The following is a 57,671-nucleotide window of genomic DNA, read 5'->3' on the forward strand; positions in this document are numbered from 1 at the left end:
AAGGATATTTCCAACGTTTTCAACTGGAAATACCCTTTTTATTTCATTTATAAATGATCTTCGTTTGAATCTATGCGTTTCTTTCTAAAAGCAAAATAACTTCCTATGCAAACTGCAAGAAGAACTACTGGAATAACCCAAATAAAAATCGGTGTTTCTTTTTCTTCTACTTCTTTTTTCTCATCAGAAACTTCAACATTTACTTCCTGACCTTCTAAATTCTCTTTCTTAGCAACTGTAAGATCATTTACAGATAATGGCTCTGTCATAAAACGATATGCCATAATATTCTCTTGTGTTCCAAGTCTTGAATAAGGTAAAACTCCACTAATATCATTTAACATGAGTTTATTATCTTCGTATGTAGACTGTTTTAAACTCTTTGCATTTGCAAGATTTGTATCTAATTTTTCATTAGATGCTTTTTCACCAGCCTCAATACTTTCTGATTGCTTTTTCGTATTGTCTTCAGAAGCCTTATAAACCTCCTCTACATAACTTTCATACTGCTTATTCTGGTTTTCAATCTTCTCTTCTACCTTACTCTGATTCTTATCTAAAGATTGTTCCAATTGTCCAAGCGCTTCTTGATTTAAATATTCTTGCGGAGTATACCTTAAAAGTGCTTCATCTAATTCATTTTTCTTCAAATCTGTATTATCGTAAGCTCCTCTTAAATTTGTTACCTGAGCTTTGATATTCTTATCTTTCTCTTGTAACTCATCATTTACTCCATTAAGAATGTTACCTCTATCTTGAGCATAAGCCTCAGACACTTTCATCATCTCATTCATTGCATTTCTTATAGCGTCTACATCCACATTTACATCCGAAAATTTTGGCTCTTCTATTTGATTTTTTAACCTATAATTTTTAATTTGAATTGAATTTAAATCTTCTACTTCATTTATATTAGGTTCTACTTCATAAATCGGTGCCGGAATTACACTTTTTATATAGTTCTCCCACTGTTCATCAGAAACTGGTAAATATGTCTCTGGTTCAATTGCTTCTAATTTTGAATATAACTTTTTGAAATTTTCTTTTAAGTCATTCAAAGCAGGATTTTTTTGAAAATCACTAATAGTATTATAATAGTTCGCCAAACCATTATTCTTTTCTATTATATGTTGATTTTCTAATGCCACCAATTTCTCATCTACGTCTTTTTTCGTATAAAAAGAATAGGTATTTTCTTCATATTCTACAGAATATCCGTCACACTCCTCTTCCGAAGAGGCACTACTATCAGCTGCACCCCATCTTTCTATATCGTTCTCATACTTATTAATTATAAATTTTGATTTTGCAATATATTCCTTCGTAGCACTTTCTATTTCTTTCAGTTTATCTGGAATCCCTTCTAACGCTTCAATACTACTATCTCTAATAACACCCAACTCTTTTTGTTCTGCTGGATTTGTATCTATATACTCCGGATACTCATATGGTGTCATGTGCATATTAAAAGCCTGTATCGCTTCATGCATACTGCCTTTTCCATATAACGTTTGATTCAATTCGCCAATTTTTGAAGAAACATTTTTATATTCCTCATCGCCTTTGTTCCACGCCTCTTGATAAGTCTTATCTATCTCAGCCAAAAGTTTATCTTCTTCTTCATAGTGTGGAACAAGATCCAAAACTTCTATATTCTTTTCTACTGTTGCAAGTTCGGGTAATTCAATGGTTTCCCTTAAGTCATCACCACTTACTTCTCCAAGTGCTTTTAAATCACGAACATCATTTTCTTTGATGTTTCCCGCTGCATCTTGAACTTTATGCACCTCTGTCAGTACAGAAGATAAATACAGTTCACTAATTCCATTATTCAATGTCGTGTATGCATTTCCAACAGAATAAATCGCCTTAGCCTGTGCATCCTGTGTAAGATTTGGTGCAATTGCATACTCTAAAACTGCCTTTTGCGGCGTACCGTTAATAGATTCAACAGCTTCCGAAAATGTTCCAGGTAAAATCATATATGCACTATATTTTCCGTTTTCTATACCCCGCTTTGCATCTTCAAGTCCTGTTGTTTCATACTTAACATTTAATGTTCCTAACAAAGATTGACTATAACTAATAACATCATCTTGCTTCTTTATACCTTCATCTGCATTTACGATGGCAATCAGTTCTGTATCATATAATTCTTCTTTTTGGGGCTTCTTTTCATTTAATAATGCTACTGGTTCCGTGTCATCTTTACTATTTAGATTCCCCATATAGTATCCACCACCCAAACAACATCCTATAACCAGTATGCCTAAAACAGTTTTCACTACCCTACTTTTCACATAGGTTTCCTCCCTTTTCGTAATTTCTGAGGAAAAAAATCTTTTCGATTTTCTTCCCAACTAAGAAACATCCCTTTGAAGCATATACACGGTTGTCTGATAAATAAGTGATGTCTTTCGTTACATTTTACACTATTGATAAATTCTTAGCAATATTTTTCAGCAAAATTCACCATTATTTTTCCTTATACTTCTAACATCTATCTTCTTCATTATCAAGAAGAACTTTCCTCATAAAATTCCAAAAAAGAATATCTTTTAAAGAATTACCATTATAAATAAAATTTCCCCATTCTCCTTTATCATTGCAGGTTTTCTTTTCTTGTTTATTTTTCATATAGATTCCCGTCAATCAAATCATAACTCATATCCAAAAAGTCTAAAATTTTTGCTTCGCTCACCGTTCCATCCAACAATATCGTGATCCAGTATTTTTTATTCATATGATATCCTGAAAGAAAACCATAAGTTTGTGTCAGAAGGCCAACCATATCCGGCTCACACTTCACATTGATGATATCTACCATCCCTTCCTCTTCCAAACCCAATTTTGATTTTTCAACTCGCAGAATAGCTGCATACCACTTTCCATTCTTATGCCGGAGAATTGCACTCTCCGGAGAACTCTTCCAAAGATATTCCGGAATTGTTCCATATTGTTTCTTCACATATTCGTAAATCTCTTCCTGTTTCAAGCATTCCACTCCCCAGTTCTTCTATATTGATCAATCTTACGATTGTACTTTTCATATTTTAACAGGCAGGACATCTGCCCTGCCTTCCTTTCCTATTATAGCATTGTTATTCAAGCTCTACAATTCCATCTATCATTCATTTTCCTGTTTCTAATAAACTACCATTCCATATCCCATAATGGAATTGGAACTGATCGCATAACTTCTCTCTTTTACCGCATCTCCACTATTTCCTTCTATGGTATAGACGGTTGTTCCGTCACAGCGTTCCACGATTCCTACATGGTCGCATGTTCCATCATGCTCCCAGTCAAAAAAGACGATCGCACCGGGACTTGGCATACTCCCAGCCCCCTGCCATTTCCCCTGATTCTGAAACCAGTTCTTACCATCCGTACAAAGGGAAAACTTGGGAACCGCACCACTTTGAATCAAACCTGCCTGATTCGCACACCAGCTGACAAAGCAGGCACACCATTCCTCCCGGCTGGTAAATCCATACCACGACCAAAACTTCTCTCCGCCTTCATTTCCAAGCTGACCTTTTGCAATATTGACAAGCTGTCTATTTCCAAAAAGTCCGGTAAACCAACCGCCACCGGAATAATACCGCATCACATGAGGCACATACTCCGGATCGCCATAACCCGACCAGCCATGGGCTGCTGCCTGCTCCTGGGAAAACTGTAGCGCATTGACTTTACTGTAACCTCCAAATTTTTCCAACGCCCACGAGATATATCCATTCCCATAATTATACCCCTGTAGGCTGAGTTTCAGCTTGTCCATATCCTGTGGACTTTCACACCCAGCTTCTCTGACACAATCCGCATAATACTGTATCCCCACCTTGATGGAATAGTCTGCATCCTGAATCGCTCCGGGTGTATTTGGATACTGGGTGTTATAAGGACACTCACTAGCCTGCATGGGATCTGTTCCCCTACCTCCGCTCTCCTGCATCATAATGGCTTGGATTGCTGAGACATATTCCGGGATACCAAATTCACTGGCATACTTTTGAATGGCAGGCGTATGTGCCAGCACTTCTGCGCTTAAAACCTCACTACTTTGGGAATTTCCTAAAAAGGCAGCACCTCCAATGAGCCCCACAATCAGAATCAGAACGACAAACACTGCGCCTCCACCTGCCATCAGTGCTGCAAATGCAGCTTTCACTGCATGAGCGGCGGCTTCTGCCATGGCTTTTAATCCTCTTCCGGTTGCCTTTGCAGTCTTTGCACTTTGCTTGGCAGTCTGAACCGAGTGTATGGTAGCCCATTTTGCTTCCCTGGCTGCTTTCATGGATTTCTGTGCTTGCTTTTTCTGTAAGGCTGCATGAGTTTTCACCTTTTTGGAAGAAATCAGAGAAGTTTTCACTACACGGGGCGCTGTTTTTACTGTCCGATTTCCAGCTTCCTTGATCGTTTTCTCGGCTTCCGGTTTGAGTTTAATGCTTCTTGTGGCTTCCGTTCGCCCTTTCTTTGCCATTTATGCCCTGCCTGGGTAGATGTGCCACCCACTCCTGTTTCTCCCTCTAAAGGGGATGTCGCAGTTTCTCTCTGCTTTTGTTTCTGCGCCTTTAACTTCTCATAAGTTTTCACTGCCAGCTTTTTTCCACCACGATAGGCTGCCGAAGTGCTTTCCTTTCCAACCCGCTGTTCCGCCCGTTCTATCCGGTTTCCAGCATATTCCACCGGAGATTCCTCTCCGGTTTCTCTTCCCACCTTGTCTGCCGCCATCCGGGATTTCTCTTTCGTTTCCAGCATGGCAGAACGCACCAGTTCTTTGGGAAGCCGGGAGGCAGGATTGCGGATCTTCGGGTTCTTATCCCATACCTTCTCTTTGATGTCTTTCAAACACACACCTCCCTGTATCGCATTACCGTTCCCTACTCTGTTTCTTTTGTCTCTTCTGCTGTTCTTCCAGCCTTTCCAGTTCCCTTACCGCTTCCTGCACCAGCGGATGATTGGCATAATAGAGAACACAGGACAGCAATTCCCTTCCCCTCTCACCCGTTACTAATGGATACTCCCCTTCGTTATAAAGAGGATCGTCTGCATGGTGCAGGGAAAACTCCAAAGACGGACCCATCTGAGAGGAACGCTTGCAAAATCTCTGGTAATGCCAAAACGCTTCTTTTAAAGATGTGCATTCGATGCATTCTCCCATCCCATGGAACTCCCCGCACTCCGAAGCAAGAAAGGTAATGGTTGTTTCTTCTTTCATGGCTCTCACCTGTCTCCCTTCAAATCTTTTCCTAATTTTCTGTAAAAAAAAGACAGGCACCTACACGATGTCTGTCTCTGTGGGATCTACCATCCCTTGTTCCTGATATTGTTGTTTTATAATTTATTCCAGCTGTTTCCGAATTTCCTTATCCGGTACCTGGATGCAAAATTCACGGATCCATCGCTCATGCAGATGCTCATCTGCTTCTGTCGACTCCCAGGACACGATGCTGCAAGTCTCATCATATAACAATTCCAACTGCCGAAACTGTTCGCCAAACTGTCCTGAATACTTATTCCAGATTTCCAGGTTATATAAGTTTAGCCCTAAAAAATCTGTCACATACGTCAGCCTGTCTAAATCTGAAAACGTCATCTTTTCTTTTCCCAATAAGATTTCCCTGTCACGCTTCCCACATAAAAACAGGAAAGCAAACCGTTCCATATCCTTTTGGTGCATACCCATCACCCTTCTTGTAAATAATTCCTTATTACGAAGCATTTAAGAAATCTTCTGCTGCATTTTCATTTCCAAGTAGAATCTGTTCCACTAATTCGTCATCACTCAACACGCATCAGACTCCTTTCCATTGAATATCTGTATATATATAATAACGGGTTATGCATTTAAAATGATTAAAAGATTCCTCATTTTTTTCATTTCAACGCATAAAGAAAAGTCCCATAAACATTGAGTTTACAGGACTTAACCATATCTTATCTTATATTATCGTAACTGTTCAGAGCCAACCTCCAAAATGCTGCGCATTTCGTCGGTGTGGCGTATCCGCCAGATAAAATTTCAAAAACAGTTTTAAAAATGCAAGCATTTTTAAAACTGTTTTTTGAAATTTTGCTTGGCTCTGAACAGTTACATATTATCTTAGAATTTCTTAATTAGCAAATTCCCTGAGCTGTCATAGCCTCTACAACCTTCTCAAATCCGGCGATATTAGCACCTACAACGTAGTTACCCTTGAATCCGTATTTCTCAGCTGCATCCGTCATGTTGTGGCAGATGTTAACCATGATGTTTTTAAGTTTAGCATCTACTTCTTCGAATGTCCAACTCAGACGTTCGCTGTTCTGAGACATTTCAAGTGCAGATGTAGCAACACCACCGGCGTTAGCTGCTTTACCAGGTGCAAAGATAACACCATTCTCCTGCAGATACTCTGTAGCTTCGAGAGTTGTAGGCATATTAGCACCTTCACATACTGCAATACATCCGTTTGCAACAAGTGCTTTTGCATCTTCAAGGTGAAGCTCATTCTGTGTAGCACATGGAAGAGCGATGTCAACTTTAACATTCCATACCCCTCTTCCTTCATGGTACTCTGAATTTGGACGATAGTTCTTGTACTCTGTAAGTCTTGCACGTTTCACTTCTTTGATCTCTTTGAGAGCTGCAACATCGATTCCGTCCGGATCGTATACCCATCCTGTAGAATCACTTACTGTAACAACTTTAGCTCCGAGTTCCTGGGCTTTCTGAGTTGCATAAATCGCAACGTTACCTGCTCCTGAAACAGCAACTGTCTTACCTGCAAGTTCGATACCATTGAGTTTCAGAAGTTCATCTGTCAGATACAGAAGACCATATCCTGTAGCTTCTGTACGAGCAAGAGATCCACCATAGGAAAGTCCTTTTCCTGTAAGAACTCCTTCATATACTCCACGGATTCTCTTGTACTGTCCGAACATATATCCGATCTCTCTTGCGCCTGTACCGATATCTCCTGCAGGAACATCAGTATCAGCACCAATATATTTGCAAAGCTCTGTCATAAAGCTCTGGCAGAATGCCATAACTTCTCTGTCAGATTTTCCCTTAGGATCGAAATCAGATCCACCTTTACCTCCACCGATTGGAAGTCCTGTGAGGGAGTTTTTGAAAATCTGCTCGAAACCGAGGAATTTGATAATACCAAGGTTTACAGATGGATGAAGACGAAGACCTCCCTTGTATGGTCCAATTGCACTGTTGAACTGTACACGGTATCCTGTGTTAACCTGTACCTGACCCTTGTCATCTACCCACGGTACACGGAACTTAAACTGTCTCTCAGGCTCTACAAGTCTCTCAAGAAGAGCGTCTTTACGGAATTTTTCTTCATTTGCTTCAATCACAACACGAAGAGACTCCAACACCTCTTTTACTGCCTGGTGGAATTCCGGCTCTGCAGGATTCTTCTTTACAACTAAATCAATCACTTCATCAACGTATGACATCTTAATTACCTCCTAGAATAAATAGATTGGGATTCCTGTCTCCCTGATACTATTGTATCTTTCGTCAACTGATGTCTTTTCTAAAAGAAAAAACAAACTGACAAGCAATCTGTTACCTCAGACACCGTTGTCTACTCGTTTATTTTATAAGCTAAATGAAAGATTGTCAATCATTAATTGCATTATTTTAAAGTTTTATCACTTTAAGTTGATAAAACTGCATGAACCAATGTATCAAATTGCAATTTTCAGCATATTTAAGGTTATATGTTGAGTAAACAGATGGGAAAATGGTGCTTTTCCATAAGATAACCTGCATTGTATGCCACAATGCGCATTCTAAGCGGAGCGTTTTTAATATATTAGGACAGGACTTTCCTAATATATTAAAAAACAGAGTACTGTTTCCAGTACTCTGTCCATTTGCACATATTAGTTATATTTACGTTTTCTAGCAGCTTCAGATTTCTTTTTACGTCTAACGCTTGGTTTCTCGTAGTGCTCTCTCTTACGAATCTCCTGCTGAATACCAGCCTTTGCACAGTTTCTCTTGAATCTGCGTAAGGCGCTATCTAACGTTTCGTTTTCTTTAACGATTACATTTGACATAGTCTCACACCTAACCTCCCCTCCAGCCTTGTATTGTGCATCATACGACTGTTCGGGTATATTTATTGCACTGGATATTATTATAACATATTTTTTCAAAACGTCAACTGCTTTTTATGATTTTTACCGATTTTTTATACTTTTTTCTCGCTTCTACCCAAAAGAGAATCTGCCACAGACAGATTCTCTTTACAATGACTTTATTTAATCTGATCAGCCAGTGCTTCTTCTGCTTTTGCAAGTGCATCCTGGATTCCTGCTGGGTTCTTTCCACCTGCCTGGGCCATGTTCGGACGACCACCGCCGCCTCCGCCAACAAGGCCTGCAATTGCTTTCACAAGATTTCCTGCGTGTGCTCCCTGCTTCATTGCTCCGTCTGTTGCTGTAGCCATCAGGCTTACTTTTCCGTCATTTCCTGATGCAAGTACAACCACACCTTCGCCAAGCTTCTCTTTGAGCTGGTCTCCAAGATCACGAAGTCCGTTCATATCAACACCGTCAAGCTGTGCTGCAAGAAGCTTCACACCTTTTACTTCTTTCACCTGGTCAAGAATATCTCCTGCTGCGTTCTGAGCCATCTTGCTCTTAAGACTCTCAACTTCTCCCTTCAGAGACTTGTTCTCTGCCTGAAGATGTGTGATCTTCTCTGCAAGATTCTCCGGAGTTGCTTTTACAAGCTGTGCTGCTTCTTTGAGAAGATGCTCCATCTCAGCATAGTAGTTCATAAGTCCTTCAGATGTCAGAGCTTCAATACGACGAACACCTGCCGCTACACCACTCTCAGAAATAATCTTCAGTGCTGTGATCTCTGATGTATTCTTAACATGCGTACCACCACAGAATTCAACGGAGAATCCGCTCATATCTACGACGCGTACAACGTCACCGTATTTCTCACCAAACAGAGCCTGTGCTCCTGTCTTTCTTGCTTCCTCGATTGGAAGGTTCTTTGTCACAACTGCGAGGGCATTTGTGATCTGCTCATTCACAATTTTTTCAACCTTCTTCAGTTCCTCAGGTGTTACTGCTGAGAAATGTGTAAAGTCAAAACGAAGTCTGTCTGCATTTACAAAAGATCCTGCCTGCTCTACATGGCTTCCAAGTACTGTACGGAGTGCTTTCTGAAGCAGATGTGTTGCACTGTGGTTTCTTTCTGTAAGTGCACGGTTCTTTGCGTCAACTTCAAGAGTTACCGCATCACCAATCTTGATCATTCCTTTTACAACATGTCCTACATGTCCAACCTTTGTTCCTGCAAGGTGAATACAATCTTCTACAACAAACTCTCCGTCGGCTGTACGAATCACACCTTTATCAGCTTCCTGTCCACCCATTGTTGCATAGAATGGAGTCTGCTCAACGATGATTGTTCCCTTTTCTCCATCAGAAAGTGCATCAACAACTTCTGTCTCTGTTGTAAGAGCTGTAACCTTAGAATCAAATGTCAGATTGTCATATCCGACAAATTCTGTCGCAAGTGCTGCATCTAGCTGATCGTATACAGAAACTTCTTTTCCTGTATAAGAATGAGTTCCGAATGTTCCTTCTGATTTCGCACGCTGTTCTTCCTGTGCTTTCTTGAATCCTTCCTCGTCATAAGTCAGCCCCTTTTCTTCCAGGATCTCACTTGTCAGATCGATTGGGAATCCATAAGTATCATAAAGCTTAAATGCATTCTCTCCGGAAAGAACTTTCTCTCCATTCTTCTCCATCTCAGCTTCCATATCTGCAAGGATTGCAAGTCCCTGATCGATTGTCTTATTGAAGTTTGCTTCTTCTTTCGCAATTACATTAAAGATAAACTCTTTCTTCTCTTCCAACTCCGGATATCCATCCTTGGAACCTTCAATTACAGTTGTTGCAAGCTCTACAAGGAATGCTCCGTCAATTCCGAGCAGCTTTCCGTGACGGCATGCACGTCTTAACAGACGGCGGAGAACATATCCACGACCGCTGTTAGAAGGTAAGATACCATCAGAAACCATAAATGTTACGGAACGAATATGGTCTGTAACAACACGCAGAGAAACATCTGTCTCATGATCTATTCCGTACTGCTTGCCGGAGAGATTACATACATGATCTCTCAGTGCTTTCATTGTATCAATATCAAACATGGAATCTACATCCTGTACGATGCAGGCAAGACGCTCAAGTCCCATACCTGTATCAATGTTCTTCTGGATCAGGTCTGTATAGTTTCCGTGTCCGTCGTTGTTGAACTGGCTGAATACGTTATTCCAGATCTCCATGTAACGGTCGCACTCACATCCTACTGTACATCCCGGTTCTCCACATCCGTATTTTTCTCCACGGTCATAGTAAATCTCAGAACACGGACCACATGGACCTGAACCGTGCTCCCAAAAGTTATCTTCCTTGCCAAAACGGAAGATACGCTCTGCCGGAATTCCCATCTTCTTATTCCAGATTTCGAACGCTTCATCATCATCTTCATATACTGAAGGATATAATCTGTTCGGATCAAGTCCCACAACTTCTGTAAGGAACTCCCAGGACCACTCGATTGCTTCATTCTTGAAATAATCTCCAAAAGAGAAGTTTCCAAGCATCTCAAAGAATGTACCGTGACGTGCTGTCTTACCGACATTCTCGATATCTCCTGTACGAATACATTTCTGACATGTTGTCACTCTTCTTCTCGGCGGGATCTCCTGTCCTGTGAAATATGGTTTCAGCGGAGCCATTCCTGAATTAATCAGGAGAAGACTCTTATCATTATGTGGTACTAAAGAAAAGCTCTTCATTGCAAGATGTCCCTTGCTCTCAAAGAACTCCAAAAACATTTTTCTTAATTGGTTTACTCCGTATGGCTGCATACATCCATCCTCCTCTTTCGCTCATAAAAAGCCTATTTTGTAATATACCACAACAGCCTCCGTTTGTAAAGCGGAGGCCGGTTATTGTCCGTATATTTACTTATTTTAATTCAATTTCTTCCAGTTCTTTCGGTGGAAGTGCTCTGCTTGAGTTTTTGACATAAGCTGCGACATCTTTCTTCGCAGTCGGGATTGGAATATTCGTTCCAGCTCCTGCAATACATCCGCCAGGACATCCCATACCCTCGATCAGACAACCGTTCATTCTTCCGGCTTTGGCAAGTGTCAGGATCTTCTTACATTCTGCCAGCCCTTCCGCATGCTCAATATTAACCTGTGTTCCAGGGTAATACTCGTTAATACATTCTTCGATTGCCTTTGCAACTCCTCCTGCACAGGCGTATCCACGTCCGGCTCCTGTCGCATCATGGAAAGAAGACTCTGCCTCATAAGCTGTCAGATCAATTCCCTTCGCATCAAACATTGCCTGCAATTCTTCAAATGTAACAACGAAATCTACATCACTTCTCACAGTACGTCTGGAAGCTTCCAGCTTCTTCGCTGCACAAGGTCCGATAAATACAACCTTTGCATTCGGATGTTCCTGTTTGATTGTTCGTGCTGTTGCAACCATCGGAGTCAGTTCCTGTGAGATCTGATCGATCAGATCCGGGAAGAACTTCTTCGCAAGCATTGCCCAGGATGGACAACAGGATGTCAGAAGGAATGGAAGTTCTCCGGTTGTCACTTTATTCACATAATGATGTGCTTCTGCAATTGCTCCGATATCAGCTCCAAGAGCAACCTCATATGTCTCTGAGAATCCGAGTTCTTCAAGAGCTGCCTTGAAATTTCTCACATTAATATTCGGTCCAAACTGACCGACAAATGCCGGTGCTACCTCAGCTACGACCTCTTCTCCTTCTGAAAGTGCACGAGCCAGCTGGAAGATCTGAGACTTGTCAGAAATCGCACCAAACGGGCAGCTTACCATACACATTCCGCAGGAAACACATTTGTCAGCATCAATATAAGCACGTCCTAATTTATCTGATGTAATTGCATTCACTCCACATGCTTTCTTGCAAGGACGTTCTTTCTTGGCAATCGCATCGTATGGACAGACAGATTTACACTTTCCACACTTGATACATTTATCCTGATCGATAAATGACTTTCCATTCACCATGGAAATAGCACCTCTGGGACAGACTTCCTGACATGGATGTGCAAGACATCCCTTACATACATTGCTGACCTCGTATTTATTCTCCTCACAGCTCTCGCATCCGGACGGAATCACCTGCATCAGCGGTGGCTCATAGTATTTCTCAGAAATATTACTGGCCTCAACGCCTGCTGTCAAGTGGACCGGCTTATTCTCCGGACGAAGGGAAAGTCCCATCGCAAGACGAAGTCTTTCTCTTACGACTGCTCTCGCACGATAAATACTCTCACGGTATTTTACTTCTGAATCTTCTCCAACGATTTCATATGGAATTGCTTCCATATCTGCTACCAATGTCTCTGCATTTGCTTTAAATCCAAGCTTGGCAACTTCTGTAAACACTTGTCTTCGAATTGCACGAACCGGTGTCTGTAATCCTCTCATTTTTGATCTCCTCCTATTCTTTAGTTCCAAAAACTCTCTGTGCATAATGAACCGACTGCATGGCATCTTTGCCATAAAAATCAGCTCCTATCATATCAGCATACTCCTGATTCAGAACAGCTCCTCCTACCATCACAAGGCAATTCGGAGCTTTCTCTCTAAGCTGTCTGATCGTCTCTTCCATACTCACAACGGTCGTAGTCATCAGCGCGCTCAGTCCTACCAGATGAATCTCCTGCTCAAGTACTGTATCAACGATTGTCTCCGGCGGAACATCCTTTCCAAGATCGATCACATCAAAACTATAGTTTTCAAGCAGAACCTTCACGATATTTTTACCGATATCATGAATATCCCCTTTTACTGTCGCAAGAATGATCTTTCCTTTCTTCTCCTGCACTTCTCCGCTGCTTTCCATTTTCTCTTTAAGCACCGCAAATGCTGCCTTGGCCGCTTCGGCACTCATCAGTAGCTGTGGCAAAAAGACGGTTCCCTTCTCAAATCCTTCGCCTACCGTATTCAGTGCCGGGATCAACTCTTCGTTAATGATCTCCAGACCATCTTTCTCCTGGATCATCTCAGATGTAATGCTGTTCGCCTCTTCACGAAGTCCTCTTTCAATTGCACTTTTCAGTGTCATCTTGTGAGCTGAACCTGTTACCAAGACCGGAGCTGTTCCCGGCTGCTGTGCATATTTATTAATATAATTCTCACAGTTGCTGTCCAGATTCATCAGTGCATGGTATGCATACCATGCCTTCATCATATCCTCCGAGTTCGGATTGATAATTCCAACGCTCAGACCATTCTGCATTGCCATCGTATAAAAGATGGAGTTTACAATCGGTCTGCTTGGGAGACCGAAAGAAATATTTGATACACCAAGCACAGTACACACACCAACTTCATCACGGAGTCTGCGAAGTGTCTCAAGTGTCACTTTCGCACCTTCCGGTTCTGAACTGATCGTCATTGCCAGGGCATCAATTACAATATCTTTCTTCTCGATACCGTATTTTGCTGCCTCTGCGATAATCTTCTTCGCAATCTGTACACGTCCCTCGGCTGTTGCCGGGATTCCGTCTTCATCAAGTGCCAAGCCGATCACAACACCGCCATACTTCCGGATCAGTGGAAACACTGCATCCATTGACTCCTGCTTTCCACTGACTGAATTGACCATCGCCTTACCATTGTAAATGCGAAGTGCATTCTCCATCGCAACCGTATCAACCGTATCAATCTGAAGCGGAAGATTCGTCACACTCTGAAGTTCCTGGACAACTTCCTTCATCAATGTCGGCTCGTCAATATCCGGAAGTCCTACGTTAACATCCAGAATATGTGCACCGTTATCCTGCTGTGCAATTCCTTCTTTTAAAATATAATCAAGATCATGTTCCTTAAGCGCCTGTTTAAAGCGTTTCTTTCCGGTTGGATTAATACGTTCACCAATAATCTTTGATCCGGTTCCAAGGAACACACTCTGACCATAAGAAGATACCACAGTATAACTTTTCTTCTCAATCGGCTTCACCGGAATGTCTTTACACTGCTTCACCATCTCTGCAATATGTGCAGGAGTTGTTCCGCAGCATCCCCCGATCACAACTGCCCCAAGATCAACAACATGACACATAACAGAAGCAAATTCTTCCGGAGAAACATCGTAATAAGTTTCTCCGTCTTTCTGCTTCGGAAGACCTGCATTCGGTTTGACGATCACAGGCACAGAGGAATACTTCATGATCTGCTCCAGGATCGGCAGCATCTGCTCCGGTCCCATTCCACAGTTGATTCCAAGGGCATCAATCCTTAATCCTTCAAGCATTGCCACAACAGACGGAACATCTGCTCCGGTCAGAAGCTTTCCACGCTCATCAAAAATCGTCGTAGCGAAAACCGGAAGAGATGTATTCTCTTTCGCTGCAAGCACTGCTGCCTTCAGTTCATAAGTGTCACTCATGGTCTCAATATGGATCAGATCCGCACCGGCTTTCTCTCCGAGGATCATAACTTCTTTGAATGTCTCATACGCTGTCTCGAAATCCAGATCACCCATCGGTTTTAAAAGCTTTCCTGTCGGTCCGATATCCAGTGCTGTGTAGATTCTTCTTCCACCACCTGCCTCTTCAGCCGCATCCTTCACATGCCCGATCGCAAGACGGATAATTTCTTCCAATGGAAAATCATCGCAATGGAATTTCAATGCATTCGCTCCAAATGTATTCGCAAGTACAATATCACTTCCTGCTGAAATATATTGTTTGTGAATGTTTTTGATTTCATCCGCATGTGTAACATTCCATGTCTCCGGTAACTCTCCCGGCTGAAGTCCCTTTGCCTGAAGCAAGGTTCCCATTCCGCCGTCAAAATATAATAACTCTTTTCCCAGGCGTTCTCGTATCATCTTCTTGTATCAATCCTTCCTCTCTTATCTCTTGCTTATCGTCGGTATTCACAATCTTTTTTTGTACAGACCTCACATCCTGAGATTGGACATCTGTCCTTCTGTGTACTGATTCCAATTACTGCTGTTACCGACTTTGTTGGTGTCATCATAAAGCTGTCTGTCAAAGTCAGCCCGATTGTCTTTGCACAATTCAACATTCGTACGATCGGTTCTTGATAACAGATGTCAAAATCTCCATATCCGGGACTGAATCTCGGTCTTAAATACAAATGTTCTTCTTCAAGCTCTGCCGCAATCTTCTTCTGACATTCATCGCAATATTCTTCTAACATTGCTGCTGCACAGGACTGCAAAACAACTGCTCTTGCCATGTCTGTCAAAGAGATCCTGCGCATCAGCCGGTCAACTCCGGCGCCAAGTGTTGCTCCAAAAAGAACAACCCGACGGCATCCTTTCAGATTTCTACTCAGGCTCTTACTTTGAATCTCCATCTGTCCAATAACCAGTCTTCCGTCTTCTGTATGATTCAGGTCAAAAATTTGGCAGATGGACTTAGGCCCTGCTTCCTGTTCCAGGTCTTTGAAAGACTGTTGGATCAGTTCCAAGGTTCGCTCATCTGCCTCATTTCTTCCAAATCCCAGATAACGAACTGCTTCACGTACTCTCTTCTCTGTCTCTATCATCTGGTCATCCACTTTCTTAACACTTGATAATCTCGGAAAGATTATTCATAATTGCTACTGCAATTTCCGGCTTATTCATAGAATAAATATGAATATTGTTCACACCGTTCGCAAGAAGATCAATAATCTGATCTGTTGCATAGACAATTCCTGCCTGCTTCATCGCATCCGGAGAACTTCCGAAGCGATCTAATATTGCAAGAAATCTTCTCGGAAATACTGTTCCGGAAAGTTCCTGGCTTCGCTTCATCTGAGCAGCACTGGTAATCGGCATGATTCCCGGCAGAACCGGAACTGTGATCCCTGCTTCTCTGATTCTGTACAGGAAATTATAATGGATATCATTATCAAAGAACATCTGTGTTGTAAGGAAATCAACTCCACTGTCTACCTTCTGTTTCAGATAACGGATATCATCCTCTTTATGTTCCTGCTCCACATGTCCTTCCGGATAACATGCTGCACCAATACAGAAATCCCCATGTTTCTTGATTTCCTGTACCAGTTCATAAGCATAATGGAATCGATCTCCATCAGGGAATGTCATGCCTTCCGGAATATCTCCTCGTAAAGCGAGAATATTCTCGATTCCATGAGCCTTCAGGTTTTCAATTACCTCTCCAACTTCTTCTTTTGTGGATGAAGCACATGTCAGATGTGCAAGACTCATCACTCCGAGATCATCCTTAATATGGGATGCGATCTTCGCTGTGTTCTTGCTTGTTCCGCCACCGGCTCCATAGGTTACGCTGATATAAGATGGGTTCAGTTTGGCAATCTCATCTGTTGCTGATAATACTTTGTCAAATCCTGCATCTGTCTTCGGCGGAAACACCTCAAAAGAAATGTGGATGCCTTTCTGGTTCAGTTTGTCAATAATTTTCATCGGGTCTGTTACTCCTTGCTCTTGTGTTACTCTTGTATTACTTCTTTGTTACTTCTTATAATTCTTATTCTCCGATCAGACTTCTGTACAGATCTTCATACTGTCTTGCGGAATTCATCCATGAAAAATCCTGAGCCATCGCGCGTTCGATCATCTTGTTCCAGTCACGTTTCTTGTCATAATAGATTCTTTCTGCATAACGTACAGTGTTCAACATCTCATGCGCATTATAATTAGAGAAACTGAATCCTGTACCTGTCTTCTCAAACTCATTGTACGGTTCTACAGTATCTTTCAATCCTCCTGTCTCACGAACGATCGGAAGTGTTCCGTATCTCAGACTCATCAGCTGGCTGAGTCCGCATGGCTCGAATAAGGATGGCATAAGGAATGCATCACATCCGGCATAAAGTCTGTGAGAAAGATCATCGGAATAGAAAATATTCGCTGAAACCTTTCCTGCATACTTCCATGCAAAGTGACGGAACATATTCTCATATTTCGGATCTCCTGTTCCAAGTACTGCAATCTGCACTGCATCCTGGCACATCTCATCCATCATATAATCGATCAGATCAAATCCTTTCTGATCTGTCAAACGGGAAACGATTCCGATCAACATTACATGATTGTCTTTATCCAGTCCAAGTTCTTCCTGAAGAGCAGCCTTATTCACCGGTTTGTTTTTCCGGAAATTCTCAACGTTAAATGTCTTTGCGATTCTATGATCTGTATCCGGATTCCAGTCATTGTAATCCAGACCATTCACAATACCGCAAAGATCATTTGATCTTGCTGCCATCAGTCCGTCAAGACCTTCTCCATAGAACGGTGTCTTGATCTCTTCTGCATAGCTGTGGCTTACTGTTGTCACCTTATCTGCATAAACAATACCGCCTTTGAGCATATTAGCATCTTTGTATGCCTCAAGCTTATCCGGAACGAAATAATAATCCGGAAGTCCTGTGATTCCTTGTACAGTCTTTGTATCCCATACCCCCTGGAACTTCAGGTTATGTATTGTCATAACTGTCTTGATTCCTCTGTAATATTCTCCGAAGAAACGGAAATTATCCAGATATACCGGAATCAGACCTGTCTGCCAGTCATGACAGTGAATCAGATCCGGACGGAACCCAATAACCGGAAGAATACTTAAAACTGCCTTACAGAAGAAAGAGAATTTTTCAATATTCCACTTCGGATCTCCATCATATGGAGCAAATCCTGAAAAATAAAATTCGTTATCAATAAAATAAAATGTAACTCCGTTTAATTCTGTCTTAAAGATTCCGACATAGCGATCCTCTCCTGCAAAATCCATGTAGAAGTTTGTGATATACTCAAGGCGGTCTACCCACTCCTGTTTCATACACATGTACTTAGGTAAAACTACACGGCAGTCATATTTCTCTTTATCAAAATCTTTTGGAAGTGAACCTACAACGTCAGCAAGGCCTCCGGTCTTTATAAATGGTACACATTCTGATGAAGCGAACAAAATGTTTTTCATACTTAGATCCTCCACTTTCACTTGCCCTCTTTCGGCAATTACTTATAAAATATTATACCGCATTTTTATCATAATGCAAAGGATTTCTCATTGTAATTTACTTCTTATTTCCCATGCCTGTATTCCAATTGTATTGTATCTGCGATCAGAGCAATAAATTCAGAATTTGTCGGTTTCCCTTTTCCATTGCTTACTGTGTACCCAAAAAGTTCATCCAGAGTGTCCAGCTTTCCTCTGCTCCATGCCACTTCAATCGCATGTCGGATCGCACGTTCTACTCTGCTTGATGTTGTCTGGTACTTCTTTGCGACGGTTGGATACAGGATCTTTGTGATTGCATTGAGCACATCCATATCATCTACCGCCATCATAATCGCATCCCTCAGATAATGATACCCCTTAATATGAGCCGGTATTCCGATTTCATGCAGCATATTTGTCACTCGTGTCTCCAGACTTTCTCCTCTGTTTTCAGATGCCGCCTCAGAGTTTCTTGTTTCCATACCGTGTGGCATCCGTCCCGCACTTCGGATTCGTTCTAACAGCATCTCATTTTGAAACGGTTTCATCATATAGTAATTTGCGCCTTTATTAAAAGCATCTTCTGTAATCTTTTCTTGCCCAACTGCTGTGATTACGATAAAATACGGATGCTTGCTGACAGTTTTGTCATGATTGATCCGGTCCATAACCGTCAATCCATCCATTTTCGGCATAATCAAGTCGAGAAGAACAACATCCGGCTGTTTATCTTTGATGATCTGACACATCTCTTCACCATTTTTCGCCTTTCCGACCAGATTCATGTCTTTTTCCATCCCGATCACACGATCCAAAAGGTCCAAAATTTTCTGGTTATCATCAGCAATGGCTATTTTCAAATGTTCCATCTTCTTCTCTCCTTTTTCTGAGAACGTTTGTCTTGTTACACCACTTGTGTATTATATTCCAGCTTTTTTGTCGGATTCAAGAAAATCTTGCAGTAGTATTTCGACATCCTTTTCGACCCTTTTCACGATTCTTCCTCTTTCAACATGTTTTCAATAAAAATACCGTATCCTTTTGTCGAATCTTGTACAAACACATGAGTTACAGCTCCGATCAGTTTTCCATTCTGAATGATGGGACTCCCACTCATCCCCTGAATAATGCCCCCTGTCTTTTCCAGCAATTCCGTATCTGTCACCTGAATTACCATTCCTTTGTTCACCTGGTCGGATTCTTTATCAATTTGCGTTACACGGATTGAATATTCTTTCACCTCCCCGTCAATGTAGCAGCGAATCCTTGCCTCCCCCGTCTTTATTTCCTCTTTTTCCGCTACCTGTATAGGAACCTCTTCTCCTATCCAGCTTCTGTCTGAATTTAATTCTCCATAAATACCCTCATCCGTATTTTTCTCAATCACTCCAAGCTGATGAAACCGATTATAAACAATAATCCCTTCCATTGTTCCTGGATTCCCTTTGCTTCCCTTTTGCACTTTCTGAATACTGGTTCTATAAAGCGTTCCTCTTTTGATCGTAAGAAGTGTACTTGTATCAACATCATGAATGCCATGTCCCAGTGCTGCGAACCTGTTATTTTTTGTCAAAAATGTGATCGTCCCAAGTCCCTGTACATTATCTCTTACCCAGATTCCCAGGCGATAATTTCCTTTTGAAATCTGCACAGGAGTCAATTTCTTTTCTAATATCGTATTTTCGCGTCTGACTGTCAGAAGGACCTTCTCTCCATCCAGATGTTCCACCAGATCCATCAACTGTTTTTTCCCTTCAATCTTCTGGTGATTCACTTCCGTAATATAATCACCGGAACTTACCACACCCTGCGCAGGTGTATATTCCTTTCCATCCATACCTGTCATTTTCTCCGTGTCTAAAACCAGTACACCATCCGTTTCCATATAAATTCCAACCGGCATTCCTCCAAGCAGAACCGTATCTTCTTCCTTTTCTGCAGCCAGACTTTCCACCTCCCGGCCACTGACTTCTGTATTTTCCATAAATTCTGTAATCTGTGTACAGCCACATAGCATCAACAGACAGAACAGAAACAACAGACCTGTCCTGCTCATATTCCTTTTCCTGCGTTCTTTCATGATCCACACTCCTCTCTTGCAAATATTAAGAGCAGATGCTGTTTACATCTGCTCTTAGTATGTGTGGATCTTCTTCTTTTCACACTGGTATTATTTTTCTCTTTTTGCCAGTTCTTTCATTTCTCTGGCACTGTCTATAATTCCATCTGTTACATTTGCTCCACCAAGAAGCCTTGCAAGCTCTGCAACAGAATCTTCCTGATCAAGTCTCTCGATCTGTGTTCTCACAGAATTATCTTCTGCTTCTTTATGAATACAAAAATGAACATCTGCTGCCGCTGCGATCTGTGAAAGATGTGTAATACAAATCACCTGACGGCTCTTTCCGATCAACTGCAGTCTCTCACCGACACGACCTGCTGTGATTCCTGATATTCCACTATCAATCTCATCAAATATCAAAGTCGGTGTATCTTCTTCATCTGCAAGTACGGTCTTGATTGCAAGCATAATACGGGATAGCTCTCCTCCGGATGCGACATCCCCCAGTGGACGCACAGGTTCTCCCGGATTAACCGACAGATAAAACTCTGCATCATCTTTTCCTTGTGCAGAATAACTTTTTGCTTCTGTCAAACGAATTTCAAAACGTGCATCCAGGAAATTCAGTTCCGACATCTGATGAACAATTTCCTCGGCAAATTTAACTGCGTTTTGTTCACGCACTTCATGCAGTTCCATCGCAGCCTTTTCCATCTGCTTTTCTGCTTTTTTCTGTTTCTCCAAAAGTTCCTGCATAAAAGAATCGTAATCTTCCAGTTCTGATAGTCTCTGTCTTTTTTCCTCACAATATGCAAGGATATCACTGACAGTGTTTCCATATTTTGCCTTTAAATGATTCACTTCATTCAGGCGGGACTCAACTTCTGAAAACTCTTCTTCCGAATATTCAAAACTCTTTGCATATTCTGCCAGATCCCGGTTGAAATCATTCAGCAGACTATCGATCTCCACGATCTGATCATAAAGCTGGCTTCCCTTTTCATCAAAAGATGCTGCTTCCTGAAGGCTTCGGATTGCACGGCTTAAGTAATCACTTGCATTTCCACGTTCGTCCTCTGCAGTATACTGATACGCTTCTGCAACTCCTTCTGTGAGTTTTCTGCTATCTGTCATCTTGCGATACTGTTCTTCTAAAAGTTCATCTTCACCTTCTTTAAGAGCTGCTTCTTCAATCTCATTCACTTCAAATTCAGCAAGAGAAAGTTCTCTTCTTCGGCTCTCTTCATCCAGCGAAGATTGTTCCACCTTCTTACATACTGTCTTCCATTCCTGATAGCAGGAAGCCATTTTTTCTTTTAACGGATCCGTCTGTTCTTTCCCATAAAGATCAAGCAGTGTCAAATGATTCTTTCGATGAAGCAATGTCTGATTATCATGCTGTCCATGAATATCGATCAAAAGACTGGCTACATCTTTAAGGACGCTCATATTCACTGTCTCACCGTTAATCTTACTGACACTTCGGCCTTCTAAAAGGCGGCGGCTCAATGTCAGATATCCGTCTTCCGGATAAATGTCCAAGGCCTCCAGCTTCTTTAAAATCTTTTCTTCTTTGATGTGAAAAGTAAGTTCTACCAATCCGCTTTTTGCCCCGTTTCGAAGCATCTGTGCATTGTATTTTCCACCCAGTGCAAGCGTAACAGAGCCAAGAAGGATTGACTTTCCTGCTCCGGTTTCACCGGTCAGAATATTCAATCCTTCCCCAAACTCAACTTCTGTTTCATCAATCAAAGCAAGATTTTTCACATACAGATTCTGTAACATATGTCACCTATGCTTTCCTTGAAACCAATTTTCTTATATTCTCCATTACTACAGCTGTATCTTCAACTGTACGAATTGCGCACATGATCGTGTCATCTCCTGCAATACATCCGACCACTTCATTCCATTTCATTGCATCTACTGCAGCAGCAACCGCCATTGCCATTCCGGCAACTGTTTTAATCACAAGGATATTCTGTGCCATATCCATAGAAACAAACCCGTCACAAAGTACACGGATATATTTTTCGCTCATTCCATCCTCTTCCTGTCTATGGACAATATACTTCTGACGCCCACCGTTTACAGACAGCTTTGTCAGCTTCAGATCTCTGATATCTCTGGATACCGTTGCCTGTGTGACCTTGAAGCCGGCATTATTCAGATATTCTGCCAGTTCCTCCTGCGTCTCTATGTCATACTGACTGATCAATTCAATTATCTTTGCATGTCGGCTCACTTTCATAGTATCAATTTCCTTTCATCTTCTCGCGCATTGTTATCATAAAACTTTCTTCACTTAATTTTACTAGATGCGCTTTGGCATCTGATTTTCTGATCTTCACTCTGTCTCCGCTAACCAATTGCCTCTGTACAGCACCGTCATAACATAAAGCTACTTTCTCCTGCCTTCCATAACGGCCCTCGCAAATCTCAACTTCAACATCATCCTCTGCTGAAAGCACCACACTGCTCGTGTTAAGTGCATGGGAACAGATTGGAGTGATAACGATTAGACTTGCTGTTGGCTCTACCACCGGTCCACCTGCGGAAAGATTATATCCTGTACTTCCCGTCGGTGTACAGATGATCACACCGTCTGCCTGATATGTGTTCAACAATGTCCCATTCACATACACATTAAACTGAACAATACGAAGATTCCCTTCTCTTGTCAGGACGATATCATTTACCGCCAGATCTTTTTCACCGGATGACATTGTCCCCTCCAACATCATACGTTTCTCAACTTTAGGCTCTTCCTCGCAAAGTCTGTCAATCGCAGATTTATAATCTTTCAATTCTACATCTGCTAAATACCCCAATGTTCCGATATTGATTCCAAGAAGCGGAAGTTTATTTCCTTCCAGGTCACGTATTGCACGGATCAGAGTTCCATCCCCACCTAAAACCAGTCCGCAATCAACGTCCTCCGGAATCGTTCCCGGAACAATAAATCCTTCCTCATCCTTTTGAGCAAGAATAACACGTTTGCCTTTTCTCTCAATATAATCTTTTACCTCAATCGTAACAGAATAATCTCTGTCTTTTAATTGATTTGTTATGATATAAAAAGATTCCATACCATCACCTTTTTACTTTGCCAGAGCAGCGAATGCTTCATCCACTACCTGATCCAGTTCCTTTGTCTCAATCTTTGCTTCCTCTTCCGGACATTTCTTCAAATGTACAAGGTATTCGATATTTCCTTCTGGTCCCTTGATTGGAGAGAATGTGATCTCAAGTACAGAAAATCCGATGGATACCGCAAATTCTGTCACTTTCTCGATTACTTCATGATGTGTACTCTTTTCTCGCACAACACCTTTCTTTCCAACCTTCTCACGTCCTGCTTCAAACTGTGGTTTGATCAATGCTACGATCTCTCCATCATCTGTCAGATACGCTCTGATTGCACCAAGCACTTTTGTGAGAGAGATAAATGAAACATCAATCGACGAAAAATCAACAGGTTCTCCAAGATCTTCCGGAGTCACATAACGGATATTCGTCTTCTCCATACATACCACTCTCGGATCCTGACGCAGCTTCCAATCCAGCTGTCCTCTTCCCACATCGATAGCAAATACTTTCTTCGCTCCATTCTGAAGCATACAGTCTGTAAATCCACCAGTGGAAGATCCAACATCTGTACAGACCTTTCCATCTACTGTCACATGGAATTCTTTCATTGCTTTCTCAAGCTTAAGACCTCCACGGCTCACATAAGGGAGAACATGTCCGCGTACCTCAATATTTACCTCCTCCGGAAATGTTGTTCCGGCCTTGTCTTCTCTTTGACCTTCTACGAATACATTTCCCGACATAATAATTGCTTTTGCTTTTTCTCTGGAATCCGCCAGATTCCTCTTTACAAGCAATACATCCAAACGTTCTTTCATGCTACTTTTCTTCCTCTATTCTCCGATCATCTGCAATGACCTTTTTTACAATACTCTCTCTGTCGAGACCAACTTCTTTTCTTAAGACATCTACATTTCCATGCTCAACATAATCATCTGAAATACCGATTGTGCGAACTTTCAATGGGATATCCTCACGCATTACAAAATCTTCTACCTGCTCACCAAATCCACCTGTAAGCACATTTTCCTCGATTGTCACAAGAATCCTGTGATTTTCTGAAATTTTCCGGATCATTTCTGTATCCAGAGGTTTCACAAATCTTGCATTGATCAGACTACACTGATACCCTGCTGCCTTAAGATCCTCACGCACCTGTTCTGCAAGGAAAGACATATGTCCGACAAACATTACCGCGATCTCACTCTCTTCATATAGAAGCTCACTCTTTCCATATTCGATCGGAGCACGGAATTCCTTCAGTCCTTCGTATGCTTCTCCTCTTGGATAACGAAGCGCAACCGGGTACTGGAAATCCACTGCAAAGCGCACCATATCTGCCATCTCCCAACGGTTCTTTGGTGACAGGATTGAAAGATTCGGGATCGATGATAAAAATGATAAGTCAAAGACTCCCTGATGTGTCTCTCCGTCACTTCCAACAAGACCCGCGCGGTCTACTGCGATCACAACCGGCAGATTCTGAAGACAGACATCATGGATTGTCTGGTCAAATGCTCTCTGTAGAAAAGATGAATACACCGCAAAAACAGGCTTCATTCCCCCTGCAGCAAGTCCTGCCGCAAATGTCATCGCATGCTCTTCTGCAATTCCTACATCAAAGAATCTTTCCGGAAATAGCTTTGCGAATCTGGAAAGTCCTGTTCCGTCTGCCATTGCTGCAGTAATAGCTACAACCTTCTCGTCCTTCTTTCCGATATCTGCAAGCACTTTGGAAAAAATATCTGTATAAGAATCCTTCCCCGATCCTCCGATCGTTTCTCCTGTTGTCACATCAAAAGGTCCTATTCCATGGAATTTTGACGGATTCGTCTCTGCCGGAAGATAACCTTTTCCCTTCTTCGTCACAACATGTACAAGAACTGCATGATTTACCCGTTTTGCTTCATTCAATGTCTTTGTTAATGTCTTCAGATCATGTCCGTCTACAGGACCCAGATATGTAATTCCCATATCCTCAAAAAACATTCCCGGAACAAATAATTGTTTGATCCCGCTCTTCGTCTTCTTCACCTGATGGACGATCCGTTCTCCTTTGCCGGGAATTCTCTTAATCGTATCTTCGACACCTCTCTTCAGGTCTGAGTATACCTGTGTCGTCCGAAGCCCATTCAGGTAATTTGACATACCACCCACATTCTTGGAAATGGACATATTATTATCATTGAGTACAATAATAAAATTACTTTTCAATCTGGAAGCGTTATTCAATGCTTCATATGCCATACCGCCGGTCATAGAACCATCTCCTATCACAGATACAACGTTATAATGCTCCTGTTGAAGCTCTCTTGCGGCCACATAACCAAGCCCTGCTGAGATTGAAGTTGAACTGTGTCCTGTATCAAACGCATCACATTTACTTTCTTTTCTCTTAGGGAATCCACTCATTCCTCCGTATTTTCTAAGATCATCAAATCCTTCTTTTCTTCCTGTCAGAAGCTTGTGTGTATAAGACTGATGTCCCACATCCCAGATCAGTTTATCCTCTGGGAAATGAAGTACTTTATGCAATGCCATCGTAAGCTCAACAACTCCGAGATTGGATGCCAGATGGCCTCCGGTCACACTGATCTTTTCGATCAGAAACCGCCGGATCTCATCCGATAATTCTTTCAGCTCTTCCTCTGTCAGTTCTTTTATATCGTTGGCCTTTTGAATCTTTTCAAGTGCCATAAGTTCCTCCTCACCGACAATCTTATTTTTCTCTATATACAAGAGATTTCAAAAGCTGCTCAAGGAAATTATCCCCGGCAGGGAACTTTTTCAGTTCATCGATTGCTTCTTCTGTCATACGTTCCACCTCTTTATGAGCCTGTTCGATTCCTTTAAGTGTTACATATGTTGTCTTTTCATTCTTCTCATCACTATGTACCGGCTTGCCCAGCTGCTCTGTCGTGCTTGTCACATCCAGAATATCGTCCTGGATCTGGAATGCCATTCCGATCTTTCCTGCGACTTTCTGCATACTCTTTACATCTTCTTTTGATGCTCCCGCAAGGATTGCTCCAATCATCATAGCAGACTCGATCAGTGCACCTGTCTTCAGTCTGAAAATAAAATCAAGAACTTCCTCATCAATCTGATGTCCGGATTCTTTCACATCTACAACCTGTCCACCGATCATACCATAGATTCCGGCCTTTCTTGCCAGAACTCTCAGCGCTTGTCCGATTCTAAGGCTTTCCTCTGGAAATTGCTCAAATGCCTTGCATGCTGTCTCAAATGCATAGTTTAAAAGCGCATCCCCCGCAAGGATTCCCATATCTTCTCCATAAACGATATGTGTCGTCTTTCTTCCTCTACGGTACTCATCATTATCCATTGCCGGGAGATCATCATGAACCAGTGAATAGGTATGGATCATCTCCATTGCTGCCATAAACGGATAAATCACTTCTGTCTCTCCACCAAACAGACGGTATGTTTCCATCATCAGCATTGGGCGAAGGCGCTTGCCTCCTGCCATCAGACTGTATTCCATTGCTTCCATGATCACACTCTGATATCCGTTTGCTTCCGGAAGATATTCTCTGAGTATCGCTTCAATTTTTTCTACTTTTTCTTTCTGTTCTTCTTTAAAATTCATGACTCTCTCCATTCTCATCTAAGGCAAGAACCTTCTTTTCCACATCGTCAATCGTACGATTACAACACTTCACAAGTTCCATACCTTCCTGATATAAATTAAAAGAATCTTCAAGAGAAAGTTCCTCTCCTTCCAGTCCGCCAATGACGCGATCCAGTCTCTCAAATAACTCCTCAAGACTTGCAGCCTGTTCTATCTTCTTCGTGTCTTTCATCATTTCCTCCCGGTTACTGTTTATGGGAACTTTGTCCTCTTTCCCCTTCTAGTTTTACAGTGCCTGTAACGTAAGTCTCAATCTGTCCATCCGTTACATAAATCTGCAACAAATCTCCTTCTCTTACCTGATCTGTTTTCTTTATATTCTGTCCTTGTGCATTGCAAACATAAGAATACCCCTGACTTAATTTCTCAAGCGGAGACAACCCTTTCATCCGTTCTGCACAAAGTGCGAGTCTGTGCTTTTCTTTTGTCAAATGCCGTTCCATAAGCGAGCGCAGTGTATTCTCAGCGTCAACTGCTCTCTGTCTCTTCTCATTGAGTTTCTGTCTTGGATGGAGTGTCTGAAGTTTCAATCTGCTGTGTTCCAGATGCATACGCTCGTTTAGCAACTTCTGATTTATTGCTCTTCGAAGTAAACTCTCACAATTAAGAATCTGTTCTTTCACTTCGGAATATTCATACACTGCAAGCTCTGCCGCTGCGGATGGTGTTGGTGCTCTTAAGTCTGCCACATAATCGGCAATCGTTGTATCTGTCTCATGTCCGACTGCAGAGATCACCGGAACACGACAGTCAAAAATCGCACGCGCAACAGCCTCCTCATTGAATGCCCACAGATCTTCAATGCTTCCTCCGCCTCTTCCGACGATCATGACATCCACCTGCTTCTCTTCCAGCATATGGATCCCTTTCACGATACTGCTCACGGCACCATCACCCTGTACCAGTGCAGGATAAAGCAGGATCTGGACAAACGGATTCCTTCTCTTTGCCACATTGATGATATCTCTGATCGCTGCTCCTGTCGGTGCGGTCACAACCCCGATCGTACGTGCATAGCGTGGAATCGGCTGTTTGTACTCTGCTGCAAACATTCCCATCTCTTCGAGTTCCTTCTTCAGTGCCTCGAATCTTTCATACAAAAGTCCCGCACCGTCTAAAATGATCTCTCTTGCGTACAGCTGATACTTTCCATCCCGTTCATAGACGCTGACCGCGCCCAGCACTACTACCTGCTGTCCTTCCTCCATATGAAAAGAAAGCCCAGACCTTGAGCCTGCGAACATCACGCAGGCTATCGTGCCGGACTCGTCTTTCAATGAAAAATATATATGCCCTGATGTGTGGTACTTTAAATTAGACACCTCACCCTTTACATAGATTCGGTTCAGCATGAAGTCCTGGGTGAACATATTCTTAATATAAGAATTAACCTGCTTCACCGTATAGACATTTTTCATTCTTTTGTCTCTTCCAGTGAACGCGCAATCTTGCCAAGTACTCCGTTGATAAATGACGGAGCCTCATCTGAACTGAACATCTTTGTCAGTTCTACCGCCTCGTTAATTGCAACTCCTACCGGTACCTCGTCATCCCACTTCATCTCATATACCGCAAGTCTCAGAATGGACAGATCTACTTTGTTCATTCTTGTTGTCTTCCATCCCTTTGCATTGGCATTGATCAGTTCATCAATCTCTTCTGTCTTCTCAAGTACTGCTGCATATTTTCTCTTAATATATTCTTTATCCTTATCCGCTGCATCTTCCAGTGTAGAAAAATAGTATTCAATCTGCTCCGGCATCTCCTGCGGATCATTAAATTCTATCTGAAACAACATCTTGAAAATGTGCTCGCGAAGTTCTTTTCTAACCATGTTGGCTGATTCCTTTCCTGTTCGCTTTTATTCCTGACTCTCCATCTCGACTCCAGCAACCTTAATGTTCACATCAGCCACTTCAAGTCCTGTCATATTCTCAATTGCATTCTTAACCTTCTCCTGCACTCTTGCAGACACCTCAACGATGCTGTAATTGTACTTCAAGTTCAATGCTAAGGATACAGTCACAATACCTTCCAGTACATCAACCTTCACACCTTTGGAAAGATTCTTCATTCCGAGCTTTCCGATCAGTTCATTCGTGATGTTTCCGGCCATGGAAGCAACACCTTCCACTTCTGTGGCAGCAAGCGCTGCAATGATCGCTACAACTTCATCTGCAATCTTAATCTCACCTTTGCTTGCGTCGTTCTGTATTGTATAAATATTTCTTTCGTCCTTTGCCATAATCAAAACCTCCTGTTTTGTCTGATTCTTTCTACATTATATCAAAAATCTTTCTATTTGAAAAGATTTTTATGAACGTCCGAATTCTGACAAAATAAGTCCTTCATTTCGCTCTTCTGTCATACGGATACTCCACTCATGCGCAAAGAGAAGAAGCGGACGACCCTTCAGATCCATGATCTTCTTCATATCAGATGTTCCGCTTAAGCGATCCATGTCGATCTCTTCATTCTCGATCCAACGGATGTACTCATATGGCAGATTCTCCAGACGGATCTCTACATTATATTCATTCTGGAGACGATACTTCAAGACATCAAACTGGAGTATACCTACAACACCTACGATAATCTCTTCCATACCTGTATTAAACTCCTGGAAGATCTGGATCGCACCTTCCTGTGCGATCTGATTGATTCCCTTTACAAACTGCTTTCTCTTCATCGTATCAACCTGACGGACACGTGCAAAGTGCTCCGGTGCGAAAGTTGGGATTCCTTCGTAAGCAAACTTCTCTTTTGAAGTTGTAAGTGTATCTCCGATAGAGAAAATTCCCGGATCGAATATTCCGATGATATCTCCGCCGTAAGCCTTATCGATCATCTTTCTTTCACTTGCCATCATCTGCTGCGGCTGGGAAAGACGCACATCCTTTCCTCCCTGCACATGATAAACACTCATACCGGCCTCAAATTCTCCGGAACAGATTCTCATGAATGCAATTCTGTCTCGGTGGGCTTTGTTCATATTCGCCTGGATCTTAAATACAAATGCTGAGAAGTCTTTTTCTGTCATTGGATCAATCTCGCCATGATCTGATTTTCTCGGAAGCGGAGAGGTTGTCATCTTCAGGAAATGCTTCAGGAAAGTCTCTACACCAAAGTTGGTAAGAGCGGATCCGAAAAATACCGGTGAAAGCTGTCCCTTATCAACCAGTTCCTGATCAAACTCAGCTGCTGCTCCGTCCAGAAGTTCAATCTCATCTGCAAGAATGTCTTTTGCATCTGCTCCGATCAGTTCTTCTGTCTCCGGTGCGTCGATCGGTATCATCTTCACTTCACCCATCGCAGTACCTTTTTTCGTGTCTGAGAACAGCTCAACTTCACGTTTCGCTCTGTCGTAAACTCCCTTGAATTCCTTACCGGAACCGATTGGCCAGTTAATCGGACAAGTTGCGATTCCAAGCTCTTTCTCTATATCATCTAACAATTCAAATGTATCCTTCGCCTCACGGTCGAGCTTATTGATAAATGTAAAAATTGGGATGTGACGCATCACACAGACTTTAAACAGCTTTCTTGTCTGCGCCTCAACACCCTTGGATGCATCGATAACCATAACTGCGGAATCCGCTGCCATCAAAGTACGGTATGTATCCTCTGAGAAGTCCTGATGTCCCGGTGTATCCAGAATATTAATACAGTATCCACCATAATTGAACTGAAGTACAGAAGAAGTTACAGAAATACCTCTCTCCTTCTCAATCTCCATCCAGTCGGAAACCGCATGCTTCGCAGTTGCTTTTCCCTTAACAGATCCTGCCTGGTTGATGGCTCCTCCGTACAGAAGGAATTTCTCTGTCAATGTTGTCTTACCGGCATCCGGATGGGATATAATGGCAAATGTTCTTCTTTTCTTTATCTCATTCGTAATTTCTGACATTTCTAATCTCCTATCATTTTCACGCAATAGATAACTGTCCGCAGGCATCCCGTAGACAGTTACATAATAAACCAGTAAATAGTGTATCACAAGTCCTCTCTGACAGCAAATCTTTTATAAAAAGTTTTTCCAAAAATATACTTTCTATTCATGAATTGGTGTAATTACAATCTTCTCCGGCTTTACATCCGACTTTCTTGTCACAATATCCTCAATCTGGGCACGGTTTGCATCCGTAAGCTCCTCTGCATTTACAACAACATCTGCACTATCTTCCCCCAGACTTACTACTGCCTCTGAAAATCCTTTTGTTGCCATCAATGTCTCAATTTCCATCTCCGTCTCTGATTGTTTTGTAAGCTCCACCATCTGTGCAACTGCATCTGACTTTTCTTCTTCACTGAGCTCTGTATTGTCTATGATCGACTGCAATGTTTCTTTATTCTGGGCACGCACCTGTTCTCTTGTAACTTTTGCCTGGGCTACCGTAGTCTGGGCTGAACCATTTGTGAGAACCGCCTCTCCAGGTGTTCCTTCTGTTTCAGAATCATTACTTTCAATTTCTTCGCTTCCTGCTTCTGTATCTTCCTGTGAAATATCTAAAAGTTCCTGGTTTGTAAGATCTGCATTAGCTTCTTTTGTTCCTTTCGCATTCTCGCCAAACAGACGTCCCGTGTAGTTCAGATATCCTGCTGCCGCGATCATAACCGCAAGTGCCACAATGATCAACTGGTTTTTCTTCACTTTCCCTTTCATTAAGATAAACCTCCTTTTATGTAGGCGCACGTTTCATTATTTTTATCTTATGCGCTTCTACACCAAATAATGCCTGCACCGCTTCTGTCAGATTCTTCGCGACAACTGCATTTCCACCTCCATCTGCTATTACAAGAATGCCCTCCACTTCCGGTGCATTTTCTTTACTTACATATGGGATCTGCGTTCCGTCTGTCCCCTGACTGTACACGGTCGTTTTATCCAAAGATTTCTCTTCACTTTCTCTTGTCTCTCCCTGGCTGTCTGCTTCCTTCGTCGTCTGATGTGTGCTTTGCTGATCTTTTTCAACCACCTTCTGTCCTGTAGACTTTAATGTGATCATCACCGTCACCTTTCCCGCCCCATCTACGACACCAAGTGTCTGCGCTGTCTTCTGTTCCAGATATTTTTCATAGTCTGCCATGGAATCTGTCTCATATGTCTCTCCTTTCCCGGATTTCCCGTTAATCTTTGTATCCTTATCCACCTCCTCTGTCTTCGGAACCGGAACCGCAACTACAAGAAGCAGCAGTCCACACAGGAATAAAATGACTAATCTTGTTCTTTTCTGACCACGATCCGCCTGTTTTATCTTCCTTGTGTATCCCACGATCCTTTCTTTCCACTCCTGCCAATTATTGTCCAATTCCGATTTCCTCCCGTTTTATAGAATCCGACATCCGCTCTATTTCTTTCTCATATTGCTGATACACTTCCTTCTGATAAAATTGCTCTGCTTTCAGTCCTTTCAACGCCGCAATAGGGGATAGTGCAAGCAGGATCAGGACAAGTCCACAGAAAAAACGAATATATTTTTCATAATCCTTTCCCGGAATCACCTGCAGAACTGCACTCATAACGAGAAGCATTGAAATGATTTTTTGTATCCATTGTGTAAGCATCCGGCAGATTCCTCCTCTCTCCTCTGAAACCTTAAGATGTTACAGCCACCACAAATGCAATGCTTAAGACAAACAACAGTGTTGTGGATGCTATTACCTTCACCATAAGCTGATAACCGGAACTAACTCCAGATATGCATGTTGTAATTCTCCGGTCAGAAACCGGTTGGACTAATGCCGCCACAAGTTGGTACAAAAATGCCAATATCAGAAATTCCACCAGTGGAATAAGTGCCAGGACAGCTATAAAAATCATTCCTGCTACACCGATTCCATTCTTAAGAAGTACTGCAACTCCTAATGCAACATCCATTGTACCTCCGGCAACATCTCCGATCCACGGAACCGCCTCCAGTGTTCGTCCCGCAGCAGTCATTTTCAAAGAATCAATTGCCGGATTCAAAAATCCCCGGATCAGACTGATCCCACTCACAGCGGCAATCATACTTTTCAGACTCCATTGGATACATTTTTCCAGAAGTTCTGCAAATTCTGAGAAAAGATCTTCTCCGGTCAGGCAGGATAAGACCCTCACCATCCCGTAGATCTTCACCGCCGGTAAAAGAAAGTGAAGTACAAGCAGTTCCACCAGATAGATCAAGAACAGTATTGTATTATAAAACATCAACGCCGAACTGCTCTTTCCGGTAAATGCAACCGCCAGAAAGAAACTTGGGCAAAACACCTGCATCAATTGGACAAGCTCTCCTGTTTTTTCTTCGGCATATAAATTCATCGATTGATATGCTTCCAGACAGATTGCGATCACAACAAGATACAAAATATAAAAACCCGCTTCCGCTGTCTGTCTGTTTTGAAAGATACTTGTAAAATTCGAGAAAAATGCAGCCGCCACTGTAATCAGCAGCAGGCGCGCCAGATTCTTCCTTCCTTTCTGAAAAACAGAGAACACCTGTCCTGAAAAAAACTCAAGAAATCTTTCTCCCAATTCCTTCGTATTTCCGCTGATCAGCATCTCTGTAAGATCACGAAACCGAACTTTTTCTCCCAGTTCTGTCTCTCCTGATAACTGATCGATCTGCCTGAAATCAAATTCATCCAGCAGACTTTCTTCCATTTGTTCCAGCTCATCCTCCAACATCCCGGAACGATCTTCTGTTTCCTTTTCCTCCGCTGTACCATGCTCTGCTGCATACACGCTGCCACATCCTGTCACAACCGTAAATAAAAACACAAAACAGAAGAGCTTTTTCCAAAAATGTTTTTCCCTTTTCATATCAGAAAATCTCCGATTAGTTCCAGCAGCGCAAGAAGTACCGGCATTCCTATCGCAAGGATCGTCAACTTTGTAAAAATCTCAATCTGTACAGCAATATTCTGATACCCTGCATCTTTACAGATTCCGGATGCAAATTCAGCCACATAAGTCACACCGGCCATTTTCAACAGAATACTCATCTGTCCGGCATCCAGTTTTATATAATCTGCAATTTTCTTTACTGTCCGCACAAAGATTTCAAGTCGTGAAAGCATACAAAGAAATAAAAACAAGCTGACTGCAAGACTTACATAAATGCCATATTCACTTTTCCCACTTTTAAACTGCAAAGCAAGTAATGTTCCCACGACACCCAAAAGTGCGATTTGTATACTGTTCAATTCTGTTCCGCCCTCCTTAAAGAGAAAACAATTGCCGGATCGAAGAAAATAAGTCATAAATCGCCGGGAGAACCCAGGATAATACAAGAATCAGCCCTGCAAGACTTGTCAGGAATGCCTGTTCCTCTCTGCCGCTATGCTTCAAAACCTGACTCAGAATAGATACAAGAATTCCCACCGCCGCAATTTTAAATATCAGATTGATGCTCACATTCTCCCTCCTCTCCCTTTTGTTCCCGCCCTTTTAAAGCAGAAGGATCACAAGAAAAATCCCTCCTGCCGCCCCCAGCCAGCTACCGAGCTTTTTCTTCTCAGACGTTTCCGCAGTTCTCTTTTCAATTTCCATATCCAGCCTTTTTAAATGATACTCCAGCAGACGAACTACACCTTCTCTGTCTCCTATTTCAAGCAGTTCCCCAGGTTCGCAGATCAGAGGATTCATTTTCCCTCTCCATTTCAGTTCCGGAAGATCTTTTCCTATCGTATCTGTCCACAAGTCAGCAAACCGCTTTTCCTGTGTGCCCTGACATTGAAATGCCAGATCCATCAGCCAGTTTTCATAAGGTTCCTTCTCTCTTGATGCAATATTATAAAAAATTTCCGAAAGCGGAAGTCCTGCATACAGTAATTCGCCTTTTATTTGTTCTATAATTCTGCGAAAATGACTCAATTCTTCCAGATAATTCCGAAGTTCTTTTCCATACATCCATCCTGCTCCGGTCGTTGCCAACAGGATCAGAAAACATCCGACTAATTTCTGCACAGCACACGCCCCCGCTCATCATAGATTTCCCGGATCTTGCCAGGACCGTGATCCTGTCCAAGCACAACATAACGCTGAAACATTCTTCTGCGGATCAGGTCACCCAGGATCGGCTTTTTAGAAGCCTCATCCATATCAAGGCTGTGTACACTCGCGATCAGCCGGCAGCCGCACTGCATGGCATATTCAATGGCATGGATATCCTCACTTGTGCCGATCTCATCCACTGCGATCACGCGCGGCGCCATAGAACGGATCAACATGATCATCCCCTCCGCTTTCGGACAACAGTCTAAAATATCAGTCCTTGTACCCAGATGATTCTGCGCGATTCCAAGATAACACCCACCAAGCTCCGATCTTTCATCTACCACACCGACAGAACACCCTTTTATGTATTCATTTCCATCCGATATCTGACGGATCAGATCACGGATCAAAGTAGTCTTTCCGCAACACGGCGGAGAAATGATCAATGTATGGCAAATCTGTTTATTTTCCGTAATATATGGAATCAATGCGTCAGCACACCCAAGTACTTCGTGAGAAATTCTTACATTTAGCGAAGAAATATACTGTATATTTTTTACTTTTTCATTTTCTATAATTACTTTTCCTGCCACCCCGACCCTGTGACCTCCTTCCACTGTAATAAATCCCTGTTTCAACTCATTTTCATATGCATAGAGCGAATAATGACAAATATATCCCATTGTCTCACCAATATCTTCTTTTGTAACCAGATACGGGTGTACCGGGTCCGGAAGAACCCGTTCCTGCCCTTTCATCTGAATCAGCAGCGGCTGACCTGTACGTATCCTGATCTCCTGCAGTTCCTCCGGATTACTGACGGATTCTTCTACAAGCTTACGGATTTTTTCTGCCAGCAGATTCCAGACCTGCATCTTTTTGTTCTGTCTTTCCATTTCCATCTTGTCCACCTCTCCAGTTGTTGTCCGTACCCCTCCTCTCTACACAATATATGGATAAGATTCTTAAAGTATTCCTTGCACATACAAGAAAAGAGGAACAAAACCCAGTTCCCTGAATTCTGTTCCTCTTTTTTTATTCTTTCTGATTCTTATTCTGCAACATCTTTCATGCTGAAGCTGAATCTTCCCATCTTATCTTTACCAAGGCATACAACCTTCACAACATCACCGATGCTTACAACGTCTTCTACCTTGTCAACTCTCTGCTTAGAAAGCTTGGAAATGTGTACCATTCCTTCTTTACCCGGTGCAAACTCAACGAATGCTCCGAATTCTTTGATGCTGATAACCTTTCCTTCAAAAAGCTGTCCTGCTTCGTAATCTGTAACGATTGTCTGGATGTACTTCGCAGCTTTCTCCATGTTCTCTTTCTCTGTACCGCAGATAGATACATTTCCTTCATCATCGATGTCGATCTTAACACCTGTCTCGTCGATGATTGCATTGATTGTCTTACCACGCTGTCCGACAACATCACCGATCTTCTGTGGATCGATCTGCATCTGAATAATCTTCGGTGCAAACTCTCCAACTTCTTTTCTAGGCTCAGCAATTGCTTTACTCATAACTTCATCCATGATGTAAGTTCTTGCTTTCTTTGTAGCAGCGATTGCTTCTTCGATGATCGGTCTTGTCAGTCCGTGGATCTTGATATCCATCTGGATTGCTGTGATACCTTTGTGAGTACCTGCTACCTTAAAGTCCATGTCTCCGAAGAAGTCCTCGAGTCCCTGGATATCTGTCAGTACAAGGTAATCATCATCTGTCTCACCTGTTACAAGTCCTGCAGAGATACCTGCTACAGCAGACTTGATCGGCACCCCTGCTGCCATCAGTGACATACTGGATGCGCAGACACTTGCCTGTGATGTAGATCCATTAGACTCAAATGTCTCAGATACTGTACGGATCGCATATGGGAACTCAGACTCGCTTGGAAGTACCGGAAGGAGTGCTCTCTCAGCCAGTGCTCCATGTCCGATCTCACGACGTCCCGGTCCTCTGGAAGGTCTTGTCTCTCCTACAGAGTAGGACGGGAAGTTGTAGTGATGCATATATCTCTTTGTCTTCTCTGCTTCATCAAGACCGTCGAGCTTCTGTGCTTCAGAAAGTGGAGCAAGTGTTGTCATTGTGCAGATCTGTGTCTGTCCTCTTGTGAACATAGCAGAACCATGAACTCTCGGGATCAGGTCTACTTCTGCTGCAAGCGGTCTGATCTGATCGATTGCACGACCATCCGGACGCTTATGATCTTTGAGGATCATCTTTCTTACTGTCTTCTTCTGATACTGGTAAACAGCCTCACCAGCTTCGCAAGATACTCTTCGTTGTCTGCAAATGCTTCCTCGAGTCTCTCTGTGATCACACGGATATTCTCTTCTCTTGTCTGTTTGTCATCTGTAAATACAGCCTCTTCCATCTCAGCAGCCGGAACGATCTCCTGGATCGCATCAAAGAGTTCCTGCGGAACAGTAAAGCTCTGATACTCATGTTTCGGCTTTCCACACTCTGCAACGATCGTGTCAAAGAAAGCGATCACTTTCTGGTTCAGATCATGTGCCGCAAAGATTGCTTCAATCATCTTCGCTTCCGGAACTTCCTTCGCACCGGCCTCGATCATGATAACCTTTTCCTTTGTAGAAGCAACTGTCAATGCAAGATCAGATACTTCCTTCTGTGCTGCTGTCGGGTTGAATACGAACTCTCCGTCAACGAGTCCAACCTGTGTTGTAGAGATCGGTCCGTCAAACGGAATATCAGAAATACTTGTTGCAAGTGCAGCACCAAGCATAGCTGTAAGTTCCGGGCTGCAGTCCTGATCTACAGAAAGAACAAGGTTCTCAAGTGTTACGTCATTTCTATAATCTTTCGGGAAAAGAGGACGCATCGGACGATCGATGACACGGTCTGTCAGGATCGCATTCTCAGATGCTTTACCTTCTCTCTTATTAAATCCTCCCGGGATCTTTCCTACAGCGTACATTCTCTCATTATACTCTACGCTGAGTGGGAAGAAATCAATTCCTTCTCTCGGCTTGTCAGATGCTGTTGCTGTACACAGTACAGTTGTGTCACCATAATGCATCAGCACTGCACCATTCGCCTGTTTTGCCACACGGTCAACATCTACACGCAGTGTTCTGCCGGCCAGTTCCATTTCAAACTTTTTATACATGGTTTTCTCCTTTTTATCTTATCTTCGTTTTATATGAGCAGAACAATTTGCTCCGAAACTACTGAAAAATGTACTATTCTATGGCAATTGAAACCCACTGTAGTCGTTGGATAATACACTTTTCAGTGGTCTCGGTTCTTCTCTACCCATAAGCTTTTAAATTATATCATATTCTATAATAAGAAGTAAATAGTTTTCCAAAAAAAGACCAAAAAGTACCAAAAATTCAGACAAAAAGAAACAGACCAGAAACCACATCATCAGATGCAGTTTCTGATCTGTCAATTGATCTTCTTCTTTGGAAAATCTTATTATTTTCTCAGACCAAGTTTCTCGATCAGAGCACGGTATCTCTCGATATCTACTTTCTTGAGGTATGCAAGAAGTCCTCTTCTCTGTCCAACCATCTTAAGAAGTCCTCTTCTTGAGTGGTGATCCTTCGGGTTAGCTTTGAAGTGATCTGTCAGCTCGTTGATTCTTGCTGTAAGGATAGCAACCTGTACTTCCGGTGATCCTGTATCTCCCTCTGTTCTTCCAAATTCTTTGATGATAGCCTGTTTCTTCTCTTTTGCGATCATTGTAATATCCTCCTTAAAATTCTTAGTTAAACCGCCTGGCATTAAGCAATGGTCGGAGTGATCCGATTACCGAACACCGGCTGATTTGATACCTCGGATAGTATAGCACAGAGATATCTGCTTGTAAAGCACAAATTTAAAATCTTTTATCTTTCATCGAATGGATGATTTTTCAGATATTCCTCTCCGTACCGCATATCTTTCATCACGCAGTCTTTGAGTTCTTCAACCGAATGAAATTTCGTTTCCGGACGTTCGAACTCCAGAATCTGCACTGTGGCAGTCTTCCCGTAAGCATCGCCTTCATATCCGTAAACGTAAACTTCAAACAACCGTCTTTTCTCTTGCGCAACGGTCGGTTTCACCCCGGCATTTCCCACACCGCCATACCATACACCATCCACAAGAACGCGACAGGCATAGACACCGTACTTTGGCAGGATTTTCTTTTCCTGCGGTGCAAGATTCATTGTCGGAAATCCAAGTGTTCTTCCAAGCTGCTGTCCATGTTCCACAACGCTGGTGATCTCATACGGATACCCTAAAAGCTCATTTGCAAGAGGAACATTTCCATCGAGAAGAAGTTCCCTGATATAAGTGCTGCTGATCTCCCGGTCTTTGTAATATGCTTTCTCGACCACATCAACTGTGTAGCCATATTTCGCTGCATATTTCTCCAGCATCTGATGATTGCCTCTTTTTTCATGACCAAAGTTAAAGTCTGTTCCGACAACAATGTGTGATGCGTGCAGCTTCTTATATAAGATCTCTTCGATAAATTTCTCTGCTTCCATCTCCATCATTTCTCTCGTAAATGGAATCTCGATCAGATAATCTACCTTGTCCTCAAGAAATGCCCTTCGCTCTTCATTTGTCATCAGACAATCTCTGTCCATATCAAATGCACAAACAACACTGTCACAGTCTTCCTTCTGCGCATATTTTATTATTCTGTTGAGCAGCTTCTGATGTCCTCTGTGTAATCCGTCAAACTTTCCAAGCGTTACCGCTGTCTGATTTCTTCCGTCAAAGGCATCTAATCCTTTTATATATTGCATGTCTGTCTTATTCGTCCTTTATTTCTCAATTTTCTCTGCTTCAGGATCCAGAAACATTTTCTTAATATGGAATAGCTTCTTCGGTGCACGATACTGATAAAGGCCGATAAAATTCTTTCTGGAATCATATACTCTGACTTCCTGCCCATCTGTCCACGCTTCTTTTTCTAACAGAAAACGTTCCGGAAGATCATTTCCGTTATAAGACATCCATGCCTTCGCATCCATCACAGTAACGGCCGGCAGTTCCGCGAAGATCTGATCCAGAGGAGTGAAAAGTTCTGCACCTTCTCCCTGTTCCATCTTCTGTCGCACTTCATCCAGTGTTACTGCATCTTCTTTCAGGAAACGGCCGACTTTCGTACGCTCAAGTTCTTCCATACAGCCGCCCACCCGAAGCTTCTCTCCAATGTCATGGCACAAAGTACGGATATATGTTCCCTTAGAACAGTCCACCTCCATACGCACATGTGGAAGATTCATCTCCAGAATGCGAATTCCATGAATCTGGACTTTTCTGCTCTTACGCTCCACGGTCTTTCCTTCACGGGCAAGCTCATAAAGCTTCTTCCCATTCACTTTCAACGCAGAGTACATCGGCGGAATCTGATCATATTCTCCGATAAATGATTCGATACAGGAACGTACTTCCTCTTCCGTCAGATCGCCCGGATCCCTCTCCTCCAGAACCTCTCCGGAAATGTCCTGCGTATCTGTCGTCTTTCCTAAAAGCAGCAGAGCCTCATATGTCTTATCATGATCTGTCAGAAGCTCACAAACCTTTGTTGCTCTTCCAAGACACACCGGAAGGACTCCCGTTGCATCCGGATCAAGCGTACCTGTATGACCGATCTTCTTCTGTCCGACAACTTTTCGAAGAACTGCAACCACATCATGGGAAGTATATCCTTTTTCTTTGTAAATATTAACTATTCCGTTTATCATTTTTCCTCGTTTTTCTCTTCTGCCACTCTAAGCTGTCTTTCAATTAAAAGTGTCAGATTGTTGATCACATCATGCGGGGAACCTTTCATTGTAACACCGGCTGCTCTCACATGACCGCCACCACCATAATATTTCGCAACTGCACTTACATCAACGATTTCTTTTGATCTAAGGCTTACTTTAAATGTCTGCGGTTCGAGCTCGTAAAGAAGGATTGCAACCTCCACACCTCTTGTCTGACGCAATACGCTGACAATTCCATCCAGGTCAGACGGTTTTGCCTGGAAGAACTCCATTTCTTTCAAACGTATCACTGAGACAACCGCTTTCTTATTCAGGATCATCATACTCTCAAGAAGTGCCTTCCCAAGCATCTGATTCTGAACATAGGATTTTTCAAAATATGTTCCGTCAATGATCGCGCTTCCATTGATCCCTTTTCTTAAAAGTGCAGCACCGACTTCCATTGTCTCCGGTGAAGTACAGGAATACTGGAACACTCCGGTATCATGCACAATCCCCATATAAAGGAAAGATGCGATTTCTTCCGTAATCTTCTCCTCATCCAGCAGACGGAAAACAAGTTCAGAAGTAGAACTTGCATCCGGCACGATATAATTCGTGTCTGCAAAAGACTCGTTACTGACGTGGTGATCCACACATAAAGTTTCCTTTGCATTTTGGAACATTGGCTCGGAAAAACCAAGACGTCTTTCGTCCCCACAATCCAGACTGATGAAAAGGTCATAAACTTTGCCTTCTACAATCTCATGCTTCGGCACATCCCAGTGTCCCATCATCTGAAATGCTTCCGGAATCTCCTCCAGATACAGATCTGTCTCAATCTCCGGATAATAAGTGGTCAGATAAAGATATAATCCAATTGTAGAACCAACGCAGTCCCCATCCGGACGAATGTGTCCGCCAATGGCTACACTGTGTTTCCCTTTTAATACATCGTTTAATACGATCATCTATTCCTCAGCTCCATCCTTCAAATCTCTTGTCACTTCGTCAATTTTCTTGCTGATATTTACTCCATATTCAATGGACTGGTCTACGATAAATGTAATCTGTGGTGTGTTGCGCATATTCACTGTACGTGCAAGTTCTCTGCGGATATATCCCTCTGCACTCTGAAGACCTTTGATCGTATCTTCCTGTGCTTTCTTGTCTCCAAGAACACTGATATATGCCTTGCATGTCTTAAGATCCGGTGCTACTTCAACAGCAACAACAGATGTCAGCGGTGCAACACGTGGATCTTTGATCCCGCCACGCAGGATATTACTCAGCTCACGCTGTACTTCTGCATTGACTCTTGTATTCTTAATACTGTTCTTTCTCATGTTATAACTCCTTTTTATACAGAAAAGTTACTCCTGCAATGTATGACCCCTGCACGAGTAACAATTCTGTCACCTGCTGACAATTACAACACTCTGCAAATGTCGGCATCTTTTATTCTTACTTGCGTTCTGTCTCTACCATCTTGTAGGCTTCAACCTGATCGCCTTCTTTAATGTCATTGTAGTTCTCGAATACGAGACCACACTCATATCCTGTTCTGACTTCCTTCACGTCATCTTTGAAACGCTTCAGAGATGCCAGCGGTCCGTCGAATACAACGATTCCGTCACGGATCAGACGAACAGAACAGTTTCTCTCGAAGATACCGTCAAGCACATACGCACCGGCAATTGTTCCAACTCCTGATGCCTTGAATGTCTGACGTACTTCCGCATGACCGAGAACCTTCTCCTCAAAGACAGGATCAAGCATACCCTTCATGGCTGCCTCTACATCTTCGATGGCATTGTAGATAACTCTGTAAAGTCTTAAGTCAACACCCTCGCGCTCAGCGATATCTTTCGCTGTTGCATCCGGACGAACGTTAAATCCAATGATGATCGCATTTGATGCAGATGCAAGGATAACGTCAGATTCATTAATTGCACCAACACCGCCATGGATGATCTTAACAACAACTTCATCGTTACTCAACTTCAGAAGACTCTGCTTGATTGCCTCTACAGATCCCTGAACATCAGCCTTAACAACAATATCAAGTTCTTTGAGGTTACCTTCCTGGATCTGGTTGAACAGATCATCCAGAGACATCTTGGACTTCGTCTCTTCCAGAAGTTTTACCTTGTTCTGGGAAATAAATGTCTCTGCAAACGCTCTTGCTTCTTTATCAGACTCACATCCTACGAATACTTCTCCCGCATTCGGAACATCATTCAGACCAAGGATCTCAACCGGCTGGGACGGACCTGCTTCTTTCACACGTCTTCCCTTGTCATCCATCATCGCTCTTACACGACCATGAGCGCTTCCTGCTGCGATCGCATCTCCTACGTGGAGTGTACCTTTCTGTACAAGAACAGTTGCAACAGATCCCTTACCTTTATCAAGCTCAGCCTCGATCACAAGACCACGTGCGGCACGGTTCGGGTTCGCTTTCAGTTCCATAACCTCTGCTGTCAGAAGGATCATCTCAAGAAGATCCTGGATTCCTTCATGTGTATGCGCTGATACCGGAACAAAGATTGTGCTTCCGCCCCAGTCTTCCGGAATCAGTTCGTATTCTGTCAGTTCCTGTTTTACACGTTCAACATTCGCACTTGGCTTATCGATCTTGTTGATCGCAACAATAATCTCAATTCCTGCTGCTTTCGCATGGTTGATTGCCTCAATTGTCTGTGGCATAACACCGTCATCCGCAGCAACTACAAGGATTGCGATATCTGTAGAGTTTGCTCCACGCATACGCATTGCAGTAAATGCCTCATGTCCCGGTGTGTCAAGGAATGTGATCTTTTCTCCGTTAATCTCAACAACAGATGCACCGATGTGCTGTGTGATACCACCGGCCTCACGACCTGTTACATTACTGTTACGGATTGCATCCAAAAGAGATGTCTTACCATGGTCAACATGACCCATAACACATACAACCGGTGGGCGTTTTACCATAAGGCTTTCGTCTTCTTCATCCTCTTTCAGAAGTTCTTCGATTACATCTACAACTTCTTCTTTCTCACAGAGAACATCGAATTCCATCGCGATCTCTTCTGCTGTCTCATAATCAACTTCCTGGTTTACAGTTACGATCTTGCCCTGCATGAAAAGCTTCTTAACAATAACAGAAGGAACGATCTTCATCTTATCAGCAAGCTCTTTAATTGTAAGAACTTCTGGAATCACGATCTGTTTGATCTGCTCTTCCTGCTTCTCTTCCTTCACCTGTGGCTTCTTCACTTCCACTGCCGGTTTCTGCTTCTTGCCTTTTCTTCCTTTTCCTTCGAAAGCTTCATCTCTGTATTCTTTCTTCTTATTATCTCTTTCTTTGTCTTTCGCTTTGTTTCTCTGTGTCTTCTGCTGTTCTACGATCGGTGTAGCGTCACTTCTGTCGTTTCTGCGATTGTCATTTCTTCTGTCAGAGCGCTGTCCCTGTCCGCGTCCGTCTCTTCCGTCACGGTTCTCTCTTCCATCACGGTTGTCGCGTCCCTGGAATCCGTCACGTCCTCCTCTGTCAGAACGCTGTCCGCGTCCGTCTCTGTCCTGACGTGGTCCTCTGTTTTCGCCTCTGTTCTCGCCATTAGAACGTCTGTCTCCAAATGGTTTCTGTCCCGGTCTGTCAGAGCGTACCTGTCTTCCCTCACCGCTCGGACGTCCTGTTCTTTCTGTTCTTGATCCCTGCGGTCTCTCAGAACGTGCTCCGTTCTGTGCCGGACGTGCCGGTCTGTCCTCTGCTGCACGAACCGGTCTTTCGCTTTTTGCTGTCGGTTTCTCTGTACGAGCCGGTTTTCCTTCACCATTCGAACGGCTCTGTCCTGCTGCTGGGCGTTTTCCATCACCGTTTGGACGACCCTGGTTCTGTCCCTGACGTCCCTGTCCCGGACGTTTTCCCTGCAGTCTGCTGCTGTTCTTTGAATTCTGTGGGCGAACTACAAATGCAAGATTTTTCTTCTTTGGAGCACCCTCTTTTTCTGTTGTTTTATCTGCAGCCATCTCAGCATCTTTGCCAGCTGCTTCTCTTCTAATATCTTCTGCCACGTTATCCTCCCTGGTGTTTAAACTCTTTTTATTTTCATTCTGCATCTTCTCATCTGCCATATAAATCTACCTCCTTCAAGCAATCAACGGGGAACCTTTGTCTTCTACTCCCATTCATCAGGTACGGGATTTCAGTTCTTTTAATATTCCTTTTGCAAATCCTTCGTCTAATATCGCCAGAGATGCACGGAATTGTTTTCCCATCGCATGCCCCAAGGTATCTTTATCTCCGTAAACTATCATTGGAACTTTATAAAATTTACACATATCACGGAATTTTTTCTTTGTATTATCTGAAGCGTCTTCTGCAACAACTACAAGGCTTGCTCTTCCGGACTTTGTCTGTCCTTCTGTCATAAATTCACCGCTTGCGCAGCGCCCCGCTTTCGTTGCCAGACTGATCAGAGACAGTATTTTATCTCTAGCCAATCTCATCCATCTCCTTTTCCAGCCGTTCATATACTTCCTGCGGTATTGCCTGCTTAAAGGAACGCTCCAGTCCTCTGTTCTTCACAGCCTGCTCAAAACATGCCTTCTGCGGACAGAGATACGCTCCACGTCCGTTTTTCTTTCCGGTTGTGTCAATGACAAATTCTTCTTCCTCTGTTCTGAGGATCCGAATCAGTTCCTTCTTTGGTTTCATCTCGCCGCAGCCTACACATTTACGCATAGGTACTTTCTTCTTTACTGCCAAACAATTCACTCCCTCAGATCTTACTCTTCGTCTGTCTCAACGAATTCAATCTCATCTGCTCCGTCTTCATCAGCTGCATCTGCCGGAACATCATCGTACTCTTCTTCCTCTTCTCCGACTGTATAGCCTTCTTCTCCGACCATACCCATCTGCTCCATGTAGTTCTCCGGAAGATCTCCACACTCAATTGCCTGTGTCTCACTCTTGATATCGATCTTGTATCCTGTCAGACGGGCTGCAAGTCTTGCATTCTGGCCTTCTTTACCGATTGCAAGTGAAAGCTGATAATCAGGAACAATAACTCCTGCAATCTTCTCATCCGGATCAGCCATAACAGAAATAACCTTCGCCGGGCTGAGTGCATTCTCAATCAGAAGTGCCGGATTCTCATCCCAGTTAATGATATCAATCTTCTCACCACGAAGCTCTTTTACGACTGCATTTACTCTTGCACCGTTCATACCAACACAAGCTCCGACCGGATCAACATTCGGATCGTTAGACCATACAGCCATCTTTGTACGAGAACCAGCCTCACGGGCAATGCTCTTGATCTCAACTGTTCCGTCCTTTACCTCTGCAACCTCTGATTCAAACAGACGTTTTACAAGTTCCGGATGTGTACGGGATACAAGGATCTTTGGTCCCTTTGGTGTGTTCTTAACTTCTACGATATAAAGCTTAATACGCTCTGTCGGCTCGAAATGCTCTCCTTTCACCTGTTCGTTCTCTGTAAGGATTGCATCTGCTTTTCCAAGATTCACACTGATATTCTTGCCAATATAACGCTGTACGATACCTGTTACGATATCCTTCTCTTTCTCGAAATACTGATCAAATACTGCCTTGCGCTCTTCTTCTCTGATCTTCTGAAGAATCAGGTTCTTTGCATTCTGTGTTGCAATACGTCCGAATTCCTTGGAATGAAGCTCAACCTGTGCGATATCTCCGATATGAAGTGCCGGATTGATCTTCTCTGCATCCTCAAGACTGATCTCGATTGCAGGATCAAATACTTCTTCAACAACTTCTCTCTCTGCATATACAGAGTAGTCACATGTGTTGCGGTCCATAACGATCTTAATATTATCGGATGTTCCGAAATGGTTCTTACATGCACTTAAAAGTGAATTTTCAATGGCCTCCAACATGACATCCTTGCTGATGTTTTTCTCTTTTTCAAGAATATCCAATGCTTCGAGTAATTCTGTGTTCATTTTTCTTTCCTCCTAAATTAAAAATCCAAAGCCTGACGGATCAAAGCGATTTCTTTTCTGTCAAATGTCTGCTCTGTCTCATCTTCGTATGTGATGGTCACTGTATTCTCATCATAACTCTTTAAAATTCCGACAAACTCTTTCTGTCGGTCGATTGCACGGTATGTGCGGATCTCTACTTCTTCTCCAAGATTTCTCTTAAAATCCTTCTCTTTCTTAAGTGGTCTTCCAAGTCCCGGAGAACTTACTTCAAAGATATAGGAGTCTTCAATATAATCCTTCTCATCAAGGATATCGGAGAATCTCCTGCTGACTGCCTCACAGTCATCCACGGCAATTCCGCCTGGTTTGTCAATATACGCGCGAAGGTACCAGGTACCTCCTTCTTTCACATATTCTACATCTACCAGCTCAAACCCGAGTTCCTCTACGATAGGCTCGAGAAGTGCTTCTGTCTGCTGTTCATAATCTTCTCTTCTGGACACGCTGCGTCAAACTCCTTTTCTTCTATAATATAGTTTGTGATCTGATTCATAAAGAATTTTCCATATCACCAAAGAAGAGTGAACTTTCGTCCACTCTTCTGCCAATTCCTTATGTAACTATATTTACTCTAGCACTTTTCTTTGAGGAAATCAAGGGTTTTTGCACATTTTCTTACAACACCTTAGAAATCCCCTTAACTTTCTCTTTCTTCACCGTCTCCGCTTCCGGCAAGACTTCTAGCGGCTTTTGGTTCCTGTTCCATCCCGTTTCGCCAGTTTCAGGCGGTTCAGTGAAACTGTCTTTTCTCCATAAGTAATCTTCGTCTCTGTTCCTTCTTCAAAAAGATAAACTTCTTCTAATTCATCCTTCTTCTGAAGCTTAATTCCTCTGACACCGACAGCTGCTTTTTTCTTCTCCGGAACATCCGCAGATAAAAACCTCAGGAAATATCCGTTCTTCGTCTGAAGGACAACATTCTGATACTCCGTCACAACCTTCACTGCGACAAGCCTGTCTTCTTCCTGCAGCTTTGTTGCCGCGATCGTGCGCTTGGATACCTGGAACTCACTTCCATCCACACGCTTGATCATTCCCTGTGCTGTTGCAAACAATAATTTTGAATAACACATCTGCTCTTCTTCACAGATCATAACAATTTGTTCTTCACTGCTTGAATAATTACTTACATTATCAATCGGAATCCCTTTGTCTCTGAACTTTCCATGTGGAAGATCAAGCACCTTCACCTGATGCATCTTGCCTTCATCTGTAAACAGACAGAGTTTTCCAATGTTCATACAATGCACAATGTATTTATTCTCTTTGTCTGCAGCTTCTTTATTCCTCTCATAGACTCCGGTATCCACTGTCTTCGCGTAACCAAAGCGATCCATCAGAAAGACAACCTGCTGCTCTTCAATCTTCTTCTCTTCAAAAACAGCTTCTTCTGCATTCTCCACAACGGTACGACGCTTTCTTCCGAATTCTTTTTTATAACTGTCAAGCTCTTCCATGATCACGCCTGCCATAGAATCATAGTTATTTAAAATATCTTCATAACGGGCAATATTTTCTAATGTCTTCTCATGTTCTTTCTGAAGTGCTTCAATCTCCAGACCGATCAGACGATAAAGACGCATCTCCAGAATTGCCGTTGCCTGACGTTCTGTAAAACGGAGCATTGCCGCCATCTTTTTGGAAATCGCAGACTTGAACTTAATGTTTTCCGTCTCACCGTTTACCAGACAGGCACGCGCATCTTTTACAGATTTACTTCCTCGTAAAATCTCAATGATCAGGTCGATCACATCACATGCTTTGATCAGACCTTCCTGAACTTCACTCTTCTCCCGCTCTTTGCCAAGCAAAGTTGTATATTTCCTCGTTGCAAGCTCAAACTGGAAATCCACATGATGTTCTATGATCTGTTTCAGACTTAAAGTCTCCGGTCTGCCATTCGCAACCGCCAGCATGTTTACGCCAAATGTATCTTCCAGACGTGTCTTCTTATAAAGCATATTCTTCAGGTTCTCAACATCCGCACCACGCTTCAATTCGATCACGATACGGATTCCTTCTTTTGAAGACTGGTTTGAAATATCAACGATATCTGTCGTCTTCTTGGATTCCACAAGATTGCATACGTCGTTTAAGAACTTTCCGATTCCGGCTCCGATCATCGTGTATGGGATCTCTGTGATCACAAGCTGCTTCTTGCCGCCTTTTAATTCTTCCACTTCCACTTTTCCACGCAGCTTGATCTTCCCCTGTCCGCTCTCATAGATTGCCGGAAGATCATCCTTATTGACCACAATTCCTCCGGTCGGGAAATCCGGTCCTTTGATATATTTCATCAGCTGCTTTGTAGTGATCTTGTCATTTTTCATATATGCCTTGACCGCATCGACCACTTCGCAGAGATTATGTGTCGGGATACTTGTCGCCATACCGACTGCAATTCCTTCCGCACCATTGATCAAAAGGTTCGGCACACGCATCGGAAGCACAAGCGGTTCCTTCTCCGTCTCATCAAAGTTCGGACCAAAATCAATAACATTCTTATCCAGATCGGCCAGACATACTTCCTGCGTGAACTTCGTAAGGCGCGCCTCTGTATAACGCATCGCAGCAGCTCCGTCTCCCTCAATGGATCCAAAGTTACCGTGCCCGTCAACAAGAACCTGTCCCTTCTTGAAGTCCTGCGCCATTACTACAAGAGAATCGTAGATGGAACTGTCTCCATGCGGATGATATTTACCCATCGTATCTCCGACGATACGTGCACTCTTACGATAAGGCTTATCATAACGGATACCAAGCTCGTACATATCATAAAGTGTACGACGCTGAACCGGCTTGAGACCATCACGGACATCCGGAAGTGCTCTGGCGATAATAACACTCATCGCATAATCAATATAAGATTTCTTCATAAGATCAGAATATTCTGTCCTTATGATCTGTGATTCATTACTCATTCTTCTTCTCCTTAGATATCCAGTTCTGCCTCTGTCGCATTTTCATAGATAAAATTACGACGCGGCGGTACTTCAGTTCCCATCAGCATCTCCGTTACACTTGAAGCCATTCGGGCATCCTCAATCTCTACTCGTTTCAACATACGTCTCTCCGGATCCAGTGTTGTCTCCCAGAGCTGCTCCGCATCCATCTCTCCAAGACCTTTGTAACGCTGAAGTGTGAACGGACCTGTATGTGTCTTTCTATAACGTTCCAGTGCCTTATCATCATACAGATACTCTTCTTCTCCACTCTTTGGCATTGCCTTATAAAGTGGCGGCATCGCAATATATACATGTCCTTCAAAAATAAGCTCCGGCATAAAGCGATAGAATAAGGTGAGCAATAAGGTAGAAATATGTGCACCATCGACATCGGCATCGGCCATAATGATGATCTTATCATATCTCAACTTTGTAATATCAAAGTCATTTCCGTATCCTTCAGAAAATCCGCAGCCAAATGCATTGATCATCGTCTTGATCTCTGCATTGGCAAGCACCTTATCAATACTTGCTTTCTCAACATTTAAGATCTTACCACGAATCGGAAGGATTGCCTGATAATTTCTGTTTCTCGCTGTCTTCGCAGAGCCACCGGCGGAATCTCCCTCGACGATAAAAATCTCGCACTTCTCCGGATCTCTGCTCTCACAGTTTGCCAGCTTTCCGTTACTGTCAAAAGAATACTTCTGCTTTGTCAGGAGATTGGTCTTTGCCTTCTCTTCTGTCTTGCGGATCTTCGCAGCTTTCTCCGCACTGGAAAGAACTGTCTTAAGTGTATCCAGATTTCGATCAAAGAAACGAACAATCTCTTCTCCTGTCACCTTGCTGACTGCTTTCGCCGCATCCGGGTTATCCAACTTTGTCTTCGTCTGCCCCTCAAATCTCGGATCCGGGTGCTTAATGGATACAATTGCAGTCATTCCGTTACGGATATCCGCACCGGTAAAATTCGCATCCTTTTCTTTCAGGATTCCTATCTCTCTCGCATACTGGTTCATGACAGTTGTAAAGGTTGTCTTAAATCCTGTCAGATGTGTTCCGCCCTCTGCATTATAAATATTATTACAAAATCCAAGTACATTCTCATGAAACTCATTCACATACTGCAGTGTTACCTCTACTTCAATCCCGTCTGCTTCCCCTTTAAAATAAACCGGTTCATGAAGTACTTCTTTCTTACGGTTCAGATTCTGGATAAATCCAATGATTCCTTCCGGTTCGTGATAAACGATGTGCTCAACACTTCCATCTCTCTTATCATCAAACACGATCGTCAGATTCGGATTCAGATACGCAGTCTCATGCAGACGGCTCTTAACCTCTTCCGCTTTGAACTTCGTCTTCTCAAAGATCGTATCATCCGGCAGAAAATTTACCGTTGTTCCCGTCTTTCTCGTCTTTCCGATCTTAGGAAGAAGTCCATCTTCCAGTTCGATCACCGGGATTCCTCTCTCGTACCGGTCATGATGAACAAATCCATCCCTGCTGATCTTCACATCCATATAAGTAGAAAGAGCATTTACAACAGAGGAACCTACTCCGTGAAGTCCACCACTTGTCTTATATGCAGAATCATCAAACTTACCACCTGCATGGAGTGTCGTATAAACCAGACGAGCCGCAGATACACCCTTCTGATGCATATCAACCGGAACTCCACGACCGTTATCTGAAACGGTTGCAGATCCGTCTTTTTCCAATGTCACCTGGATCTCACTGCAGAATCCTGCCAGGTGCTCATCTACTGCATTGTCCACGATCTCATAGATCAGATGATTCAGTCCTTTTGTAGAAACACTTCCTATGTACATTCCCGGGCGTTTCCGTACTGCCTCAAGACCTTCCAATACCGCGATACTCCCTGCATCGTATGTATTATTTCCCGCCATTACTCTTTCTCCTTCTTTCTCGAACTCAAACTGTTCTATACAGTCAATCAACAAGTATGATATCATTTAACCATCTGATTTTCAACTTCTTTTTCGCTCATATGTTCTGTCAACCTTCTTCTGACAAGAGAAGACTGTAACTGTCCGACAACCGTTTATTCTGTAACTACCCTCTTTAATGTCCGTTCCAGCACCTCCATTGCATTCTTCATCTCTTCCACCGTATTTGTCTGCGCCCCTGCTTCGATCAACAGAGACTTTGGCAGCAGATGAAGATTATAACGGTAAGCTTTCAGATAAATATGCCTTGCAAATCCTGGGTAATACTGTTCCGATGCAATCTGCATCTGCAAGGAGAACGCCAGATTATCCTGGATATATGGATTATACAGATAGGCAATATCGCCATTTGTCCGTGTCCTGCTCAATCCATTAAAATACATGATCTTCGCAGTCGGTTTTCCATTCACTTCCGTTACCAGATGTGTGTCCGCATTTACACCGTCTCTGTGAAGATCGATTGCAACTTCAATCGTCGGATTCGCTTCCAGAACCGGCCGTACTGCACTTTCTGCATTCTCATATGCCCTGCTGCGGTCAAGTTTCCCATTAATAATATCATACACTCCGCTGTCATGAAGCGTCTCAATCCCATCCGCATTTAATAACTGCGTCAGATATTCCCCAATCCCAACGATGCTTGTAGATGGATCACCCGGTATGGAGTCGGCAAATTCTTCCTGTGAATGCGTATGAAAGATCAAAATTTTCGGACCTCCTGTACTTTGATCTATCTTCATACTCCGGTTTAAAAGATCGTCCACATTAAGCTGCTCCGGTCCGATCATTGTAGAACTGTCTATTGTATAAAGATTGCTTGTCAGATATTCAAAATCACGCAGCCGCTCAATAGAAAGATCCATTCCAGGAACCGGCTGTTCTACAGCACTTTCCTGAGTTGCCGGCTCTGCTCCGACCAGTTTTCCCTCTTCATCTACCGCATGTTCATCATTTGCCTGACACTGAAGAATCCATGCGATCGTCTCCTCATCTTCCAATACTTCCGCCGGTTCTTCCTTTCCCCTTTTTTCTGTCTGATCTTCCAGATATCCTGCCAACGGCATCCACACATGAAGTGGAAGCCTGAAGATCTCTTCCCTTTCTGATTCCTGTTCTTTCTGATAAGAAAAAAGCGGAAGGTACAATTTCTGCGCATAAATCTGACTTTCTTCTAATAAAAATGTTCTCCCCTCTTCCAATGACCGGCCCATCCCAATTCCTAACGGAATACCTGCCAGAGCCAGAATCACCCCATACCATTTCATACGTCGGATTGTTTTTTTCTTATACACACGCATTGCAGAGTCCTTCCGCTCATTTCTATCATTCTATTCACTTTCTCCTGCATTTATATCAGAAAAAAGAAGATTCAAGGACGCTGCTATCGTATGACTGATCTGATGGACCATTTCATCCACATCCTTTGGTGTCACAAACATTCCATTTAAATGTGGGGAGATCAATTCTTTTACAAACTCATATTTTTCCGCCGCACTATAAGAGCGCAAAATCTCTCCTGTACTCCTTAATGCCTGCGACTGCTCCAGTGCAGTGATGAAATTTTCCATCGTATCATTGACGATCGTTGCCGCATCAACAACCGTAGGCACTCCGATTCCAATCACAGGAACCCCCAGGGATTCTTCCGTCATTGCATTCCTGTAATTTCCAACACCGGAACCTGGATGAATTCCTGTATCGGCAATCTGGATCGTCCGGTTCAATCGTCTGCTGTTTCGCGCAGCAAGTGCATCCACTGCAAGGATCAGATCCGGCTTCGTCTCATGGACAATTCCACGGACAATCTCCGCCGTTTCCATCCCCGTCTGTCCCATCACGCCGGGAACAATTGCACTAAGAACAATCAATTGCTCCGTGCGCATCGCATATTTTCCGTATTCTTTTACTATATGCCGGTTTACCTCCAGATGATCTGCAACATAAGGGCCAAGCGCATCCGGTGTCACCGCTCTGTTACCGAGCCCGACAAAAAGAATCTTTAATTCTTTTCCATCTTTACAGGAAATTTTATGAAAAATCAATTCCCGGATGCAATCACAGATCCGTTCCTGTAATACCCTGCTATTTTCTTCCACCTCCAATGCCAGATCCGGAGATTCCAGTGTCAGATAAATGCCTGTCGGTTTTCCCATGATCTTCGCTCCATTCTCCGTCTCGATCACCACACGGGTCAGCCGGATCTCATTCTCCTCGTCATACTCTTCCTCCAGAACAACTCCCTGCACTTCTACATTGTCAGATGCAAACCGTTCCTTCTCCTCAAGTGCAAGATCCGTACGCACACTGTAATTTTTCATCATAGCCTCCCTTTTCTCCGTGTCAGGTTATAGATTCTTGTATACTGTAACCACGATTCGTTTTATTACAGCCTATTTTTAGCATTTTTTTGTAAAATATGTATTGACAGAACACGTTTGTTGGACTAGAATAAATGAGTATGTTTCGATAGAACGTCCGTGTCCGAGTCTATTGAACACATGAATCACATTTGAAAATCATATGATAGAATATTTTGGAGGTGCACACATTGGCTAATATTAAATCTGCAAAGAAAAGAATTTTAGTAACAGAGACAAAAGCTGCTAGAAACAAAGCAATCAAATCTAAGGTTAAAACAGCTGTAAAGAAAGTAGAGACAGCTGTAGCTGAGAAGAATGTAGAGGCTGCTAAGGCTGCTCTTCACACAGCAATCGTTGAGATTTCCAAAGCTGGAAGCAAGGGTGTTTATCACAAGAAAACAGTTTCCAGAAAGATCGCTCGTCTTTCCAAAGCTGTTGACTCTATCGCTTAATTATAAATAGAGAATAGAATTTTCAGGCGCATCTGCTACCGTCATGGCAGATGCGCCTTTTGTTATATATTAGGACAGTACTTCTAATATATAACAAACGCTCCGCTCAGGATACGCACATGAGCGAGAAAAAGACCGGCACTTCCAAGTCTTAACCTGAAAGTACCGGTCTTCTATTATCTTATTCTATAATCTCAGACAACTGATTAGTTGTTGATCAGTTTGTCCTCATCACTCCAGCTGTAAAGCTTTCTGATCTCAGCTCCAACCTTCTCTGACTGGTGTTCAGCAGCAAGTTTTCTCATAGCCTTGAAGTGAACCTGTCCACCTGCATCAGACATATCAAGCAGGAAGTCTTTTGCAAATGTACCATCCTGGATATCAGAAAGAATTTTCTTCATAGCTTTCTTTGTCTCAGCTGTAACGATCTTAGGTCCTGTGATATAATCACCGTACTCAGCTGTGTTAGAGATAGAATATCTCATTCCAGCGAATCCTGACTGGTAAATCAGGTCAACGATCAGCTTCATCTCATGGATACACTCAAAGTATGCATTTCTCGGATCATATCCAGCCTCACAAAGAGTCTCGAATCCAGCCTGCATAAGTGCACATACACCACCACAAAGTACAGCCTGCTCTCCGAAGAGGTCTGTCTCTGTCTCTGTTCTGAATGTTGTCTCAAGAACTCCGGCTCTTGCTCCACCGATTCCAAGACCATAAGCAAGTGCTCTGTCAAGAGCTTTTCCTGTGTAATCCTGCTCTACAGCTACCAGACAAGGTGTTCCTTTTCCAGCCTGATACTCGCTTCTTACTGTATGTCCTGGTGCCTTAGGTGCGATCATTGTAACATCAACATTCTTCGGTGGTACGATTGTTCCGAAATGGATGTTGAATCCGTGAGCGAACATAAGCATGTTACCCTCTTCAAGGTTTGGCTCGATGTCTTCTTTGTAAAGTTTAGCCTGTTTCTCATCGTTGATCAGAATCATGATGATGTCAGCCTGCTTTGCAGCTTCAGCTGCTGTATATACTTTGAATCCCTGCTCTTCTGCTTTCTTCCAAGAACGGCTTCCCTCGTACAGACCGATGATAACATCACATCCTGACTCTCTTAAGTTCAGTGCATGTGCATGTCCCTGGCTTCCGTATCCAATGATAGCGATCTTCTGTCCTTCGAGAAGAGAAAGGTTACAATCTTCCTGATAATAAATTTTTGCTGCCATTTTGCATTCCTCCTAATTGAATTTAAAATATAGAGTAGAATGCTCCCGACCTCTTCGGGGGTATCCTATATAGTGAAAGGTCTTGCCCTTTACTAGCTTTATCTGTTCCACAGGCTCTCCCTGCGGTTCTCCGATCCTGACCGGATCAGAAAAATGCAACATCCTTGCTGCCTCTGGAAAGTCCGGTAATTCCGGTTCTTGCCAGTTCGAGTATCTCATAATCCTTCAGAAGATTCAGGAAAGCTTCCAGCTTATTCTGTGTACCTGTCAATTCAATGATCAGACAATCTTCTTCCACATCTACAATCTTCGCTCTGAAAATATCTGCAACCGAGATGATCTCACCACGCTGTGCGGCATTCGCACGAAGCTTCACCATGATCAACTCTCTGCAAACGGATTCTTCTGCTTTCAAAGCCTTGATATCCACAACATCCTCCAACTTACGGAGCTGCTTCTCAATCTGTGATAGGATCTGCTCATCACCGGATGAAACAATCGTAATCCTTGTAAATCTAGGATCTGCTGTCATACCTGCCGTAATACTGTCAATGCTGTATCCACGACGGCTGAAGAGTCCTGAAATTCTGCTCAAAACACCTGAATTGTTATCTACGAGCAGTGAAAATACCTGACTTCTCATATGTATCCTCTCTTTCTCACTTCAGGAAGCGAAAATATTATGACTGACTAAGATGACTGGTTCGCTCCTTCCATGATTTGTATAAAACAGAGTGCGTTCTGTTTTTTACTTACTTAATATTAACAACTAGAACCGGCTTTGTCAACCCTCTTTTTGAGATTTTTCATCACAGACCAAATTCCTCTGCCAGTTCATTCAAATACATCCAGCGCTCTTCCTTCTCTTCGAGCTGCTCTCTTACTTTCTCCTGCTCTTCCATCAGCTCACGCAGTTTCACTGAATTCGTTGCATTTGCGGCAATCTGACGGTCGAGAGAGGCTATTTTTTCTTCCAGCTTTGCAATCTCCTCATCAATTGTCTCATATTCACGCTGCTCCTTGAAAGAAAACTTCACCTTCTGGCGCTGTCCGTCCTTCCAGTTCTTTCCTTTCTTCTGCGTCTCTTCTTCCGTGGACTTTTCTTCCTGCTTAAGTTCAGACTTTCCTCTGATATCTTTGCTTTCCTCTCCGAATCTGCGTTTCTTCGCCTCTACATAATCCGTGTATCCTCCCTCAAACTGTCGGATCCCGCCGTTTCCATCCAGTTCAAAGATACGGTCAACTACATTGTCCAGAAAATATCTGTCATGTGATACAGTGATCACGATTCCTGTAAATGAATTCAGATAGTCCTCAAGGATCGTAAGTGTTGGGATATCCAGATTATTTCTGGCCTCGTCAAACAACAGAACATTCGCATTCTCCGCAAGAACACCAAGAAGATAAAGCCTTCTCTTCTCCCCTCCGGAAAGCTTACCGATCGGTGCATACTGCATATCCGGTGTAAATAAGAACCTCTCCAACAATTGGCTCGCACTGATCTGTCCGTCCTTTGTCGTCACATACTCCGCAATATCCTTCACATAATCGATCACACGCTGGGAATCATCCATATGCTGTTCTTCCTGTGCAAAATATCCGATCTTGATCGTCTCGCCGATCTCAATCTCTCCTGCATCCGGCTTGAGTACACCTGCAATCATCTTAAGAATCGTAGATTTTCCACAGCCGTTCGGTCCGATAATTCCAAGCCGCTGATTGCGAAGCACAATATAACTGAAATCATCCAGAATCTTCTTCTCCCCAAAACGCTTGCTGACATGATGAAGTTCAATCGTCTTCTTGCCCATTCTTGTCTCTACAGAATCAAGTTCCACCGTCTGATCCGTCACAGGTGCTTTTCCTGCTTTCAACGCTTCCAGACGTTCCAGTCTTGCCTTCTGTTTTGTCGTTCTCGCACGGCATCCACGCTTCGCCCATTCCAGTTCCATCCGAAGGATACTCTGACGCTTTCTCTGACTTGCAAGCTCCATCTCTTCCCTCTGCGCCTTCAATTCAAGGAATCCGGAATAATCTGCATCATATCCATACATCTTTCCATGGCTCAGCTCCAGGATACGGTTCGTCACACGATCAAGGAAATAGCGGTCATGTGTTACCATAAGAACAGTTCCACGGTAAGATCTCAGATAATCTTCCAACCAGG

At 42.9% G+C, this 57,671-nt stretch carries 54 protein-coding genes and 1 pseudogene (1 of these 55 running past the window's edge); 1 reads left to right on the top strand and 54 read right to left on the bottom strand.

Features of this window, described 5'->3' with window-relative positions:
* Window positions 1-47 precede the first annotated feature (47 nt).
* The 51 genes and pseudogenes from DXB52_RS04435 to gpr all read right to left on the bottom strand — a co-directional run bounded on the left by DXB52_RS04435 (window position 48) and on the right by gpr (window position 53,784).
* A complete protein-coding gene (locus DXB52_RS04435; RefSeq protein ID WP_147343350.1) occupies window positions 48-2,300 on the bottom strand; it encodes a hypothetical protein in 2,253 nt (750 codons plus the stop codon).
* A gap of 193 nt (window positions 2,301-2,493) precedes the next feature.
* The gene (locus DXB52_RS16125) at window positions 2,494-2,637 is read right to left on the bottom strand and encodes a hypothetical protein (protein WP_181980152.1); all 144 of its coding nucleotides are present in this window, start codon (window positions 2,635-2,637) and stop codon (window positions 2,494-2,496) included.
* Window positions 2,627-2,995: an MmcQ/YjbR family DNA-binding protein gene (locus tag DXB52_RS04440; protein ID WP_181983015.1), complete on the bottom strand. Its 369-nt coding sequence runs from the start codon at window positions 2,993-2,995 to the stop codon at window positions 2,627-2,629. The genes DXB52_RS16125 and DXB52_RS04440 overlap by 11 nt, the downstream gene beginning before the upstream one ends.
* Window positions 2,996-3,145: 150 nt before the next feature.
* Window positions 3,146-4,486 (bottom strand): lysozyme family protein, encoded by a 1,341-nt coding sequence (locus DXB52_RS04445; protein WP_330663500.1) that lies wholly within the window; start codon window positions 4,484-4,486, stop codon window positions 3,146-3,148.
* Window positions 4,393-4,854 carry a hypothetical protein gene (locus DXB52_RS16655; protein WP_330663499.1) on the bottom strand — a complete coding sequence of 154 codons (462 nt, stop codon included), beginning with the start codon at window positions 4,852-4,854 and terminating at the stop codon, window positions 4,393-4,395. The genes DXB52_RS04445 and DXB52_RS16655 overlap by 94 nt, the downstream gene beginning before the upstream one ends.
* Before the next feature lie 22 nt (window positions 4,855-4,876).
* Window positions 4,877-5,224, bottom strand: a complete 348-nt coding sequence (locus DXB52_RS04450; RefSeq protein WP_118106619.1) for a hypothetical protein — start codon at window positions 5,222-5,224, stop codon at window positions 4,877-4,879.
* 123 nt (window positions 5,225-5,347) lie between these two features.
* Window positions 5,348-5,728 (bottom strand): hypothetical protein, encoded by a 381-nt coding sequence (locus DXB52_RS04455; protein WP_227159329.1) that lies wholly within the window; start codon window positions 5,726-5,728, stop codon window positions 5,348-5,350.
* Between the two features lie 395 nt (window positions 5,729-6,123).
* Entirely contained in the window at window positions 6,124-7,458 is a 1,335-nt protein-coding gene (gdhA, locus tag DXB52_RS04460; protein ID WP_117835672.1) for an NADP-specific glutamate dehydrogenase, read from the bottom strand.
* A gap of 432 nt (window positions 7,459-7,890) precedes the next feature.
* Window positions 7,891-8,067 (bottom strand): 30S ribosomal protein S21, encoded by a 177-nt coding sequence (rpsU, locus tag DXB52_RS04465; protein WP_004054229.1) that lies wholly within the window; start codon window positions 8,065-8,067, stop codon window positions 7,891-7,893.
* A gap of 200 nt (window positions 8,068-8,267) precedes the next feature.
* On the bottom strand, window positions 8,268-10,907 hold the full coding sequence (alaS, locus tag DXB52_RS04470; protein ID WP_118106620.1) for an alanine--tRNA ligase: 2,640 nt from the start codon (window positions 10,905-10,907) through the stop codon (window positions 8,268-8,270).
* A gap of 100 nt (window positions 10,908-11,007) precedes the next feature.
* Window positions 11,008-12,519, bottom strand: a complete 1,512-nt coding sequence (locus DXB52_RS04475; protein WP_117539788.1) for a 4Fe-4S dicluster domain-containing protein — start codon at window positions 12,517-12,519, stop codon at window positions 11,008-11,010.
* Between the two features lie 13 nt (window positions 12,520-12,532).
* The gene (locus tag DXB52_RS04480) at window positions 12,533-14,929 is read right to left on the bottom strand and encodes a homocysteine S-methyltransferase family protein (RefSeq protein WP_118106621.1); all 2,397 of its coding nucleotides are present in this window, start codon (window positions 14,927-14,929) and stop codon (window positions 12,533-12,535) included.
* 35 nt (window positions 14,930-14,964) lie between these two features.
* Window positions 14,965-15,615 carry a vitamin B12 dependent-methionine synthase activation domain-containing protein gene (locus DXB52_RS04485; RefSeq protein ID WP_117909371.1) on the bottom strand — a complete coding sequence of 217 codons (651 nt, stop codon included), beginning with the start codon at window positions 15,613-15,615 and terminating at the stop codon, window positions 14,965-14,967.
* Window positions 15,616-15,631: 16 nt separating this feature from the next.
* Window positions 15,632-16,501, bottom strand: coding sequence for a methylenetetrahydrofolate reductase [NAD(P)H] (gene metF, locus DXB52_RS04490; RefSeq protein ID WP_118106622.1), 870 nt, complete (start codon window positions 16,499-16,501; stop codon window positions 15,632-15,634).
* Between the two features lie 64 nt (window positions 16,502-16,565).
* Window positions 16,566-18,014, bottom strand: coding sequence for a glycogen synthase GlgA (gene glgA, locus DXB52_RS04495; RefSeq protein ID WP_117539782.1), 1,449 nt, complete (start codon window positions 18,012-18,014; stop codon window positions 16,566-16,568).
* Window positions 18,015-18,118: 104 nt separating this feature from the next.
* Window positions 18,119-18,904 carry a sporulation transcription factor Spo0A gene (gene spo0A / locus DXB52_RS04500; RefSeq protein WP_117909373.1) on the bottom strand — a complete coding sequence of 262 codons (786 nt, stop codon included), beginning with the start codon at window positions 18,902-18,904 and terminating at the stop codon, window positions 18,119-18,121.
* Between the two features lie 122 nt (window positions 18,905-19,026).
* On the bottom strand, window positions 19,027-20,115 hold the full coding sequence (gene spoIVB / locus DXB52_RS04505; protein WP_118106623.1) for a SpoIVB peptidase: 1,089 nt from the start codon (window positions 20,113-20,115) through the stop codon (window positions 19,027-19,029).
* A gap of 90 nt (window positions 20,116-20,205) precedes the next feature.
* Window positions 20,206-21,882, bottom strand: coding sequence for a DNA repair protein RecN (recN, locus tag DXB52_RS04510; RefSeq protein WP_117539776.1), 1,677 nt, complete (start codon window positions 21,880-21,882; stop codon window positions 20,206-20,208).
* 7 nt (window positions 21,883-21,889) lie between these two features.
* Window positions 21,890-22,348, bottom strand: a complete 459-nt coding sequence (gene argR, locus DXB52_RS04515) for an arginine repressor (RefSeq protein WP_117539774.1) — start codon at window positions 22,346-22,348, stop codon at window positions 21,890-21,892.
* Between the two features lie 4 nt (window positions 22,349-22,352).
* Window positions 22,353-23,186: an NAD(+)/NADH kinase gene (locus DXB52_RS04520; protein WP_117539772.1), complete on the bottom strand. Its 834-nt coding sequence runs from the start codon at window positions 23,184-23,186 to the stop codon at window positions 22,353-22,355.
* Between the two features lie 12 nt (window positions 23,187-23,198).
* A complete protein-coding gene (locus DXB52_RS04525) occupies window positions 23,199-24,005 on the bottom strand; it encodes a TlyA family RNA methyltransferase (protein ID WP_015529102.1) in 807 nt (268 codons plus the stop codon).
* Between the two features lies 1 nt (window position 24,006).
* Window positions 24,007-25,884 (bottom strand): 1-deoxy-D-xylulose-5-phosphate synthase, encoded by a 1,878-nt coding sequence (gene dxs, locus DXB52_RS04530; RefSeq protein WP_118106624.1) that lies wholly within the window; start codon window positions 25,882-25,884, stop codon window positions 24,007-24,009.
* Between the two features lie 22 nt (window positions 25,885-25,906).
* Window positions 25,907-26,797 (bottom strand): polyprenyl synthetase family protein, encoded by an 891-nt coding sequence (locus DXB52_RS04535; protein WP_117568163.1) that lies wholly within the window; start codon window positions 26,795-26,797, stop codon window positions 25,907-25,909.
* On the bottom strand, window positions 26,787-27,011 hold the full coding sequence (gene xseB, locus DXB52_RS04540; protein ID WP_117539766.1) for an exodeoxyribonuclease VII small subunit: 225 nt from the start codon (window positions 27,009-27,011) through the stop codon (window positions 26,787-26,789). Before xseB ends, DXB52_RS04535 begins: the two co-directional genes overlap by 11 nt.
* Window positions 27,012-27,024: 13 nt before the next feature.
* Complete coding sequence (xseA, locus tag DXB52_RS04545) at window positions 27,025-28,257, bottom strand: exodeoxyribonuclease VII large subunit (protein ID WP_117539764.1); 1,233 nt, start codon at window positions 28,255-28,257, stop codon at window positions 27,025-27,027.
* Window positions 28,254-28,673, bottom strand: coding sequence for a transcription antitermination factor NusB (gene nusB, locus DXB52_RS04550; protein ID WP_117539762.1), 420 nt, complete (start codon window positions 28,671-28,673; stop codon window positions 28,254-28,256). Before nusB ends, xseA begins: the two co-directional genes overlap by 4 nt.
* Before the next feature lie 27 nt (window positions 28,674-28,700).
* A complete protein-coding gene (locus DXB52_RS04555; RefSeq protein ID WP_015529095.1) occupies window positions 28,701-29,084 on the bottom strand; it encodes an Asp23/Gls24 family envelope stress response protein in 384 nt (127 codons plus the stop codon).
* 69 nt (window positions 29,085-29,153) lie between these two features.
* Window positions 29,154-30,746 carry a peptide chain release factor 3 gene (locus DXB52_RS04560; RefSeq protein ID WP_117579391.1) on the bottom strand — a complete coding sequence of 531 codons (1,593 nt, stop codon included), beginning with the start codon at window positions 30,744-30,746 and terminating at the stop codon, window positions 29,154-29,156.
* A gap of 144 nt (window positions 30,747-30,890) precedes the next feature.
* Window positions 30,891-31,502, bottom strand: coding sequence for a SpoIIIAH-like family protein (locus tag DXB52_RS04565; protein WP_015529093.1), 612 nt, complete (start codon window positions 31,500-31,502; stop codon window positions 30,891-30,893).
* Between the two features lie 16 nt (window positions 31,503-31,518).
* Complete coding sequence (locus DXB52_RS04570; RefSeq protein WP_242988184.1) at window positions 31,519-32,148, bottom strand: stage III sporulation protein AG; 630 nt, start codon at window positions 32,146-32,148, stop codon at window positions 31,519-31,521.
* The gene (locus tag DXB52_RS04575; protein ID WP_020436263.1) at window positions 32,138-32,404 is read right to left on the bottom strand and encodes a stage III sporulation protein AF; all 267 of its coding nucleotides are present in this window, start codon (window positions 32,402-32,404) and stop codon (window positions 32,138-32,140) included. Before DXB52_RS04575 ends, DXB52_RS04570 begins: the two co-directional genes overlap by 11 nt.
* Window positions 32,405-32,435: 31 nt before the next feature.
* Window positions 32,436-33,599: a stage III sporulation protein AE gene (locus DXB52_RS04580; RefSeq protein ID WP_181989159.1), complete on the bottom strand. Its 1,164-nt coding sequence runs from the start codon at window positions 33,597-33,599 to the stop codon at window positions 32,436-32,438.
* Window positions 33,600-33,637: 38 nt separating this feature from the next.
* Entirely contained in the window at window positions 33,638-34,024 is a 387-nt protein-coding gene (locus tag DXB52_RS04585) for a SpoIIIAC/SpoIIIAD family protein (RefSeq protein WP_020436261.1), read from the bottom strand.
* A 16-nt stretch (window positions 34,025-34,040) separates the two neighbouring features.
* The gene (gene spoIIIAC, locus DXB52_RS04590) at window positions 34,041-34,235 is read right to left on the bottom strand and encodes a stage III sporulation protein AC (protein ID WP_015529090.1); all 195 of its coding nucleotides are present in this window, start codon (window positions 34,233-34,235) and stop codon (window positions 34,041-34,043) included.
* Window positions 34,236-34,268: 33 nt separating this feature from the next.
* Window positions 34,269-34,787, bottom strand: a complete 519-nt coding sequence (locus DXB52_RS04595; protein WP_055172690.1) for a stage III sporulation protein AB — start codon at window positions 34,785-34,787, stop codon at window positions 34,269-34,271.
* Window positions 34,775-35,719 (bottom strand): stage III sporulation protein AA, encoded by a 945-nt coding sequence (spoIIIAA, locus tag DXB52_RS04600; RefSeq protein WP_015529089.1) that lies wholly within the window; start codon window positions 35,717-35,719, stop codon window positions 34,775-34,777. Before spoIIIAA ends, DXB52_RS04595 begins: the two co-directional genes overlap by 13 nt.
* Before the next feature lie 149 nt (window positions 35,720-35,868).
* A pseudogene (locus DXB52_RS04605) lies at window positions 35,869-37,955 on the bottom strand (polyribonucleotide nucleotidyltransferase).
* 311 nt (window positions 37,956-38,266) lie between these two features.
* Window positions 38,267-38,533: a 30S ribosomal protein S15 gene (gene rpsO / locus DXB52_RS04610; protein WP_015529087.1), complete on the bottom strand. Its 267-nt coding sequence runs from the start codon at window positions 38,531-38,533 to the stop codon at window positions 38,267-38,269.
* Window positions 38,534-38,679: 146 nt separating this feature from the next.
* A complete protein-coding gene (locus tag DXB52_RS04615) occupies window positions 38,680-39,591 on the bottom strand; it encodes a bifunctional riboflavin kinase/FAD synthetase (protein ID WP_117579394.1) in 912 nt (303 codons plus the stop codon).
* Between the two features lie 18 nt (window positions 39,592-39,609).
* Window positions 39,610-40,536: a tRNA pseudouridine(55) synthase TruB gene (truB, locus tag DXB52_RS04620; RefSeq protein ID WP_020436258.1), complete on the bottom strand. Its 927-nt coding sequence runs from the start codon at window positions 40,534-40,536 to the stop codon at window positions 39,610-39,612.
* On the bottom strand, window positions 40,533-41,510 hold the full coding sequence (locus DXB52_RS04625; RefSeq protein ID WP_020436257.1) for a DHH family phosphoesterase: 978 nt from the start codon (window positions 41,508-41,510) through the stop codon (window positions 40,533-40,535). The genes truB and DXB52_RS04625 overlap by 4 nt, the downstream gene beginning before the upstream one ends.
* On the bottom strand, window positions 41,511-41,885 hold the full coding sequence (gene rbfA / locus DXB52_RS04630; RefSeq protein WP_015529083.1) for a 30S ribosome-binding factor RbfA: 375 nt from the start codon (window positions 41,883-41,885) through the stop codon (window positions 41,511-41,513).
* 118 nt (window positions 41,886-42,003) lie between these two features.
* Window positions 42,004-44,658 (bottom strand): translation initiation factor IF-2, encoded by a 2,655-nt coding sequence (infB, locus tag DXB52_RS04635; protein WP_020436256.1) that lies wholly within the window; start codon window positions 44,656-44,658, stop codon window positions 42,004-42,006.
* A 57-nt stretch (window positions 44,659-44,715) separates the two neighbouring features.
* Window positions 44,716-45,027 carry a L7Ae/L30e/S12e/Gadd45 family ribosomal protein gene (locus tag DXB52_RS04640; RefSeq protein ID WP_055157638.1) on the bottom strand — a complete coding sequence of 104 codons (312 nt, stop codon included), beginning with the start codon at window positions 45,025-45,027 and terminating at the stop codon, window positions 44,716-44,718.
* Window positions 45,020-45,292 carry an RNase P modulator RnpM gene (gene rnpM / locus DXB52_RS04645; RefSeq protein WP_020436254.1) on the bottom strand — a complete coding sequence of 91 codons (273 nt, stop codon included), beginning with the start codon at window positions 45,290-45,292 and terminating at the stop codon, window positions 45,020-45,022. The genes DXB52_RS04640 and rnpM overlap by 8 nt, the downstream gene beginning before the upstream one ends.
* Before the next feature lie 20 nt (window positions 45,293-45,312).
* Window positions 45,313-46,509, bottom strand: a complete 1,197-nt coding sequence (gene nusA / locus DXB52_RS04650) for a transcription termination factor NusA (RefSeq protein ID WP_020436253.1) — start codon at window positions 46,507-46,509, stop codon at window positions 45,313-45,315.
* Window positions 46,510-46,526: 17 nt separating this feature from the next.
* Window positions 46,527-46,994 (bottom strand): ribosome maturation factor RimP, encoded by a 468-nt coding sequence (locus DXB52_RS04655; protein ID WP_020436252.1) that lies wholly within the window; start codon window positions 46,992-46,994, stop codon window positions 46,527-46,529.
* 237 nt (window positions 46,995-47,231) lie between these two features.
* Window positions 47,232-49,472, bottom strand: a complete 2,241-nt coding sequence (locus tag DXB52_RS04660; RefSeq protein ID WP_020436251.1) for a DNA gyrase/topoisomerase IV subunit A — start codon at window positions 49,470-49,472, stop codon at window positions 47,232-47,234.
* A gap of 11 nt (window positions 49,473-49,483) precedes the next feature.
* Window positions 49,484-51,406 carry a DNA gyrase/topoisomerase IV subunit B gene (locus DXB52_RS04665; RefSeq protein ID WP_117579395.1) on the bottom strand — a complete coding sequence of 641 codons (1,923 nt, stop codon included), beginning with the start codon at window positions 51,404-51,406 and terminating at the stop codon, window positions 49,484-49,486.
* Window positions 51,407-51,561: 155 nt separating this feature from the next.
* A complete protein-coding gene (locus tag DXB52_RS04670; RefSeq protein ID WP_472519955.1) occupies window positions 51,562-52,758 on the bottom strand; it encodes a stage II sporulation protein P in 1,197 nt (398 codons plus the stop codon).
* Window positions 52,759-52,794: 36 nt separating this feature from the next.
* Window positions 52,795-53,784 carry a GPR endopeptidase gene (gene gpr, locus DXB52_RS04675; RefSeq protein ID WP_020436248.1) on the bottom strand — a complete coding sequence of 330 codons (990 nt, stop codon included), beginning with the start codon at window positions 53,782-53,784 and terminating at the stop codon, window positions 52,795-52,797.
* 230 nt (window positions 53,785-54,014) lie between these two features.
* On the opposite strand from gpr, the gene rpsT reads away from it, so the two are divergent.
* Window positions 54,015-54,278 (top strand): 30S ribosomal protein S20, encoded by a 264-nt coding sequence (rpsT, locus tag DXB52_RS04680; RefSeq protein ID WP_020436247.1) that lies wholly within the window; start codon window positions 54,015-54,017, stop codon window positions 54,276-54,278.
* 206 nt (window positions 54,279-54,484) lie between these two features.
* Here rpsT and ilvC read toward each other — a convergent pair whose 3' ends face one another.
* The 3 genes from ilvC to DXB52_RS04695 all read right to left on the bottom strand — a co-directional run.
* Entirely contained in the window at window positions 54,485-55,504 is a 1,020-nt protein-coding gene (ilvC, locus tag DXB52_RS04685) for a ketol-acid reductoisomerase (protein ID WP_015529076.1), read from the bottom strand.
* A gap of 145 nt (window positions 55,505-55,649) precedes the next feature.
* Window positions 55,650-56,147, bottom strand: coding sequence for an acetolactate synthase small subunit (gene ilvN, locus DXB52_RS04690; protein ID WP_015529074.1), 498 nt, complete (start codon window positions 56,145-56,147; stop codon window positions 55,650-55,652).
* A 166-nt stretch (window positions 56,148-56,313) separates the two neighbouring features.
* A protein-coding gene (locus tag DXB52_RS04695; RefSeq protein WP_118106643.1) for an ABC-F family ATP-binding cassette domain-containing protein crosses the window boundary here: on the bottom strand, window positions 56,314-57,671 show its 3' portion. It continues 457 nt past the right edge of the window; 1,358 of the gene's 1,815 nt are visible here — the last part of the coding sequence; the start codon falls outside the window, past its right edge; it ends in the stop codon at window positions 56,314-56,316.

Source organism: Ruminococcus sp. OM04-4AA, assembly GCF_003462585.1.
Lineage (GTDB): Bacteria > Bacillota > Clostridia > Lachnospirales > Lachnospiraceae > Mediterraneibacter > Mediterraneibacter faecis.

Excerpts from the sequence above, each read along its gene's own strand:
- rbfA (WP_015529083.1), bottom strand. The coding sequence starts at position 41,885 with ATGAGAAAGAACAGTATTAAGAATACAAGAGTCAATGCAGAAGTACAG.
- alaS (WP_118106620.1), bottom strand. The coding sequence starts at position 10,907 with ATGCAGCCATACGGAGTAAACCAATTAAGAAAAATGTTTTTGGAGTTC.
- argR (WP_117539774.1), bottom strand. The coding sequence starts at position 22,348 with ATGAAAGTGAGCCGACATGCAAAGATAATTGAATTGATCAGTCAGTAT.
- DXB52_RS04665 (WP_117579395.1), bottom strand. The coding sequence starts at position 51,406 with ATGGCGGGAAATAATACATACGATGCAGGGAGTATCGCGGTATTGGAA.
- DXB52_RS04575 (WP_020436263.1), bottom strand. The coding sequence starts at position 32,404 with ATGCTTACACAATGGATACAAAAAATCATTTCAATGCTTCTCGTTATG.
- DXB52_RS04625 (WP_020436257.1), bottom strand. The coding sequence starts at position 41,510 with ATGATCGTATTAAACGATGTATTAAAAGGGAAACACAGTGTAGCCATT.
- xseA (WP_117539764.1), bottom strand. The coding sequence starts at position 28,257 with ATGAAAAATGTCTATACGGTGAAGCAGGTTAATTCTTATATTAAGAAT.
- xseB (WP_117539766.1), bottom strand. The coding sequence starts at position 27,011 with ATGAAAGACACGAAGAAGATAGAACAGGCTGCAAGTCTTGAGGAGTTA.
- nusB (WP_117539762.1), bottom strand. The coding sequence starts at position 28,673 with ATGGTTAGAAAAGAACTTCGCGAGCACATTTTCAAGATGTTGTTTCAG.
- DXB52_RS04455 (WP_227159329.1), bottom strand. The coding sequence starts at position 5,728 with ATGCTTCGTAATAAGGAATTATTTACAAGAAGGGTGATGGGTATGCAC.
- rpsO (WP_015529087.1), bottom strand. The coding sequence starts at position 38,533 with ATGATCGCAAAAGAGAAGAAACAGGCTATCATCAAAGAATTTGGAAGA.
- gdhA (WP_117835672.1), bottom strand. The coding sequence starts at position 7,458 with ATGTCATACGTTGATGAAGTGATTGATTTAGTTGTAAAGAAGAATCCT.
- glgA (WP_117539782.1), bottom strand. The coding sequence starts at position 18,014 with ATGAAAAACATTTTGTTCGCTTCATCAGAATGTGTACCATTTATAAAG.
- DXB52_RS04535 (WP_117568163.1), bottom strand. The coding sequence starts at position 26,797 with ATGAATTTTAAAGAAGAACAGAAAGAAAAAGTAGAAAAAATTGAAGCG.
- DXB52_RS04555 (WP_015529095.1), bottom strand. The coding sequence starts at position 29,084 with ATGGCAAAGGACGAAAGAAATATTTATACAATACAGAACGACGCAAGC.
- DXB52_RS04615 (WP_117579394.1), bottom strand. The coding sequence starts at position 39,591 with ATGCAATATATAAAAGGATTAGATGCCTTTGACGGAAGAAATCAGACA.
- DXB52_RS04560 (WP_117579391.1), bottom strand. The coding sequence starts at position 30,746 with ATGTCAGAAATTACGAATGAGATAAAGAAAAGAAGAACATTTGCCATT.
- spoIIIAA (WP_015529089.1), bottom strand. The coding sequence starts at position 35,719 with ATGGAAATGGAAAGACAGAACAAAAAGATGCAGGTCTGGAATCTGCTG.
- DXB52_RS04525 (WP_015529102.1), bottom strand. The coding sequence starts at position 24,005 with ATGAAAGAACGTTTGGATGTATTGCTTGTAAAGAGGAATCTGGCGGAT.
- DXB52_RS04475 (WP_117539788.1), bottom strand. The coding sequence starts at position 12,519 with ATGAGAGGATTACAGACACCGGTTCGTGCAATTCGAAGACAAGTGTTT.
- DXB52_RS04565 (WP_015529093.1), bottom strand. The coding sequence starts at position 31,502 with ATGAAAGGGAAAGTGAAGAAAAACCAGTTGATCATTGTGGCACTTGCG.
- DXB52_RS04450 (WP_118106619.1), bottom strand. The coding sequence starts at position 5,224 with ATGAAAGAAGAAACAACCATTACCTTTCTTGCTTCGGAGTGCGGGGAG.
- dxs (WP_118106624.1), bottom strand. The coding sequence starts at position 25,884 with ATGGCACTTGAAAAGATTCAAAAGGCCAACGATATAAAAGAACTGACA.
- DXB52_RS04480 (WP_118106621.1), bottom strand. The coding sequence starts at position 14,929 with ATGATACGAGAACGCCTGGGAAAAGAGTTATTATATTTTGACGGCGGA.
- infB (WP_020436256.1), bottom strand. The coding sequence starts at position 44,658 with ATGGCAGATGAGAAGATGCAGAATGAAAATAAAAAGAGTTTAAACACC.
- nusA (WP_020436253.1), bottom strand. The coding sequence starts at position 46,509 with ATGAACACAGAATTACTCGAAGCATTGGATATTCTTGAAAAAGAGAAA.
- spoIVB (WP_118106623.1), bottom strand. The coding sequence starts at position 20,115 with ATGAAAGAACGCAGGAAAAGGAATATGAGCAGGACAGGTCTGTTGTTT.
- truB (WP_020436258.1), bottom strand. The coding sequence starts at position 40,536 with ATGATAAACGGAATAGTTAATATTTACAAAGAAAAAGGATATACTTCC.
- rpsU (WP_004054229.1), bottom strand. The coding sequence starts at position 8,067 with ATGTCAAATGTAATCGTTAAAGAAAACGAAACGTTAGATAGCGCCTTA.
- gpr (WP_020436248.1), bottom strand. The coding sequence starts at position 53,784 with ATGAAAAATTACAGTGTGCGTACGGATCTTGCACTTGAGGAGAAGGAA.
- metF (WP_118106622.1), bottom strand. The coding sequence starts at position 16,501 with ATGAAAATTATTGACAAACTGAACCAGAAAGGCATCCACATTTCTTTT.
- recN (WP_117539776.1), bottom strand. The coding sequence starts at position 21,882 with ATGTTACAGAATCTGTATGTGAAAAATCTTGCTTTGATTGATGAAACA.
- DXB52_RS16125 (WP_181980152.1), bottom strand. The coding sequence starts at position 2,637 with ATGAAAAATAAACAAGAAAAGAAAACCTGCAATGATAAAGGAGAATGG.
- DXB52_RS04445 (WP_330663500.1), bottom strand. The coding sequence starts at position 4,486 with ATGGCAAAGAAAGGGCGAACGGAAGCCACAAGAAGCATTAAACTCAAA.
- ilvC (WP_015529076.1), bottom strand. The coding sequence starts at position 55,504 with ATGGCAGCAAAAATTTATTATCAGGAAGATTGTAACCTTTCTCTTCTC.
- DXB52_RS04660 (WP_020436251.1), bottom strand. The coding sequence starts at position 49,472 with ATGAGTAATGAATCACAGATCATAAGGACAGAATATTCTGATCTTATG.
- DXB52_RS04485 (WP_117909371.1), bottom strand. The coding sequence starts at position 15,615 with ATGATAGAGACAGAGAAGAGAGTACGTGAAGCAGTTCGTTATCTGGGA.
- spo0A (WP_117909373.1), bottom strand. The coding sequence starts at position 18,904 with ATGGAACATTTGAAAATAGCCATTGCTGATGATAACCAGAAAATTTTG.
- DXB52_RS04520 (WP_117539772.1), bottom strand. The coding sequence starts at position 23,186 with ATGGAATCTTTTTATATCATAACAAATCAATTAAAAGACAGAGATTAT.
- ilvN (WP_015529074.1), bottom strand. The coding sequence starts at position 56,147 with ATGAGAAGTCAGGTATTTTCACTGCTCGTAGATAACAATTCAGGTGTT.